The sequence below is a fragment of the Halorubrum halophilum genome, from assembly GCF_000739595.1.
Taxonomy (GTDB): Archaea; Halobacteriota; Halobacteria; order Halobacteriales; family Haloferacaceae; genus Halorubrum; species Halorubrum halophilum.
On the sequence record NZ_BBJP01000012.1, the window covers coordinates 53,822 to 98,410 of the forward strand.

Sequence of the window (44,589 nt, forward strand, 5' to 3'; positions counted from 1 at the left end):
GACGATGGCCGCGCTCGCGACGACACCGAGCTGCTGGACCGAGAGCCCGAACTCGTCGGCGATGCCGCCGGTGAACGGCGCGAACGAGAACCAGATCACGAATCCGAGGTTGAACATCGCCGTCGCGAGGATCAGGTTCCGGTACTTCCCGTACAACAGATCCGTCGGCTTCACCGCGAGTCACCTCCGGTGGAGCGACCGGCGGCACCCGTCGGATCGGGCGTCTCGAACGTCCGATCGACAACCGTCTCGCTCTGGAGTGAACGACTCGACGGAGATCCGGCGGCGTTGGAACCGAAATCGCCCACCAGATCCGAAATAAATTGTCTGAACATAGTTTTTCTCACGTTTCAACAGCACATCCTGGTTATTAATAAACGAATCGCTCAACAAATAGCAAGTATATTCCGAGAATATTGATTCATTCTCAATAACACTCCACACACGTATTTATTCTCTCTTTGAATGGAGAAATTATAAGACGAGCACATTGCTGGGACGATTTTTGAAAAACGACACCCCACACCGGATTCTCGTGATCTGTTTTAATTCTTTAATGGTGATGGAGGATCCGTAATTCTGCTGAAATTTAACTCCTCAGAGGTCTTAGGCTGAAACAGTGGTTTGCTGAATACTGCTCCGAGCTCGATAGCGGGAGTAGGTATAGCGAGTTGGGTGAGTGGTGGTTTATAAGTGATCGAGTGGTGTTGCTGTCGGCTGTTTATAAGCGATCGATAGTGCTGCGGTGAACACTGCCAAAGCCCCAGTCGCTGAGGACGGTGCACGCTCGCTGCGCTCCTCACTCAGTCGCTACCGCTCCTTCGCTGCGGTGCTTACGTCGCCTGCACCGTCCTCGCCGGCTGCCCCTTTGAGTCCCACCCCACCGCACAGCACCGCAGCCTCACACCTCCCCAGCCTCGTCGCTGGCGCCGACGGCGCCAGCGACTCCCTCGCACCGTCGGTGAGCGGCCCATAGGACCGCTCACCGGGGCGCGCCACCGCATCGTTCTTTATAAGCGATCGTCGCAGTCGCTCATGTCTTTTTAAATACGCTCTTGCCACCACCGATCTGCAACACTCACTCCCGTGTTCTCTCGCTGCTGTGTCTGTATCGACCGCACACGAGACAGGCTCTCGCTCTTTCTGAGGAATCCAACGGGGCCGGATCAGGAGTACGAACTCGTGCCATTCGCCTTCCCGCTCCCGGTAAGATCGGTGCTCGTGCGGTCGGGAGCGCTCAGACTGATCGCGCACTGCTTGAGATTCGGCTCGGCCGACTCCGGGTCCGCGGCGGACAGCGTCAGCTCGTTGGCCGCCGGGTTGTGGACCGGGAGCCAGACGAGCCCCGGCGGCACGTCGGCGTCGGGCGTAACGCTGACCGTCACCGCGGAGCGACGGGACTCGATCACCGTCTCTCCCCGGTCGAACGCTCGCAGGTGGTCGGCGATCGTCTCGGGGTGCATCCGCGCGGCCGTCGCGCTCTCGTCCCCGTCGCCGGCGTCGGAACGCGTCCGGACGCCGGTGTTGTACACGTCCGGACGCCGACCGGTGGTGAGCGTGAGCGGGTACTCCGTGTCGATCGGCTCCGGCACGCCCCGATGAGACGTGTTCGAGAACCGCGCTCGGCCCGAGTCGGTGGGGAACGACCACGGGCTGTCGGCGTCGTTGGCCGTGGTCTCACCCCCGTCCCCGACGTAGTACCGGTATCCGCCTTCGCCGGTCTCGTCCGGCGCGGGCCACCGGACGGCCAGCTCCTCGGAGAGTCGCTCGTAGGAGATCCCCGAAAGGTCGGCCGTCGTCCCGCGCGTCAGGGCGCTGAGCTCGTCGAACAGCGCTTCGGGGTCGAGCCGCGTCGACTCGAACAGGTCCGGGACGATGCGGTCGGCGACCGCGCCGATGATGTCCACGTCCTGCCGAACGCCGTCCGGCGGCTCGCGCGCCGCCGTGACCCGCGAGACGCGCCGCTCCATGTTCATCACCGTCCCCTCGGACTCGCCCCACGTCGCCGCCGGCAACACCACATCGGCCAGCTCGACGGTGTCGGACCGGAACGCGTCCTGGGCGATCAGAAACGTGTCGTCGAGGGCGCTTTCGACGTGATTCGCGTCGGGCATCCCCGCGACCGGGTTCGTCGCCACCGTCCAGCAGACGTCGATGTTGTCCCGCGCCAGCTCGTCGATGATCCGGACGAACCCCGGCCCCGACGAGTCGGGGAGTCGGCTCAGGGGAACGCCCCACTCCCTCGCGATCGTCTTCCGATGATCCACGTCGTCGAACGGTCTGTACCCCGGCCACGACGACTTCGAGGCGCAGACGCGGTTCCCCATCGAGTTCGCCTGCCCGGTCAGCGAAAACGGCCCGCTTCCCGGTCCCAGATTACCGGTGGCCAGACACAGATCGATCAGCGAGCGGGCGGTTCCCGTCCCTTGGACGCTCTGGTTGACTCCCATCCCCCAGTAGACGAGGGTCCGAGCGTCGAACGCCGCGGCCAACTCGGAGACGCGCTCGACCGACACCCCGGCCGTCTCGGCCGCGACGGAGATGTCGGGCAACGACCCGACCATGGCCTCGAATCCCTCGGTGTGGTGCTCGACGAACTCGCGGTCGACGAGGCCGTCCTCGACGGCCCGCGCGAGCATGGCCCGCGCCAGCGCCAGATCGGTCCCCGGCTCCGGTCGGACGTGGAGGTCGGCGTCGGCAGCCGTCTCGCTCTCGACGGGGTCGACGACAATTAGTTTGCTGTCGTCGTCGCTCGCGCTGTCGGCGATCCACCGGTACAGCACGGGATGGGCGATCTTCGGATTCGCGCCCCAGATCACGTGGGTCTCGGCGTCGGGGACGTCCTCGTAGGTCGGCGGCGGCGCGTCGCTCCCGAACGCCTGCATGTACGCCTGCACCGCTGAGGCCATACAGAGGGTGGTGTTGGCGTCGTAGTACCGGGTACCGAAGCCGCCGCGCGCGAGCTTCCCCAGCGCGTACGCCGCCTCGTTCGTCTGCTGGCCGCTTCCCAAGACGGCGACGTTGTTGTTCCCCTTCCTGAGCGCCTCGATGATACGCATCGAGACCGTCCCGAGAACGGTGTCCCAGTCGGCCGGCTGGAGCGTCCCGCCGCGGCGGATCAGCGGTTCGGTCACCCGCTCGCCGCTCGGGTCAACCGTCTCGCGGACCCCGCGGCTGCAGGTCTCTCCCTCGTTCGTCGGGTGGGCGTCGTCGCCGCGAACGTCGACGAGCCGCCCGCCGGCGCCGCCACGCTGTCGATACCCACAGCCGACCGCACACCGCATACACGTTGTTGGCTTACGATCAGTCATTGTCGATATCGGTTCGGGAACGCCCCGATAAATCTCGTTATTATAGACATTCGTGTTTTGTTCTCGAATATGTTTGGGCTATTGTTTTTTCTCATTTGGTATAACTCTTTTTTCACACGGACAATAATGTAGTATAAGCGCCGAGACGGTCGGCGTGAGCGCCGACGGAACGGCGGCAGACCGTCAGTCGTCCGTCGGAGCGGGCTCGCCGTCCGCGGTGGGCTGTCCCTCGTGGACCAGCGGGTTCGACGGCTGCGGCGCCCGAACGTCGACCGCGCACTGTTTGAGGTTCGGCTCGTCGGACTCGGGGTCGACGACCGGGAGCGTGAGGACGTTCACGGCCGGGTGGTGGATCGGCAGCCACACCATCCCCTTCGGCACGCCGTCGTCCGGGTTGACCGCGATCGTCGCCGATCCCCGGCGCGACGAGACGACCGTCTTCCCGCGGTCGAACGCCTCGATGTACTCCAGCGTGGTCTCGGGATGGATCCGCGCCATCGGCGGCGCGTCGCTCCCGGCGCTCCCGTCCCCCCGGCTGCGGACGCCGGTGTTGTACGCGTCGGCCTGTCGGCCGGTCGTGAGGGTCAGCGGGTAGTCGTCGTCAGTCGGCTCCGCGAGGCCGTCGTGGGCGCCCGTCGAGAAGCGCGCGCGACCCGACGGCGTTGGGAACGACCACCCGTCGGCATCGGCGTAGCGGTAGCCGCCCTCCTCCTCGGGCGACGGGGCGGGCCACCGAACCGCCCGCCCCGCCTCCAGCCGGTCGTACGAGATCCCCGAGAGGTCCGCCGGCGTCCCCGCCGTCAGCCCGCGCAGTTCGCCGAACACCGATTCCGGCGAGACCGTCGACTGCGGGAACAGCTCCTCGTCGATCGCGGCGCCGATCGCGACGATGATGTCGAGGTCCTGCTTGATCTTCGGGGAGGTCTCCGTGGCGGCGCGGACCCGCGAGATCCGGCGCTCCATGTTGGTGACGGTCCCCTCGGACTCGCCCCACGTCGCCGCCGGCAACACCACGTCGGCCAGCTCGACCGTCTCGGTCCGGAACGCGTCCTGCGCGACGAGGAACGTGTCTTCGAGGGCGCTCTTGACGTGACTCGCGTCCGGCATCCCCGCGACCGGATTCGTCGCCACCGTCCAACACACCTCCGGCGGCCCGTCCGCGACGGCGTCGACGATGCCGACCGGTCCCGGCCCGGGGTCGTCCGGGAGCCGATCTCGGGGGATGTTCCACGCATCCGCGATGAACTGGCGCTGCTCCGGATCGGTGAACTCGCGTTGACCGGGCCACGTCCCCTTCGACGAGCAGACGCGGGTCCCCATCGAGTTCGCCTGTCCGGTCAGCGAGAACGGCCCGCTTCCGGGCCGGAGGTTCCCCGTCGCGAGACAGAGGTCGATGAGCGCCCGGGAGGTCGCGGTTCCCTGCACGCTCTGGTTGACGCCCATCCCCCAGTACACAAGGGTCGAGTCGGTCATGGCGTCGGCGACGCGCTCGACCGTCTCGACCGAGACGCCGGCGGTCTCCGCGGCCTCTTCGACCGCGGGTAGCGAGTCGACTGTCGCCTCGAAGCCGGTCGTCGCCTCGGCGACGAACTCGCGGTCGACGGCGTCGTCGGCGACGATCCGCGCGAGCACAGCCCGAGCGAACGCCAGATCGGTTCCGGGCTCGATCTGCGCGTGGAGATCCGCGTCGTCGACGGTCTCGCTCTCGACGGGGTCGACGACGATCAGTTCGCTGTCGTCGTCGCTCGCGCTGTCGGCGATCCACCGGTACATCACCGGGTGTGCCACCGCGGGGTTCGCACCCCAGATCACGTGGGTCTCGGCGTCGGGGATGTCCTCGTAGGTCGGCGGCGGCGCGTCGCTCCCGAACGCCTGGTAGTAGGCGGTGACGGCCGAGGCCATACAGAGGGTGGTGTTGGCGTCGTAGTACCGGGTGCCGAAGCCGCCGCGCGCGAGCTTCCCCAGCGCGTACGCCGCCTCGTTCGTCTGCTGGCCGCTTCCCAGCACCGCGACGCCATCCCGCGTCTCGGCGAGGGCGTCCTCGATACGCGAGACGACGGTTCCGATCGCCGTCTCCCAACTGGTGGGGATGAGGTTCCCGTCTTCCCTGATAAGGGGACGCGTCAGCCACTCCCCGTTGGGGTCCGCGGTCTCGTTGATCCCGCGCTGACAGGCGAGGCCGCGGTTGACCGGGTGTGACGCGTCGCCCCGGACGGTGTCGAGGCCGTAGTTGTTGGTGTACCCCTGCTGCAGGTGGCCGCAGCCGACCGCACACCGCATACACGTCGTCGGCGTCCACTCACTCATCGGCGGGGACACCTCTCGGAGACGGTTCCGCGCCGCGCTGGAGCGACCGATCCGCCAGCGGTTCCGATCCGTGACCGGTCCGAAATAGGTGGCCCGCACACGTAGTGTCGCATCAGTTTGTTTCTGAATATCACATACCCAATCAGCAGTATAATTGTTTTGGTATGGCCAACTTAGCGGTGTTTCAAAAATAAATGTCCATCTATTAGCTGTATTTCTAAATAAACACGCGCATGCTTGGGCAGGCGTTCGTCGCCCATGTACGCGTCGCCCACGGACACACGCGGGGGACCCGAACCGACAACCCTGATACGCTCGTCCGGATCACACCTTCGCGCCGCGTCGAACGCCTTCAAGCCGCTCCGAGGCACCTCCGACCCGCGCCGGGTAACTTCCGACCCGTCCGGATGAATTTCCGACTCGCATCGATCCGCGAAGGCCATTTGTATTTGTGAACTTCTGGCTGGCTTCGGTACTACATATATAATTTCTCTCTCCATAGAGAGAAATGTACCCTGCTCAGACGGCCGCCTTTTCGATCGCGCCGTTATCAGACATATTTTGTGATTTTATAAAAAGCGAAGTATTTTATGCTATCCTATGAAGTTCTAACCGAGATGGCCCACCATTCGGCCAATATAAATGCAGTAGAGTTGTACACCACTGACGAGGGTGATCGGTAATGGCCAACAAAAAGGAGGAGTGGAAATCGGAGCTGTACGGCGACGAGGTGCGGGAGAAGCTGCTGGAGTTCGCGGAGACCGGGTTCGAGTCGATCCCGGAGGACGAGCGGGACGCGTGGTTCACTCGGTTCAAGTTCTGGGGAGTCTTCCACCAGCGCTCGGGCCAAGAGGGTTACTTCATGATGCGGCTGACGAACGCCAACGGGATCTTGAAGCCCGATCAGCTCCGCGCGATCGCCGAGGTCGCCCGCGACTACGCGTCGGGACCGGTGTCAAACCCCGAGTTCGGCGACAGCTGGATCGACCTGACCACCCGCCAGTCGGTCCAGCTTCACTGGATCAAGCTGGAGGACATCCCGGAGATCTGGGAGAAGCTGGAGTCCGTCGGCGTCACCACCCGCTCGTCGGGCGGCGACACGATGCGGAACATCTCCGGCAGCCCGGTCGCCGGCAAGGACGCGAACGAGGTGATCGACACGCTCCCGCTGCTCGAACGGTTCCAAGAGGAGATCCGCGGCGACGACGACCTCTGTAACATGCCCCGGAAGTTCAACATCAGCATCTCCGGGACCCCCGAGGGCGGCGCGCAGGACGCGATCAACGACATCGGTCTCGAACCCGCCAGAAAGGAAATCGACAGCGTCGAGGGAACCTCGACGGGCAGCCGGACGGAGTCCGGCGACGGCGAGGAGACGCTCGGCTTCAACGTCCGCGTCGGCGGCGGGCTCGGCGGTCGCGAGCCCCGCGTCGCTCGCCCCCTCGACGTGTTCGTGACCCCGGACGAAGCGTACGACGTGGTCCGCGGCTTCGTCGAGCTGTACCACGACCACGGCGACCGCCAAGTCCGCGCGAAGAACCGCTCGCGCTTCTTCGTCGACGACCACGGCACCGAGTGGATCCGCGACCTGCTCGACGAGGAGTACGTCGAGAGCGACCTGCGGACCGCCGGCGAGGACATCCGCGACGAGTACACGTACAACGCCGGGTCAGCTCCCGACGACGGGAAGAAAGACTACACCGGCGTCCACGAGCAGGGCGACGGCAGGCGGTACGTGGGCCTCAGCGTCCCGGTCGGCCGGCTGCCTGCTGAGGAGGCCATCGAGCTCGCCGACCTCGCCGACGAGTACGGCTCCGGCGAAGTCCGGCTCACGCGCCGGCAGAACCCGATCATCGTCGATGTCGAGCCCGATCAAGTTGAGGAGCTACTCGCGGAGCCGCTGCTCGCGAAACACCGGCCCAAGCCGAATCCCTTCGTCCGCGGCGCGATGGCGTGTACCGGCACCGAGTTCTGCTCGATCGCGCTCGTCGAGACCAAGACTCGGACCGCGACGATGCTCCGCTGGCTCCGCGACAACGTCGACCTGCCGGACGACGTCGAACAGCTGAAGATCCACTTCTCCGGCTGTACCGCCGACTGCGGGCAGGCCAACACGGCGGACATCGGCCTGCTCGGGATGCGAGCGCGGAAGGACGGCGAGATGGTCGAGGCGGTCGACATCGGCGTCGGCGGCGGGATGGGCGAGGATCCCTCCTTCGTCGACTACGTCCAACAGCGGGTCCCGGCCGACGAGGCCCCCGGCGCGATCCGGAACCTGATCGAGGCGTTCGCGGAGCGCCGCGAGCCGGGCCAGACGTTCCGCGAGTGGGCGGCTGCGACCGACAACGAGACGCTCGGGGAACTCTGCGAGCCCGAGGAGACCGACTACGCGGACCCGACGCTCACCGACGCGAAGCAGTCGTGGTACCCGTTCGCCGAGGAGGGGACGACGGCGGCGAATCCCGAGGTGGCTTCGTCGGATGACTGACCGATTGACCGATCCGGCGGCGGACGAGGCCGGAGTCACCCCCGACGGCTCCGCGACCGCCCCCAAGGGCTCCGCGGACGACCGCGCGCAACACGCGTCGGCCGACGTCGCGCCGGAGCTGTTCGGCTGGTAGGCCGGCGTAGTCGGCCTTGGTAGTCGACCGATTCCCACTCAGGACATGTACGACGAAATTCTGTTCCCGACCGACGGCAGCGAGGCATCGAAACGGACGTTCCCGCACGCGGTGAGTCAGGCGGAGGCCTTCGACGCGCGGGTCCACGTCCTCTACGTCGTGGACACGACGTACGCCGGTGTCGGCGCCGGCGGCAGCAAGAACGTCAACTCCCTCCGCGCCGAGGGCGAGGAGGTGATCGACGAGTTCGAGCGGCGGCTCCGCGACGAGGACCTCGACGTGGTCACGCGGATCGAAGACGGAGACCCACACACGAAGATCACGACGTACGCGAACGACGAGACCGACATGATTGTCATGGGGACGCGGGGACGCAGCGGGATCGAGAAGTACCTGCTCGGGAGCGTCACGGAGAAGGTCGTTCGGACCGCCGACGTACCCGTGTTCACGGTTCGGACTCCGGAATGATCGGTCCGCAAGCGAGATGAACGAGCGAATCACGTCGGTGACCGCGTCCACCACGCTGGAGTTCGTCGACGGGGCGGCCGTCGGCTACGACTGGACCGAGGACGGCACGGGCGTGTTGAACGTCACTACCTCCGACGAGCGGCCCGACCGCGTCGAACTGCAGTTCGAACTCGACGGCCTCGACGTCGACCGGCTCCCGAACCACGCCGACCGGGTCGATCTCACGCCCGAGCAGGCCCGGACGGTCGCTGCCGCGCTGACGCGGTACGCGGACCGGGTTGAGGGAGACGGTTCGGAGTGACGAGCAGAGGGGCCGCGAAGCGAGCGAGTCGCACCGCCACGCGATCGTTTAAGCCCGATCGCGGCCTCTCGCCGGTATGAGCGCTCTCGACGACGATGCGTACCGCGCGTTCCGCCGCGACCTGCACCGCCACCCTGAGCCGGCGTGGCGCGAGTTCTACACCACCGCCCGGATCGTCGAGGAGCTCCGCGAGCGCGACCTCACGGCCCTGCACGTCGGCCCCGACGCGCTGGCGACCGACGACCGCATGAACGTCCCCGACGACGAGGATCTGGCCGACTGGGAGCAGCGAGCGCGCGACGCGGGCGCGGACCCGGAGATCGTCGACCGGCTCTCGGGCGGGTACACCGGCTGCGTCGCGGTCGCCGATCGCGGTCCCGGCCCGGTGGTCGGGCTCCGAGTCGACATCGACGCGCTCCCGGTGACCGAGTCCGACGACGCCGACCACGTCCCCGCAGCCGAGGGGTTCCGGTCGGAGCGCGAGGGGTACATGCACGCGTGCGGCCACGACGCGCACGCGACGATGGGGCTCGGTGCCCTCGACGCGGTGCTCGACTCCGACTTCTCGGGTACGCTCAAGGTGTTCTTCCAGCCGGGCGAAGAGCAGGTCGCGGGCGGCAAGCCGATGGCGGAGTCGGGACATCTCGACGACGTGGACTACCTGTACGCGGTCCACGTCGGCTTAGATCACCCCTCGGGCGAGATCGTCTGCGGCGTCGACGGGTTCCTCGCCGTGCGGCACTTCCTCGCGGAGTTCACCGGCGAGCCGTCGCACGCTGGCGCGCGACCCGAACAGGGACGGAACGCGGTGCAGGCGATGGCGGCGGCGGTCCAGAACCTCTACGCGATCCCCCGCCACGCCGACGGCCCGACCCGGGTGAACGCCGGGATCGTCGGCGGCGGCACGGCGACGAACGTCATCCCCGAGGAGTCGCTCATCGAGGGCGAGCTCCGGGGCGCGACGACCGAACTGGCGGAGTACATGTCCGACCACGCCGACCGGATCCTGGAGTCGGCCGCCGGGATGCACGACTGTGAGGTCGCGGTCTCGACGAAGGGGGAGGCGCCGAGCGCGACGAGCGACGACGCGCTCGCCGGGATCGTCGGCGAGGTCGCCGGCGGCGTCGCCGGCGTCACCGAGATCGTCGACCGCGCCGATCTGGGCGGCTCCGAGGACGCCACCTACCTGATGCAGTCGGTCCAGCGGCGCGGCGGGCTCGCCTGCTACGTCGGCGTCGGCACCGACCATCCCGGCGGCCACCACACGAGCACGTTCGACGTGGTCGAAGGCGACATCGCGGTCGGAATCGACGTGCTCGCGGGCGCGATCCGGACGGTCGCCGAGACGCGGCCCTGAAGCGGGAGAAGCGGTGCAGCGGAGAATCGGAACTTCGTTGTTTCCGACTGAATCGTTCACTGGAGCTCTATCGCTTCCCGCTCGATAGCGGGAATGAGTATTGCAGATCGTCGGTGGCAGGAGCATATTTAAAAAGACTTGAGCGACAGCGACGATCGCTTATAAATGAACACGGCAGTGGCGCGCCCCGGTGAGCGGCCCAGTGGGCCGCTCACCGACGGTGCGAGGGAGTCGGGCGCCCGAAGCAACGCGGAGGGCGGCCGACGAGGCTGGGGAGGTGAGAGGTGCGGTCGCGGTGCCGGGTGGGACTCAAAGGGGCAGCCGCTGCGGGCGGCGCAGGCGACGGAAGCACCGCAGCGAAGGAGCGATAGCGACTGAGTGAGGAGCGCAGCGAGCGTGCGCCGCCCGCAGCGGCTGGGGCTTTGGAGGTCTTCACCGCAGCAGCATGGATCACGGATAAACAGCCGACAGCAACACCACTCGATCACGTATAAACAGCCACTCACCTAACTCGCTATACCCACTCCCATCGTCAATCACACCGGTTCCCGTACGAGTCTGATCGTCGAGCGAGGCGATGGTTTATGAGGCGGGCGCCACCTCTCACGGGTATGAGCGAGGAGGAGACGATCCACGTCGCGGACGTCAGCGAGGGGATCGGCGGCGACGCGACGGCGGAGCCGGGCTCGCCGGTGGAGCTCCCGGTCGTCGACGTGCTCACCGGCCGATCGTTTATTACCGGCAAAAGCGGGTCCGGCAAGAGCAACACCGCGTCCGTCGTCATCGAGAACCTCCTCGACAACGGGTTCCCGGTGATGATCGTCGACACGGACGGGGAGTACTACGGGCTCAAGGAGGAGTACGAGATTCTCCACGCCGGCGCCGACGACGAGTGCGACATCGTCGTCTCCCCGGAACACGCCGAGAAGCTCGCGACGCTCGCGCTGGAACAGAACGTCCCGATCATCCTCGACGTCTCCGGCTACCTCGAGGAGGACACCGCCAACAAGCTGATCTTGGAGGTCGTCAAACAGCTGTTCGCCAAGGAGAAGCGCCTGAAGAAACCCTTCCTGCTCGTGATCGAGGAGTGCCACGAGTACATCCCCGAGGGCGGCGGGATGGACGAGACGGGCAAGATGCTGATCAAGGTGGGTAAGCGCGGCCGGAAACACGGCCTCGGCATCGTCGGGATCAGCCAGCGTCCGGCCGACGTGAAAAAGGACTTCATCACCCAGTGCGACTGGCTCTGCTGGCACCGGCTCACGTGGGACAACGACACGAAGGTCGTGGGACGTATCTTGGGCTCGAAGTACGCCAGCGCCGTCGAGGACCTCGGCGACGGCGAGGCGTTCCTGATGACCGACTGGGACGAGTCGATCCGTCGGATCCAGTTCCACCGCAAGCAGACGTTCGACGCGGGCGCGACGCCCGGGCTCGACGACTTCGAGCGCCCGGAACTCAAGTCGGTCTCGAGCGACCTCGTGGGCGAGCTCCAGTCGATCTCCGACGAGAAGGAGCGCCGCGAGTCCGAGATCGCCGACCTCAAACAAGAGCTCGAGAAGCGGGACCAGCGGATCGCCGAGCTCGAGGGCGAGTTGGAAGAGGCCCGCGACCTGAGCAACATGGCCGACCAGTTCGCGCAGGCGCTCCTCGGGAAGGCCGAGGCGCCCTACCGAGGCGGGGGCGGCGGACCCATCGCCGGCGGGGGCGGCTATCCCGGAAGCGACGAGGGTGAGGACGGCGACCAGTCCGTGCTCAAGTCGTACGACGAGGCGGTCGCCGCGACCGAGAGCGACGGGGACGCCGCGACGGAGAACGACGGGGACGCCGCGACCGAGGGCGCCGGCGGAACGCCGACCGACGGGGAGGCTTCGACCGACGACGGCGGTATCGAGGTCGACGCGGACGCCGACGCAGACGACGCCGACGGGTCGATCCCCGCCGCCGAGGTCGACGATCCCGTCGACGACGTGGACCCGGTCACGCGCGCCGACGTGGCCGAGAGCGCGCTCCGGTTCGACGACGCGGTCGAACTCGGCACCCGCGAGGCCGTCATCGAGGAGCTCCGGAGCCGGATCGAATCGCTCCCGGATCTCTCGCAGGGGATGCTCCGTCACTACCGCCGCGAGGGCGTCAGCGACCCCGTCGCGGCCCATATCGACGCCGGCGGCGACGGCGACTCCGGCCACGCGTACAGCCGCCACCGACCGGTCCGCCGGGCGGGGCTCATCCGCCACGCCGGCAGGGGCCACTACGCCTACGCAGTCCCAGACCTGATCCGCGAGGCGTACGCCGATCGGCTCGACGAGGAGAGCGTCCGCGAAATCGTCCGCGCCGTCGAGACCGCCTTCGTCCCGCCGGCCGAGCGGAGCTACCCCCCGGACGCGGATCCGGCGGCAGTCACCGGGGACTCCGACGGCTCGACCGCCGCTGACGGCGTTACTCCGCCCGGATATTCGGACGAGATCGCTGACGGTGCCGATGCGACCGATGAGACCGTGGACGACGAGAACGACGTGGCCGACACGCCCGGAGCGGACTCGATCCTCGACGGTCTCGTCGAGAATACGGGGCAAACGGGCTCGGAATCGCGCGGGACGGACGCGGACGGCGACGCCAATCCGAACTCCGAAGGGGACCAGAGCGGTTCGGAGCTAAGCGAGGCTGCACGTCGGATCGCCGAGCGGTCGGTCCGCGACGAGTAGCCGGCGCCGCCGCGGGCTTCTCACCAGCCACCGGGGATCCACCGAGAGAGAACGGATCTGACGGTGCGTGAGGAACGCCCCGAAGCTGGTTCCTCCTGCTCGTCGAGCTGTTGGTTCTTCCTGGTGAGAACCCGTTCGTACTGCTCGATAACGTGTTCTAAGCGTTGCTCCGTCTGTTCGAGTTCCGACTCGAGCGCTCCGACTTCCGCTTCGAGGCGTCGAACCTCGCGTTGCGCGGCGACGGTTCGTTCGGGAGGAGCGGCGCGTTCGGTGCCGTCAGGCCGCCGGTCCGCGCTACTTATCGATGCGTTCGGCGCCGTTCGAGCCGCCTGCTGCTCGTTCCAGTTCCATTCTTCCTGGCCGTTCACGCTCTCTACGGGGAGATCAGAGATCATGTGTCAAGATGTCAAACACCACGCCAATGAATATAAAAACCAGTCAGACGAGCGGCATGCTCGCGTCCGATCACCTCACTCTGGGCGGTTCTAACTATGAATATTTGAACAAGTCAGTTATAGACACTCTGAATCAGAATATCTCAAAATATAATTTGATAGACTTTAGTGAAAGAAGATTCTAGAGAATATATGTCCTATTATTCTTCCCAGACTGTTTCAGATAAGCCTTAATTAAGGATATAATACCTCATTCGGGAGAAGATATAAGTTAGGAAGCGGGGTGGTGCTACACGTCATGAGGCATGGAGACATTTCGTCATCGGGTGACGCAGTTGGCGTCGCAGTTCACCAGACTGCTGCACCGAGCCCAGATTCGAAAGAGGAAGTACTAGAACAGTGCGAGAACATCGCCGACAAGATAGAGGGCATGAAAACCGGGGCACCCGGTCTAGACCTCGTCATCTTCCCGGAGTACTCCACGCAGGGAATCACGTATGATGAGGACCTTATGATGGAGCTGGCGACGGAGGTTCCGGGACCGGAAACGGAGATCTTCTCACGAGCGTGCAGGGAGAACGATGTGTGGGGCGTCTTCTCGATCACGGGAGAAAAACACGAAGATCATCCGGACCGTAACCCGTACAACACCCTTCTACTCATCGACGACGAAGGCGAGATCCGGCAGAAATACCGGAAAATCATCCCGTGGACTCCCGTTGAAGGTTGGACTGCAGGTGACCAGACGTACGTTACGGAGGGTCCGAAAGGGCTGAAGATCAGCCTCATAATCTGCGACGACGGGAATTATCCCGAGATATGGCGAGATTGCGCGTACAAGGGTGCCGAACTCGTTGTACGCTGTCAGGGATACATGTATCCCGCAGCAGAGCAGCAGGAAATCGTCGCCCGTAGTGCCGCGTGGTCGAACAACGCCTATGTGGCGGTCGCAAACCTCGCCGGAAATGACGAGGTGTACTCCTTCTTCGGGAACTCAAACATCATCGGATTCGATGGCCGCGTTCTCGGAGAATGTGGCAGTAACGAAGACGTGTGGCAGTATGCGGAGTTGTCCGTGCCGGAGATCCGCGATGCGCGGGCGAACTGGCAGAGCCAGAACCACTTGTACAAACTGCTTCACCGCGGATACACCTCGACCGAAGACGCGGGGTTGGGAGACGGGGAAGCCGAGAATCCCTTCGACTTCTACGACGACTGGGTGAATAACCCGGGGAAAACCGAAGAGAACATCGAGCAACTCACTCGGTCGACGACTGGAACCCCGGATGCACCTGTCGAGGGACTCTCGATGGAAAAGATGGACGCACCGAGTGACGACGACTGATTCACTCGACGGACCCCCGATGGCTGAAGTCGACGAGGCGTTACAGCTGAGTCTCGGCCTCGACTGAGCGACCGGCTCTCTCTTTGCTCTACCTTGTTCAAATGGGTGAAATTCACCATACACACTATTGAAAAGATATTGTTGGAACCATCAGCGCCAACTTGATGGTAAGATTCTTTGTCTGTGGTAACATATTCTTCTCTATGTCAGCAGAAACGGATGCACAGGGGCGGCTGTACATCCCGAAAGAGGTGCGCGAGAAGTACGGTCAGAAGTATCACATCGTCATGTACGAGGACAGAATCGAGCTGATCCCGGTCGCGGGCGATCCACTCGCCGCTGTCCGCGAAGCGGCGGGTGAGCTTCACGATGCGTCCGTCGAGGAAATCAGGGGAGACATCGAGGCGGAGGCGAAAGACGAAGCTGCGGAAGCCGGCAGCGACAGATGACGGTGTACGTCGAGACGGATTTCCTGCTCGCACTCGCCAAAGATACCGATTGGTTACAAAGCTCGGCAGAGGACGCCCTCGATGAGTACGACGTCGAAACGTCATCGTTCTCGTACCTCGAACTCCTCCTCGCCCGGGAACGGTACGAGTTCGACTACGTTCCGCTGGTAGCAAACCTGCTCGAACTCGTCCCCGTGCGAAACGAGGAGGAGAAACAAGTCGTTCTGAAAGCCGTCAACTACTACGACGAGGGGATGACGTCGTTCGACGCGTTCCACGCGGCGACTGCGGAAACGCGTGGGATGGACGTGCTCTCGTCCGAGAAAGACTACGAAGATATTGAGGTCGAACGAGTCCCACTCGAACCGACCAACGAGAAGTAACAGATCTAGTCGAATTTGCTGGCTGCTCGTCGACCCCAAAATTTGCAAGGCGGTATCATGAATCGACGTGCTAACCCACTACGATGTAGATAGAGGCACTAGAGCACCTGTTATCTCGGCTATCGACTCTCTCTTTGTTCTACCTTGTTCAGCTCGATCAGCAGCCGGAAGATCGCTTTTACCAAGTTGGCGTCCACATCGAACTGCTCGGCGTTCTCGCCGGCGCGCTCCATCACGCGCTCCTCCTGACCCTCGTCGGTGGTGGGGAGGTCGCGCTCGTCTTTCACGGCCGCGACCGTGTCGGCGACGTAGGTCCGGCGGGCGATCAGTTCCACGATCTCGCGGTCGATGTCTTCGATCTCGTGCCGCAGTTCGTCGAGGCTTCGGTCCTCGGTGTTGGGTGTGTCGCTCATTGGTAGGTGGTGGGGTCGGTTGGTGATGTGCTCGCAGGTTCTCACTCGATGGTCGCGCCGTCGTTTCTGGTGGTGGTTCGCCGAAGGGTTCCGGGGCGGTCGCCCCACGCGTCGGCGACCGCGTCGAGGTCGGTCTCGGGGTCATCGGGGTCCGCGACGGCGACGACGCTCGGGCCGGTCCCCGACAGCGACACCCCGGTGGCGTGGGGCATCGCCTCGACCGCGGGGTCGGCGTCGAAGCCGAGCGCGGCGGAAAACGCGAGTCCGTTGACGGTCATCGCCTCGGCGTACCGCCCGTCGAGCGCGAGGTCGGCGACGAGATCCGCCATCGGCTCGACGGCCTCACAGCGGGCCACGTCCGCGTCAGCGCTGTAGGCGCGCTCGGGCGGGGTCCACACGAGGACGTTCCAGTCGACGGTCTCGCGCGAGCGTAACTCGTCTTCGCCGTTGTCGGTGACGGTCACGCCGCCGAGCATCGAGGCGGTCGCGTCGTCGAACGCGCCCGTGACCGTGACGCCCGCCTCGCGGGCCGCCCGGACGCCGAGCCGGCAGGCGTCGAGGCGGGTGACGTCGACCGTGGGGTCGTCCGAGTCGTCGCCGACGCCGTCCGCTTCGTCCCCCACCGTTAGCCCGAGCGCGTCGCAGGTCGCGAGCACGGTCGCGTTGGCGGCCGCGCTGGAGCTTTTGAGGCCCGCCGCGAGGGGAACGTCGCTGTCGGTCCGGACGGATCCCCCCTCGCCGTTGCCCCAGCGCTCGGTCGCGAGCGCGACGCAGCGCTCGATCAGGGCGGTGTCGGCGTCGGAGTCCTCGGCGATCTCGCCGCGCACGCCGTCGGCGTCCGAGTCGAGCGTCACCGTCGCGCGCGTCTCGACGCCGATACCGAAGGCCGCGCCGGTGCCCGTCGCGAGCGCGTTCAACACGGTTCCGGCGCCGAGCGCCGCTGCCCGTCCCTCCATGTACTCACGGCTCGCGAGCGCGGACAAAGAGGTAGCGATCACGGCGAGTCTCTCGGAGCGGTCAGAGTCGGGGGAGTGTGGGGGTACCGGAGTGTCACCGCACTCAGGCCGGCTCCGCGCGCCGAACCGCGGCGTCGATATCGTACCAGTCCGGGTCCGGTCGGGTGTGCGTCTCGCTGTTGGGGACGTATATCGTGGCTTCGAACCGCCGCATCCCGTCGTCGAACCGGTTTCCGGCGGAGAACGACTCGAGCGCGTAGTCGTATCCGACCGGCTTCCGGTCTCGCAGTCCCGTCGCGTACGCGTCCACGCGAAGCTCGACGGTCCCGTAGGTGAATCGTCCGGCGTTCTCCACCGTGATCTCCGCCTCCACCCTCGTCTGGGCCCCCTCGTTGGTCACGTCGACCACCTCGGCCTCCGTGACGACCAGTCCGGACCCGTCAGGACCGAGCTGATCGGTGGTGCCGTTGCCGTCGGCCTGATCGGCGGTCTCGCCGGCGTCGAGCGACTCGGGTGCGCCGTCGTCCGCGGAACCGCTCTCGGCGCTAGGTCCCGCGTCGGCGCTCTCGCTCGGCCCCTCAGCGCCCTCCTCGCTCGACTCCACGAGGCAGCCGGCAAGCAGGCCGGGAACGGCAGCAGCCAACACTCGCCGCCGAGAGAGGGGACGCGTCACGCTTCCCTCCACGTCGGCGAGCGCCCTAAACATGGGCGTCGGATCGTCCCGCGGTCGTGTCGGGTGAGGGCTCGGGCCGACATGGTCACCCCGTCACCGACCCGAGCACGCCGGTCACCGCGCCGACGACGGCGGCGACGACCGCGGTCGTGAGTATCGATCCGAACGCGTCCGCGATCCCGTGGGCCTGCGCCGCCGCCTCGCCCTGCGACGCGACGACGAGGACGACGACGACGAGCCCGTACGCCAGCGCGCCGAGCCCGCCCCCGAGCCCGCAGGTCGCGGCCGCCTCCCGCGCATCGTACGCCCGCGACCCGACGAGGACGCCGAGCACGCCGGCGAGGAGGGGCGCAAAGACCAGCGCGGCGGCGGTGACGGCGAGGTACGACTGCGCGACGAACACCGGGCCGAACCGCGCGGTTTCGCCGGTGGCCGCCGTGGCGAGCGCGGCCTCCGCCCAGCCGGTGGTCGCGGCGGCGACGAGGCCGACGCCGGCGCCGACGACCGCGAACACCGCCGCCGTGAGACCGACTCCGTTCCCGTTCATCAGACCACCGCCCACCCGTTCGCCAGCTGGCCCTGCCAGCCGGTTCGCTCCTCCCACGCGTCGCCCGAGAAGCCGGTCGCGAGCACGAACTCACCCGCCTGCACGACGTACCCGTACTGGACGCCGGCGTGCTCGTCGAACCCGTAGCGCTCGCCCTCGGCCTCGTGGTGGTAGAGGCGATGCCAGCGTGTCGGCCCCCGATACGTCGGCTCGTCGCCGTCGTCGTCAGTCTCGTTTCCTTCACCCTCACCGCCACCACTCTCCGCGGTCGCGTTCCCGGAGAAGTCGGAGCCCGATGCGGTGGCGTCGGGGTCGATGGGCGCGCGCCCCTCGGTCGACGCGGCGGCGATCGCCTCGCCGAGTCGGTCGCTCGCCGTCGCCGGGTCCGGGTACCGCTGGACGTACACGGGGACGCCGTCGAGTTCGTGGGCCCACCCCTCGAACGTCTGGCTCGGGCGGTTGCCGGCTTCGGGGCGGGTCGCGAACGCGACGAACAGCTCCGCGGTCCGGTCCTCGGCGCGCGGTATCGGCCCGAGGCGCGCGCGCAGCTCATCGCGTCGGGCCGCCCCGAACGCGCTTCCGTAGATCCGCGGGATCCGGTTTCGGTCGTACTCTTCGTCGTCGTACGGCTCGTGTGCGAACGTCGAGAACCCCCGATCTCCGAGTCCGAGCTCCGCGAACGCCTCGCCGCGGACCCGACGACCCTCGGCGTCGTCCTCTGGGAAGGGGTGCAGCAGGCGGTTCAAGAGGCGGTTATGAATCGGATCGCGCGAGAACGCCTCGTCGACGTAGGTCTCGGTGATGTCGGAGGCGAAGCCGCGGCGCATCCGCGAGAGCTCTTCGAGGAAGCGGTCGACGTCGCCGCGGGGAGCGAAGGTCCGCAGCGCCTCGACGTGGCGCTCGGTCCGCGAGACGATCCGGGAGCGGGGGTAAAAGTGCGGCTCCAGCGCGTCGGCGGCGGTGTCGGCGGCCGCGCGGCCGGCCTCGTCGAGCCGGTCGGCCATCTCGACGGTCACCGTGTCGTCCTCGTCGGCCGTGCTCCGGACGGCGTCGATGTCACTGACGACCCCGCGGATCGCGTTCCGATACGTCCGGATCGCCGACGGGTACTCGGTCGCGAACCAGACCGCGTCGTCGACGACGTTCCGGGTCGCCGCCGCGAGCGCCTCGTTCGCGACCGGCTCCGGATCGTCGCCGTCAGCCTGCTCCTCGTCGGCACCGTCGCTCTCGCCGTCGCCGCCGTCATCGCCGCCGGCCCCGTCGCCCGCGTTCGAGGGATCCTCGGCGTCCGCGTCGGGATACTCGACGCCCTCGACGCCGAGACACCCGGAGAGCCCGACGGCTGCGGCGGCGCCGACGCCCAACAGGCCCCGTCGCGTCCGTTGCATAGGGTACCCTCCCGGCGGAGGGCCCTTAAATGTAGCATCCCCGATTCTCGCGAGTGAGGCCGGCGGGGGCGACCGCGGCGATCCCCTCGAGCGCCGACCGCCGAGCGCGCCCCTTTTGAGGCGCGCGCACCGAACGACGCGTATGTCAGCACCCTCACGCAGCGACGTTCCCCCCACGTCGATCGGGATCGACCTCCGCGAGGAGGGCATCGTCGTCGAGTACCTCGACGGTCGGACCACCCTCTATCGCGGCGTCCCGGACGCCGTCGAGGGATCGGTGACCGCCGGTCCGGGCAAGGAGACGCACGTGCTCGTCACCGACCCGACCGAGACGGAGGGGGTGATGACGTACGTCAACGACTACAACACCGACGACGAGATCTTAGAGGACTCGGGCGTCGGCCGGGTCATGGTCGAGGACGGCGAGCGCGACGAGGTGTTCCCCGGCGTGATCGTCGGGCGGGAGGGTCAGCGCAACGAGGTGATCGCCGACCCCGAGGTCGCCGGCGGCCGCGTGTTCGTCTTCGTCGAGGACGGGTGGACGGAGGGGAGCTACGAGATCGTCGAGGCGCCGGCGGACGGCCTCGACGCGCATCGGTGAGCGATCGATGGGAACGACGGCGACGAGAGCGACCGCCGACGGGAACGACCGCCGGATGAAAACGACCGACAGACGAAAGTTCGGTCGGCGTCGATAACGGGTATGAGTGACGAGGCGGACGCCGACGACGAGGTGCTGCGCGCGAGCGACATCGGCGGCGAGGGGCCGCCGATCGAGGAGAAGCCCTACAAGATCGTCTTCGAGGCGAACAAGTGCTTCGGGGCGGGCAAGTGCGCCGAGGTCGGCGACAACTGGGTGATGGACGTACAGAGCGGCATGGCGAAGCCGCGGTCGTACTACATCGGCGAGGACGAACTGGAAGAGAACGTCCGCGCCGCGGAGGTGTGTCCCGCGAAGAAGGACCGGGGAGTGATCCACGTCGTCGACCGCCGGACCGACGAGGAGATCGCGCCGAATCCGCACGGCGACGGGACGCTCTCCGTGGACTGGTAGGGAGACAGAGTGGGAGTGCCGGGGCGCCGCCCCGACATTCGAAAGGGGTTTGACCCCGCCGCCGGAATCCGAATCCGCGCGGGGGTGGCTGAGCCTGGCCAAAAGCGGCGGACTTAAGATCCGCTCCTGTAGAGGTTCGAGGGTTCGAATCCCTTCCCCCGCATATCGCGGCGCTCACACACCGTGAGCGCCGCGTCTCGGACTAGAAAGGATTCGAATCAAGGAGGTCGCGCGCAGCGAAGCGAGCACGTCCGACTGTGGTTCGAATCCCTTCCCCCGGCATTGCTGTCGCGAGCACTTCGCGAGCGACAGCAGTCGGCACAGAAGGGATTCGAAGCAGGGAACGGAGCGAGCGCAGCGAGCGGAGTGAGTGAGGTTCGAATCCCTTCCCCCGCACTCCTGCTGCGAGCAACCCGCGAGCAGCGATCGGCGCTCCGGCTCAGTACTTCGCGTCCGCGCCGGTCGTCTCGTAGATCCGGTCCATGATCGCGTCGCGCTCGCTCGTCCAATTCGCCATCGCAGCCGGACTCGTGGGGTACGCGTCGTAGTGGCCGATCAGTTCGTCGGCGAGCGTCTTCGTCTGGTAGAAGTTCCGGATCGTCCCCCAGTAGCCGAAGCTCTTGACGGCCGCCTTCAGCTTCAAGCCGAAAGACATCGAGGTCGATCCCTCGTACAGGGCCTCCGCGAGCTTCTCGCCCGGCAGCGCCGCGAGCAGCCCCATCAGGTCGTCGACGTCGACCGCGGTCGAGAGCACGTTGTACACGTCGAGCCCGGCGTACCGGCCGCCGAAGTGGTCCATGACGCGGGTGTTGTACCGCCAGAGGTTCTCCTCGCTCACGTCGCCGTCGGAGACCGCCTTCACCGCCTGCTCGCCGGCGTACTTGCCCGCGTACGCCGCGCCCGCGATTCCCCCACCGGTGGTCGGGTTGACGTGGCCCGCGGCGTCGCCGACCGCCATGTACCCCGGCGCGACCGCCGAGTCGTACGGGCGTCGGGTCGGCAGCGCGGCGCCGAGCTTGTCTGTGACCTCTGCGCCCTCGAACTCGGGGCGGTTTCGGAGGTCGCGTTTCAGCGCCTCGACGAGCTGCATCGGCTCCTCGTTCATCTGGAAGCCGAGCCCGGCGTTGATCTCGGTCGCGGTCCGCGGGAAGTACCAGAGGTAGCCCGCGGCGCGGTCAGTCGCCTTGAAGACGAGGGCGTCGTCCCACTCGACCGGCTCCGGCACCTCGACGATCTCGCGGTACGCCGAGCAGAACTGCGAGTACCGGACGTTGGTGTCGAAGGTCGTCCCCTCGAAGTCGGCCTTGTCCTGTAACAGCGACAGCGATCCGGCGCCGTCGATGACGAGGTCCGCCTCGTAGGTGACCGGATCGCCCTTTCGCTTGGCGCGCAGCCCCGTGACCCGCCCGCCCTCGGTCTGGGTCACGTCGTTGATCACGGTGTCGTAGTGGAACTCGACGCCGGCGTCCTCCGCGCCCGAGATGATCTGCCGCCCGTACTCCCAGCGGTCGATGACGGCGAGCTCGCCCGGGACGGGGATTTCGAGGACGGTGTCCTCCTGCGGGATCTCGAAGCGCCCGTGGTCGACGCCGGTGTTCGTGAACGCCGGTTCGAGCCGCTCTTTCGGGATGGCCTCCGGGAAGGCGTCGGCGCCCTTCAGCGCGTCGCCGCAGGCAATGTGCCCGGCCTCCTCCGCGTCCTTCCGCTCGACGATGACGACGTCGAGCCCCTCGTTCGCGATCGTCGCGGCCGCGTAACAGCCGGCGGTCCCGGCGCCCGCCACGACGACGTCGTACTCGTCGATGCTCATACCTCGTGCGTGGTCGCCCCTGTGGCAAAACTCTTTGTTCCCGATTCGGTCGCTTTCGGACCGACACGAGCGCGGTGCGAGGGAAATACGGACGGGGAAGCGAAAACGGCGAGCGCGACCGGAGGAGACGAGTCGACCCTCAGTCCTCGGTCTCGTAGTGCTCGCCCGCGGCCTCCGGGAGCTGGGTGCGACCGACCAGCGCGAGGACGACGATCACGACGACGTATGGGATCGTCTGGACCAGCGTGTCCGGGACCGCGTAGCCGAGCTGCTGGAGCCGGATCTGGACCGCATCGAGCCCGGCGAACAGCACGCCAGCCCCGAGCGTCCCGACCGGGTTGTAGTTGCCGAACAGGTACGCCACGATGGCGATGAACCCCTTGCCCTGCACCATCGTCTCGCCGGACCCGACGAACTGGCCGATCGAGAGCGCGAGCGCGGAGCCGCCGACCCCGGAGAGCACTCCGGAGAGGAGCACGCCGGCGTGACGCACCTTCGAGACGGAGACGCCCACCGTGTCGAGCGCCTTCGGGTTCTCCCCGGCCGCCCGGAGGTGCTTGCCGAACGCGGTGCGATTCAGCGCCCACCACGACGCGATCGTTGCGGCGATGACCATGACGGCGGAGTACTCCCATCCGACGCTCGCGCCGAGATTTGGCGTGTTGACGCCGCCGAAGAACACCGTCGACATGAACGGCGCGAGCCCCAGCGCGATGAGCCAGACGGCGAGTCCCGCGATGATCTGGTCGGCCTTGAACTCGATACAGACGATCCCGAACACGCCCGAAAGCGCGGTCGACGCGGCGATTCCGGCGAGGAAGCCGACCCAGATCGCGGGCACGCCGAGCACCGCGTTGCCGATCCCGACGACCGAGGCGACGTAGACGGAGGCGAACGCCGAGATGATCAACAGCCCCTCCAGCCCGATGTTGATGACGCCGGACTTCTCGGCGAAGATCCCGCCGAGCCCGGCGAGCACGATCGGTGCCGCGAGCCGTGCCGTCGACGACGCGGTGCTCGCCGAGAAGACGATCCCCGAGAGGTCGCCCGCGACGGAGTCGGGGAACAGCGCCCCGAGGACCAGCAGCGCGCCGAGTACCCCGACGGTGCCGACGATCAGCGACCGCACGTAGTCGGACTCGATCAGGTCGTCGAGGATGGGAACCGTCACGTCCGCGAGCGGATTACGCATCGGCCTCACCCCCTCCGACGGCGGTCGCCTCGTCGTCCGTGCCCTCCGAGGTTGAGGCCGACCCACCGGGTCCGCCGGGACCGGTCGATCCCACGCCGACGTACCGGCCGGCCATCCGGAAGAACTCCGGCATGGCGACGAACAGGATGATGAGCCCGCGCAACACGCCGACGAGCTGGGTCGGCACGTCGGTTCGGAAGCCGATCTCCAGGGCGCCGCCCTTCAGCAGCCCGAAGAGGAACGCCGCCGGCAACACGCCAAGCGGGTTGTTGCCGGCGAGGATGGAGACGGTGATCCCGTCGAAGCCGAGCGCGGGGACCGACGCCATCCACCGCCCCTCGGACATCAACACCCACACCGAACCGCCGACGCCGCCGATCGCGCCCGAGAGCGTCATCGCCCGGACGGTCGTGGCCTTCGCGTTCACCCCGCCGTACTCGGCCGCGGCCGCCTGCACCCCGCTCGTGCGCAGGTCGTAGCCGAACGAGGTGTGCTCGACGAGGTAGTAGAGCCCGACGATGAAGCCGAGCCCGACGAGCAGCGCCAGCAGCGCGAAGTCGCTGGACTCCGGGAAGACCCACGGCAGGTACTGAGCGTGCTCGGGGACGTACTGGGTCGCGACGACCGACGAGCCCTCGGCGCGGAACACCTCCAGCACGAGAACGTACGCGATGTTCGCCGCGATGAAGTTGAGCATGATCGTCGTGATCACCTCGTTGGCGTCGGCGTACGCCTTCAGCGCGCCGGGGATCGCGCCCCAGAACCCGCCGCCGGCCGCGCCGGCGAGGGTGCCGACGACGATCAAGACCACGCCCGCGACGGGTCCTTCCGGGAGGAACGGCGCCGCGGCGAGCACGGTCAGCGCGGTCGCCAGCGCGCCGACGACGAGCTGTCCCTGCGTCCCGATGTTGAACAGCCCGGCGCGGAACGCGACCGCGACCGAGAGCCCGGTGAAGATCAGAAGCGTCGTCTCCGAGAGCGTCAGCCCGAGCGAGAGGTTGAACGGGGTCCAGTTGGGGTTGAACAGCCCCGGCTCGCCCACCGCGAACGGGTAGCCCAACGCGCCGTTGAACAGGACGAGGTACACCTCGACCGGGTCGTAACAGAAGCCGATCCCGGTGAGCGGCATCGTCCACGCCGCGGTGCTACACTGCGCGATCCGGCCGGAGACGAGAACGATGACGAACCCGACGACGATCGAGAGCAAGATCGCGGCGACGCTTATCAGGAGGCGCTCGGCGACCGATCGGTCGACGAACGGCGAGACGACCCGGCGGGCGATCGAGGGGACCTGGTCGGCGTCGCCCCCGCCCTCAGCCCCGGCGTCGGAGCGACTCACGCGTCCACCCCCCCGTCCCCGCCGTCATCGGCGGGATCGGTCGCGGCGTCGTGGACCGCGGCCCCCTCGACGGAGTCGTCATCGAGGGCCTCGCCGGCCATCAGCAGACCGATCTCCTCCTCGGTCACCGTGCCGGGGTCGACGACCCCGGTGAACTCGCCCTCGTGGATCACGGCGAGCCGGTCGGAGAGCCCCTGCACCTCGTCCAGCTTCGAGGAGACCAACAGCACCGCCTTCCCCTCGGCGCGCAGTTCGAGCAGGCGGTCGTGGAGGAACTCCGTGGAGCCGATGTCGACCCCCCGCGTCGGGTGCATCGCCACGACCAAGTCCGGGTCGCGCTCGAACTCCCGGCCCACGATGAATTTCTGCTGGTTACCCCCGGAGAGGGACTCCGCCTCGGCGTCGGCGTTCGGCGGGCGCACGTCGTACTGCTCGATCACGGACTCCGCGTGCTCCCGCGAGGCCCGCCAGTCGAGCCGACCGCCCGACGCGAACGGCGGGTCGTGCTGGCTCCCGAGGATGCCGTTCTCGGTCAGGTCGTACGACATCACCAGCCCGCGCTCCTGTCGGTCCTCGGGGATGAAGGCCATCCCGCGGTCGATGTGCTCGCGGCGGCTCTCGCCGGCCATCGGTTCGCCGAGGTAGGAGATCGACCCGTCTGTCGGCTCGCGCATCCCGGTGATCGCCTCGACGAGCTGCGACTGCCCGTTTCCGTCGACGCCCGCGATGCCGAACACCTCGCCCGCGCGGATCTCGAACGAGATTCCCGACACTGCCTCGACGCCGCGGTCGTCCTCGGCGTGGACGTCGGTCGCCTCCAGTACTCGGTCGCCCGGTTCCTGCGGCGTCGTCGCCGGGTCCATCAGCACCTCCCGGCCGACCATCATCTCCGCGAGCTCCTCGCGGGTCACGCCGTCGGTCGCGACCGTGCCGACGTTGACGCCGTCGCGGAGGACCGTGATGTCGTCGGCGGCCGACAGCGCCTCGCCGAGCTTGTGCGAGATGAAGATGATCGTCTTCCCCTGATCGGTGAGCTCCTCGAAGACGTCGTACAGGTCCTCGACCTCCTGCGGCGTGAGCACCGCGGTCGGCTCGTCGAGGATGAGCACGTCGGCGCCGCGGTACAGCGCCTTCAGGATCTCGACGCGCTGTTGGACCCCTACCGAGACGTCCTCGATCCGTGCGTCGGGGTCCACGTCGAAGCCGTAGCGCTCGCTCAGGTCGACAACCGCCTCGCGGGCGGCGTCCTCGTCGACGCGGAGCCCGCCCCACGTCTTCGGCTCGTTGCCCAAGACGACGTTCTCCCACACCGTCATCGGGTCGACGAGCATGAAGTGCTGGTGGATCATGCCGACGCCCGCGTCGATCGCGTCGCGCGGCGAGTCGAACGACTGCGGCTCGCCGTCGAGGAAGACGGTCCCCTCGGTCGGCTCGTAGAGGCCGTACAGCACGTTCATCAGCGTGGTCTTGCCGGCCCCGTTCTCGCCAAGGAGGGCGTGGACGCTCCCGCGCTCCACCGCGAGATCAACGTCGTCGTTCGCTACGACCCCGGGGAATCGCTTCGTGATGCCGTCCATGTGGACCGCCGGGTTCATTCACCCGTAACTCCGCGTCGGAGCCTAAAAGAGCGCGGATTCCCGACTGACGCGCTCGGAACTATCGGTCGATCGATCGGATCAGTGAAAAGTCGCGGGTCGCCGATCGCTTCGAACACCCCGCGATCGAGGTTCATCGCCGCCGTGCGGCGATCAGTCGCCCGCTGTCCGCCGCGATCAGTCGCGATCAGTCGCTCGCCGCGATCAGTTGCTCGTGGTCTCCGGGACTTCGATGTTCCCGTCGATGATCTCCTGGCGCGCGTCCGAGACCGCGGTCACGACCTCGTCGGGCACCTCGTCGCCGATCTCCTGGCCGTAGACGCACTCGACGCCGTTTGACTCCAGCCCGAGCGCGACGGTCTCGCCGCCCTGGTGGTCGTCGTCGATGACGTTCGAGATCGACTCGTACACCGCGGTGTCGACACGCTTCACCATCGACGCTAAGATCACGTCGGCGAACGACTCCTCGGAGACGGACTGGTCCTGGTCGACGCCGAACGCGAACCGGCCCTCCTCCTGTGCGGCCTGGAACACGCCGACGCCCGTCGCGCCCGCCGCGTGGTAGACGATGTCGGCACCGCTCTGGTACATCGACAGCGCCTGCTCCTGCCCGCCCGAGGGGTCGGCGTAGCTGCCGACGTAGCTCGTGGTGACGTCGACGTCGTCGGATGCGTAGTCGACGCCGGCCTCGAAGCCGGCCTGGAACCGGCGGATGACCGGGCTGTCGACGCCGCCGATGAACCCGACGTTCGTCGAGTCGGGCGCGGTCGAGCCCGCCCCCGCGGAGAAGTCGGTCTCGGTCAGGTTCGCGGCGAGTACGCCCATCAGGAACGAGCCCTCGTGCTCGCGGAACAGGTAGCTCGCGACGTTCGACTCCTCGACCACGGTGTCGACGACCATGAAGTCCTGGTCGGGGAACTGCGGCGCGGTCTCGGTGAGCGCGTCGCCCTGGTTGAACCCGATACAGGAGACCAGGTCGTAGTCCGGCTCCGTCGAGCTCGCGTAGCGCTGCTGGTACTGTCCGAACTCGCCGGTGCCGTCCGGCTCCGACTCGTCGTACTCGATGCCGAACTCCTCCTCGGCGTCGAGGATTCCCTGCTTGGCCGCGTCGTTGAACGAGTTGTCGCCGAGGCCGCCGTCGGAGTAGACGATGCCGACCGTCGCGGACGCGTCGGACCCGTCGGAGCCATCGGAGCCGTCAGAGCCATCGGAGCCGTCAGAGCCATCGGAGCTTTCGTTGCCGTCGGACCCGTCAGAGCCGTCCGAGCCGTCGCCGCTCGGGCCGCCGCTACAGCCGGCGAGGCCCACGAGGCCCGCCGCGCTCGCCGCCTTGAGGAACCGCCGCCGATCGAAGTCGGATGCCATGTCACCTACAACGGGGCGGGTACGCGGCATAAATTCGTCGCTCTCTCCGTCCCATTATAGAGACTAGAAGGCGAATACACCCGCCTTCAGGCGGGTGATGAAGCCGACATGGTGGGAAGCAATCCACCGGCCGAACGTCTGTTTTGAGTTTCACATACGGAGATTTAACTGACAGGCCGCTCTATACAGAGCTAGGAATCGGCCGGAACGGAGCGGATTCCGAACCGTCCTTCAGAGGCGGCCTGTCCGCCCGCGTAACGAGGCAGTATCTGAAAGGGCAGTCAGTGAACGCTACATCCTCGAAGGGTGTGTCTGTGCAGACTGCTCGAAGCGAGTCAGGCGATACCCCCAACTCCGGTGATGCCTGCCTGCGTTCCCGTGGCAAAAACAACACTGGGACGCCGTAGACGGTCGAGGATAGGGGTAACGGCCATTTGGCATGGCCAGCAGTCCACCAGTCCGACACTGTGGGACCACCCGTGCCCGAAAGGCCTGGTAGTCAACTGACTGGACTGTAAACCTGAAACTCCCACCGCTCGGGATTCCTCCGCGTTTACGCGGAGGAGGATGTCAATGCACGTTCGCGCTATACCGCGGAGATATCGTCGTCGATCCGCCGCGATCGATCGGGGATCGTACACATATTCGTGATTTATCAGGAACGATCGAAAAGGTTTGAAGACGACGGCTCTGTTGAAATCCTCTTCTTCAGACACATTATCGTCTGAAACAGCCGGTCGCTGAAGAGTGCTACCTACCCGAAAGCACATTAATATTGAATCAAGAGACAACGTATGGCAGGCCCTTCAAAAATTGTCGTGTTAACCGAACAAATCGGCAGGATCCTGTCCGGTGCGTTAGGGTGGATACTTGTGTTTATGGGCGTTCTGGGCTTTTTAATTAGCCTCAGTGGACTATTCTTCGGCCCGGAATGGAGAGGTCCGATTGGCTCGTTGGTCACCGCTAGTATATCGTTACTCGTGGTTGCTATCGGTATCTACGGAAACCCCCAATACAGAGAGCGAATTCACTCATCTCTTGGATAATCTGTACTGAGCGAGCCGTGAGTCCTCTGTACTGACCACATCCGGTCAGAATATATCATTTCCTGAGTATTTCAACAGAGCCGCCACAGATGGTCATGTCGTGTTGTATCTGAAGGAGAATGTTCAACAGAGACAAATAAACAGTTGCCGAAGGAATGTGTAGATAGATGGGAACGAGTAGTCAGACGGGGGGTAGCAAAACAATACCCGGAATGCTCAGAGAGTCCCGCGATTTCGTTTTGGCGTGTATTCTGAACTCTGCACTCATTCTTGGAGTGGTCGTATTTGAGTGGAGTCTTCTTGAAATCGCTGTCATCTATCTCATCGAGATAGCGATCATCAACCTCCTGTTCTTTTCTGTCGCGTTGTTCACGCCACAGTCCGTGGATGATCTCGATGGGGATTCTTGGGATGAAGAGCCCACTTCAATTCAGCCGATTGGTCTAATACCGCCGGTATACCGGCGGAATATCAACTACGTTTTGCGAAAGGCGGTTATCCCAGCTTTCATTCTTACAGTAATCATGACTCCTTTCCTTTCCGGTTATGATTTGGATTCAGGACTTCCCCTCTCAGTCGGGCTCACAATTGCTGGCATTATTTTCTTTCAGCTATCGCGCGTCTGGCGCTATTTCATCGTCAACCGGTTATATCAAGATAAATCGCCGGCAGACGCGATGGCCTTCGCGTTTGCTCCCGTCTTTGAGTTGTTTCTGATGTTGGTCTTTGTGGTTGTTCCCGTCAGCTTTGTGATTATCGGGACGGGTACCGATCTAGATTCACGGGCCGTGTGGTTGCTCTATTTAGTTCCGATGGGGGCGATCAGAGCGTGGATAGGGAGTTTAGACCCTCAGACAGACGATTTTAGTGTCAAATGGGATTAATATATGTGTAAATATCAGAGGATTTCAACAGAGCCAAGACGACCCGATATCGCCGGTGACGGAGCGGACGGCTACTCGGCGTCGCCGACCGCGGCCACCGCGTCCTCAACGACGGCCTCGACGTTCTCGGTCAGCTCGTCGACCGCGTCGCTCTCGGCGTACACCCGCACGTACGGCTCCGTGCCGGAGGGACGCACCAGCGTCCACGACGCGTCCGGGAACTCCAGCCGGACCCCGTGGTCGGTGTCGACCGTCGCGTCCGGGAAGGCGTCGGGCAGGGTCGTCTCCAGCCGGTACATCACGCCGGACTTGTCCGCGTCCGGGCAGTCGACGCTGACCTTGCGGTACGGGCGCTCCGTGATCGGCTCGCGGAGCGCGTCGAGTCCCGACTCAGCGACGAGGCGCGCGATCACCGCCGCCGACGCCACCCCGTCGATCCACTCGCCGAAGCCGACGTGAATGTGCTTCCACGGCTCGGCGGCGAAGACGACGCGGGTGTCGTCGCCGGGGGCGCTCGCCGCTCGCACCGCCGCGATGCCCTCGTGGAGCGCGCCGAGCCGGACGCGTTCGACTCGCCCGCCGGCCTCGCGAACGCGCTCGTCGATCCGGCCGGAGGCGTTCGGGGTCGTCACGACCACCGGGTCCGCGGCGTCGCTCTCGCGGGTGTACCGCTCGGCGAGCAGCGCCAGGACGGTGTCCTCGTGGACCACGTCGCCGTCGGCGTCGACGATGACGATGCGGTCGGAGTCCCCGTCGTGGCCGATGCCGAAGGCGAACCCCTCGGCGTCGCCCGCGGTCTCCTCGTCCTCGCCGTCCCCGCCGTCTGCGCCCGGGCGCCCCGGGCGCTCGATGCCCTCGTTGGCGTCGGCGACGAACGCCCGGAGGTCCCGCAGGGTTTCGGGGGTCGGCTTGCTCCCGCGACCGGGGAAGTGACCGTCGACGTTCCCGTTGAGCGTGACGACCTCGGCGCCCAGCTCCCGCAGGACGGCCGGGGTCGCGGGCGCGGACATCCCGTTCCCGCAGTCGACCGCCACCCGGAGGCCGTCGAGGTCGTCGCCGAACCCCGCCGCGTACGCGCGGACCGCGTCGAGGTAGCCGCCGAGGGTGTCGACGCGTTCGGTCTCGGTCCACTCGTCCCACGCCGCGGGCGGCTCCTCGCCCGCGACGCGCTCCTCGACGGCGCGCTCGGCCTCGCGGTCGAACTCGCTGCCGTCCCGGAACAGCTTGATCCCGTTGTCGGTCGGCGGGTTGTGCGAGGCCGTGAGCATCACGCCGTAGCGCCCCTGCGAGGCGTGCGCGAGCGCCGGCGTCGGCAGCCGCCCGGCGCGGAGCACCCGCACGCCGCCCGAGGCGAGCCCCGACTCCATCGCGGCCGCGATCGCCGGCCCGGTCACGCGCCCGTCGCGGGCGAGGACGATCTCGGCGGTCTTTCCGTCGTCTTCGGCCGATCGTACCTCGGCCGCAACCGCGCGACCGACGGCCAGCGCGAGATCGGGCGTCACGCGGGTCTCGGCGCTGCCGCGGATCCCCGCGGTTCCGAACAAGTCCATATCCGTGGTTTCGCCCGCGTTCCGTTAGAAGTCGTCGGTTGCGGGTCGCGAGCGGGGTCGGTCCCCCGCGACGGCCCCCACGGTTTTTAAATCGGCGGCGGACGCAGCCACGGCCGATGACCGACCGAACGCGAGCACACGTGTACGTCTCGGGACGCGTACAGGGAGTCTACTACCGCGCGACGACCCGCGACACCGCCCAAGAGAGAGGCGTCGACGGCTGGGTGCGAAACCTCGACGACGGGCGCGTCGAGGCCGTCTTCGAGGGGCCGGAGGCGGCCGTCGACGAGATGGTCGCGTGGTGCGAGACGGGGAGCAAGGCAGCCGACGTCGACGACGTCGACGCGACCTACGAGGAGCCGGAGGGACTGGACGGGTTCGAGGTTCGGTGGTGAGACGGCGGAGTCAGTCGTCGTCCGCGAGTGCTGCGGCGTCGCCCGGCGAGTCCCGCACGCCGAGTTCCTCTAACGCGCGCAACACCACGATCGCCTCGACCACGTCGCGCTCCTCGGTGTAGGGGTCGTCGACCGCGTCGAGCGTCGCCTCTGCCTCCGAAACGAGCCGCGACTCCAGTTCCGTCTGATCGGTTTCCGCCTTGGTCGCCGACAGCAGCGCCTCGTGGTCCTCGCGGAGGTCGAGCGAGACGTGCGCCGCGTTACAGCGCGAGAGCGGGTGCGTGTCCATCTCGATGGCCAGATCGCTCACGAGCTCCCAGTCGTCGGCGCAGAAACGGAGCGTCACCGTGCCCACCACGTCGCGCCACGCGATCGGCTCACCGTTCGCCATGAGCCGGATCGCCCGCGGCGGCACCGCGATCCGGGTGTGGGTGTCGTCGCGGCCGCACAGGCAACAGGGGGTGTTCTTCAGTCCGGCGTACACGCCGATCGGTAAGCGCCGGAGAAGTGTGTGCGTTTCGGCGGGAGTGCGCCTTTCGACCGCGCCGGGAGCGCCGTCGGCGAGTCGCGACCGCACAAAGCACATACACCGTCGGAGAATTGGTAGCGCTTATGGACCGCCCATCACCAAAACTTCTCGCAGCCCTCTGTCTGTTCGTCGTCGGAGTAGGTCTCGTTACCGCCGCCGCCGGCGACGCGACGGACCCAGGCCCGGTAACGTACGTGGTGGATCAAACTGACAGCGAGGTCCATCGCTATGCGGACCTCTCCGGGCCGACGCAGGACGTCGTCGACGCTGGCTCCGATCGCGGTGAAGTCGCGGTCGAGGATCTCCCGTCCGAGTTCCGGTCGGGGACTTGGAACTTCGTCAGGGACGGCGGCGAACTCGCGTGCCTACTCCCGACGGACGACACCGACTCGGGAGGGGTCAGCGTCGTGTTCCGCGACTGCGAGGGGTTCGCCTTCGAGTACGAGGAGCTCCCCGAACGGGGACAGCGTTTCTTCACGCTGGCGACGGAGACCGACGACGGCAGCGTCTCGCTCACGAGACCGATGCCCGAGGGATTCGACGCCGCTGCAGGCGACACCGGAATCGACATCGAGGAGGCTCCCGAGGAGGGAGGACTGTACTACGTGTTCGCGAACGAGCGCGTGTACGAGTTCACGGTCTACGGCCCGGGTCCGCTCGGCGGGCTCGGTGAGTTCATCTATGCCCTCTTCGTGGGTGCTCTCGGTCTCGCTCTCATCGTCGGCAGCGCGTACGGGTATCGGGTCTCGGCGGTTCACGCGCCGGCAGCCGCGGCGGTCGGTGCGAGCGTGTACCTCGTACAGCCGCTCGTGGAGGCCGCCGGGCTGCTCCGATTGTCGATACAACTTGACGGGTACAGCCCGTGGGGGGTCCCGTTCGTGATCGCTCTCGTGGTGGGTGCGGTGGCGTACGTGCTCCCGGACCTGTACGCGTTCGCGCGACGGCACGTGTGAAAGCGGCGCGGCGGCCACGCGACGCGGCGACACGATATATAAACCGTTCCGATCGCCTGCGCCGCTTATTTATAAATGAGGCGGTGGCGCGTGCCTGCGAGCGGCCGCCGAAGGCGGTCGCGAGTCAGCACGCGCGAGGGACGCCGCGAACGCCCGTAGGGCGTGAGCGGCGAGGTTGGGGAGGAGTGAGGTGCCGTGCGGTTGATGTGTGAAGGGATTCGGCGGGCACAAAACGTATTTCGAGGGCGTTCGATTCGACACACGCCCAACCGTTCCATCATCATGGCTCCGATTCCCTCTCCGGTCTCCGACCGGTTCCGCTCCGTCGAGATCCTCGTCGGCGTCTACTTGGTGGCCGTCTTCGGTCTCACGGCCGTCCTCGTGGGCGTGTGGCTCCCGATCGAGTGGACCGTGCCGACGCTGGCGGTCGTCGCTGCGGTGCTTCTCGTTCCCTTCTGGCCGGCGATCAGACGGGCGGCTCCGGGATCGACGCGGCCGAACTGACAGTCAGTTACTGCACTCGGCGAGCCACTCGTGGGCCCAGTCGTCGATCTCCTCGAACACGGGCGCCAGCGACTCCCCCTTCGGCGTGAGGCTGTAGTAGGTCGCCACGGGCGAGTCCTCCTCCAGCCGGCGGTCGACGAATCCGGTCTCCTGCAGGTCGTCGAGCACGCGCGAGAGCGTCCGGGCGTTCGCGTCTGTCTCGCGTTTCAGCTCGTTGAACCGGGACTCGCCGTTCAACAGCTCGTGGAGGACGACGAGTCGCCAACGCGAGCCGATCTGTTCGAGCGAGTCGACGACGGGACACGGCGTGTCCGGTGCCGAAGACGCGTCCGGGGGGGAAGATGCATCCGAGGCGGTAGACGTGTCCGTGTCGACCTCTGCGTCGGTCGTTTCCGCCGGATCGGAGCCGGCGAGTTCCTGCGATGACATCGGGGTTACCTACTAACGCTATTGTCCGGGAAGCGATAAATAGGTTACGTCCGTATACGTAGTTACATGATGTTAGCAGAAATCACGACGCTACCACTGCAGTTCGACGCTCCCCTCGCGGGCGAACTCTTCCTGATCGGTCGGATCCTGTTCGGCGCCACGCTCGCGTTCATGGGCCTGAACCACTTCATGGACCTCGACACCATGACCGGATACGCCGGGTTCAAGGGCCTCCCGGCGCCGCGCTTCTCGGTGGTCGCCTCCGGGCTCGTCCTCGTGCTCGGCGGGCTCGGCGTCGCGGCCGGCGCGTTCCCCGTCCTCGCGGCCGGCGCGCTCGCGGCGTTCCTGCTCGTCTCCGCCGTGACGATGCACGACTTCTGGTCGGTCGACGACCCGGAGGAGAAGCAGAGCGAGATGACGAGCTTCCTCAAGAACGTCTACGGCGCCGGCGCCGCGCTCGCGCTGCTGGCGGTCGGCGGCACCGCGTGGCCGTACGCGGTCGGCCTCGGGCTGTTCTGAGCCGTCGAACTGACGGATACTGACTCGCCTTCTCGACCACCCCTACCACTAACTGTCCCCCCGACAACCGATCACACAGACATGACTGACGCTCCACCGACGACCGGACTGCACCACGTGACGAACATCTGCACCGACATGGACGAGACCGTCGCGTTCTACGAGGACGCCCTCGGCTGGCACACGGTCAAGCGGACGCAGAACTACGACGACCCGGGGACGCCCCACTACTACTTCTCGTCGACGCCGACGGGCGAGCCGGGGACCAACGTCACCTACTTCGAGTACCCGAACTCGCAGGGGGCCCCCGGGCCGGGCGCGAGCCACCACTTCGCGTTCGGCGTCGAGGACGAGGAGACGCTCCGCGAGTGGCAGGAACACCTCCGCGAGCAGGGGGTGCGCGTCTCCGAGGTGAAGGACCGGACTTACTTCAAGAGCATCTACTTCAGCGACCCCGACGGGCTCGTCTTCGAGCTGGCGACCGAGGGACCGGGGTTCACCCGCGACGAGGAGGAGCCCGGCAGCGAGGAGATCGACCCGTTCGCGGAAGGGTACGAGAACTGATCGGTCGCGGAAAGCGAACCGGGACCGTCAGTCGTCGTCGACGGTGTCGACCTCGATCGCGCGCTCGGTCGATTTCTCTCCCGACCGCTCCTCGACCAGCGCCGCGAACCGGTCCAGCGCGCGGCGGCAGACGGGCACGTACCAAGCCGCGACAAGCGGCACCTCGACGACGACGCGGCTGCGGTCCGACTCCCCGGCGTAGCTGTCGACGCGGTGCCCGGTCGCCGGGATCCCGGAGACCCGCCAGTCCCAGCGTCGATCGTTGCACGCGGTCACGCGGAACGGGAGCCACGCGCCGGCGACGCGGACCTGTCCCCTCGTCCCGCGGGTCACGTAGCGGTCGTCGCTCTCGACGGCTTCGATCGCCGGCCCCCAGTCGGGCCACCTGCGGGTGTCGCGGAGGTACTCGGCGGCGACCGCCGGCGCGACCGCGACATCGCGGCCCACGGCGAGCGTCGCTCCCTCGCGGACGACCGTCGACACCGACTCGTCGGGACAGTTCCCCAGATCGAAACGCTCGTCCGATTCGCCGCCGAGGTGGGACCGGTAATTCACGATCCGTTCCACGGTCTCGTCGTAGATAAGCCGACACATATTAATTCCTTAAATGGTATCAGGTCTCATTATCTCTTTCCACGAAGGGTTAATACGGAGATCCTCGCTAGCCTGCGTTAAGATGGCAGACGACCGCGACACCATGAAAGACGTCTCGCACACGGCACCGAACGACACATCGGCGAAGGGGGTCTGGGAACGAGGACGGGTCCCCGTCGAGGAAGAAGAGGAAGAGGAGTAGCGCGTTCCCGCGATTCCGGACTCCTAGACCCCGTGATTGACACCGCTTCGCGCATCGACGTGAGAGCGGAGCGTCTCCGCTTCGATCGCCGGCGTTCGGCCGACACTCTCTTTGACGTTGTTTTTAAATAGATCGTATGGTCGGAGTCACACTCGGGTTGGCCGGGATCGCGACGGTAACGGTGCTTTTGGCGCTCAGCGCGTTCTTCTCAAGTTCGGAGACCGCGATCTTCTCGCTGCCGGCGGAGTGGTTCGAGCAGCAGGCCGCCACGGACGATCCCCGAGCGCGCGTTCTGAAGGAGCTCTACGACGACCCTCACCGGCTACTGGTGACGTTGCTCGTCGGGAACAACGTCGTCAACATCGCGATCTCCAGTATCGTGACCATGCTGGTTGCCAGTTACCTCCCCGCGGGCAGCGCGATCGCGGTGACGACCGTCTGTACGAGCTTTCTCGTCCTCGTGTTCGGCGAGATCGTCCCCAAGGCCTTCGGCCTCGGGAATGCCGAGCGGTGGTCGCTGCGGATCGCGTCTCCGATCCGACTGGTCGAACGCCTCCTCTCGCCTCTGATCACGCTGTTCGACGGGATCACCCGTCGGATGAACGCGTACATCAGCGGCGACGCGAACATCGAGAAACCGTACACGGAGTGAGTCGCCTGTATTCCGGATTCTTCTCCGATTTCACCGGTCCAGATCCTCGGCGCCCCGGCCCTCTCCGTCATCGGCCACCGGCTCGGTCGTCGCAATCCCGAGCTCTTCCTCCTCGGTGGGCGCCCGCCCGAGCATCGCCCGCAGCGACGACCACGCCTGCCCCCTGTCCCCGCCCTTCGAGAGCGGGATCCCCGCGAACGACGCCGCCGGGTGCGTCGTCTCAGGACCGAGGTGGTCCATGTGGGCCGAGACCCACGTGAACGCGGCCGAGAAGGCCGTGAGAACGGCGAAAGAGGTCCACGATTCCACGGGCGTGAGTCCCGCCGCCCCCACGACGACGCCGGCGATCACGTAGACGAAGGCGACGAAGATCAACAGCACCGTCACCGTCGCCAGCAGGTCGTTGACCGCGGTGACGCGGGCGTTGTAGTCGATCCACTCGGCGTAACTCCGGAGGAGCCGCTCGTCGAACTCGGGGTCGCCGTCGCCTGAACCCCGTGATCCCACCTTCTCCCGCTCCCTCTCTCCTTTCCCCTCCCCGCGTTCGGCGGCGATCACGGCGTCGACAGCCGTGAGATCCAGCCCGCCGCGGAGGTCCGAGGCGGTGTAGGTGACCGCGGCCAGCCCGGTCGACGCGAGCAGGAGGAGCCCGCCGACCACGGTGAAGGGGTTCAGGAAGACGGCGAGATCCACCGTCGTCTGGACGACGATCGAGCCGCCGGTGACGACGATCCCGATGAGCAGCAGGTTCGCCTTCAGAATCTCGATCGCCTTGTTGTCGATCTCACGGAGCCGCTCGACCTGATAGTCGAACGTGGTACGCAGCTCCTCGCGGGTCGTCGCCGCGACCGCGGGATCGATCGCGGCGTCGCCGCCCTCGCCGACGGCTCCGTCTGGCTCCCCGGATGCCGCGTCCTCAGCCTGCTCGCCCGGGTGATCGGACGTGGCGGTGCCGCCGGCACCGTCCGGCGCGTCGTCGCGCCCCTCCGTGACCCCCCGTCGATCGCGCATACGGAGGGTGTTCACGCAGAGACGCCGTAAGGGTACCGGCAGGGGAGCCCGCCGTCTCCTCACCACCCCACAGCCCAACGGTTTTACCGGCTTCTCCCGACCACGGTGTATGAGCGATCCGCAGTCCGAGGCGCATCCGGAGCCCGAACCGTTCCGGTACGACGCCGAGGTCGAGCCCGGCGAGAAGCGACACATCCGATACGAAATCGGCGAGACCTACCTCGGCGACCCCATCGAGATGCCGGTGACGATCATCAACGGCGAGGGGGGCGGACCGACTCTCTTCTTGAGTGCTGGGATCCACGGCGACGAGCTCAACGGGGTCAAGGTGGTCCAGGAGGTCGCGGACCGCTACTCGCCCGCCGATATCCACGGCACGCTGGTCTGTCTCCACGTCTGTAACGTCCCCGCCTACGAGGCGCAGCGGCGCGACACTCCCATCTACGATCAGGACATGAACCGGTCGTTCCCGGGGAAGGAGCGCTCGAACACCACCGAGCGGATGGCGAACCGGATCTACCGGCGGTTCGTCTCGCAGTGCGACCTCGGGCTCGACTTCCACACGTCCACCCGGAATCGGACAACGATCTACCACGCCCGCGCCGACCTCGACGACCCCGGCGTCCGGCGGCTCGCCCGGGCGTTCGCGACGAACGTGGTGCTGTACGGGACCGGCGACCAGGGGTCGCTCCGATCGACGGCGACCGCGGACGGGATCCCGACGGTCACGGTCGAGATGGGGCGCGCCCACCGGTTCCAACCGGTTCTCATCGAGAAGGCGTTAGAGGGGGTCGAGAGCGTCCTCGCCGAGTACGAGCTCACGCCCGGCGAGGCGGTCCACTGGCCGGGGTGGTTCCAGTCGACCGCCGCCGATAGCACGAAGCGGTGGCTGCGCGCCGACACCGGCGGGCTCGTCGAGATGGAGTGGGGGCCCTACCCGCTCGTCTACGAGGGAGAGACGATCTGCACGATCACGAACCACTTCAAGACGGAGGAGCACGCGGTCGAGGCCCCCTTCGACGGGCTGATTCTCGGATCGCTGGAGAACCCCGTCGCCGCGCCGGGCCACCCCCTCTGCCACATCGTCCGAGTCGACGGGACGACGCTCGACGAGATCGAACGCGAGATCGAGATCGGCGAGTTCGACGGGTATCGCTCGCACGGCGACTCGTGGGGCGACGACTGACGGGTCGGTACTCCCGCTCCTCCTCCCGCCGCTGCTCTCACACCGCCCGCCCCTCCGCCCACACCCCGCCGCGTTCTCGCGGGTGATAGCCGCGGGCGTGGCTTTAACCCGCCCGACGGCGGACCCGAGCGCATGATCGAAGTGGAGGGGCTGCGGAAGACGTACGGCGACTTCGCGGCCGTCGTCGACAGCACCTTCTCCGTCGAAGCGGGCGAGGTGTTCGGTATCGTCGGCCCGAACGGCGCCGGGAAGACGACCACGCTGAAGGTGCTCGCCGGGCTCGTCGACCCGACCGACGGCGAGGTCGAGGTCGCCGGCTTCGCCTCGGACGACCCGGAGATGCGCCGGCAGCTGGGCTTCCTCCCCGAGGAGTCGCCGCTCTACGAGGAGATGACGCCGCTGTCGTACCTGCGTTTCTTCGCTGACCTGTACGACGTGCCGCGCGAGGCCGCGAACGAGCGGATCGAGGCCGCGCTCGACCGCCTCGAACTGGACCACCGCGAGCGCCGGCTCGGCGACATGTCGAAGGGGATGAAACGCAAGGTCGCCATCGCCCGGTCGCTCGTCAACGACCCCGACGTGCTCGTGTACGACGAGCCGGCATCCGGGCTCGACCCGGTGACGACGAACTCCGTGCTGGAGTTCACCCGCGAGCTGCGCGAGACCGGGAAAACGGTCGTTTTCTCGGCTCACAACCTCTATCACGTCGAGTCCGTCTGCGACCGCGTCGCGGTGATGAACGAGGGCCGGATCGTCGCCCGCGGGAGCGTCGAGGGGATCCGCGAGCGACACGGCGAGACGGCCTACCGGGTGTTCACCGACGTGGCGCCTGCGCTGACCGACGCGCTGGTCGAGACTTTCGCCGACATCGACGACCCCGGCGACCTCGACGCCGCGACCGAGGAAGTCGGCGACCGGTTCCGCACGACCGTGCCGACGATGGACGCGGTCGAAGCGGTCCGCGAGGCCGCCGCGGCGGCCGGCGGCGAGGTCGTGGACATCCGCACGCGAGAGCCGAGCTTAGAGGACGTGTTCCTCGACATCGTCGGGCGGCCGATGCCGGGGCGGTACACCGGAGGCGGTGGGGGCACGGAACCGACTGTGGAGACAGACGCGGATCGGTCGACGGAAGCGGAGGGGGTCGAGTGACCGATCGACTCGACCGAATCCGCCAGCGAGTCGGTCGCGCCCAGCGTCGACTCCGGCGGATCCTCCGCGTCGCCCGCTGGGAGACGGCTCGGGCGAGCGGCGGCGTCGACCGCCGGACCCTGCTCGCGGCGCTCGCGCTCCTGCTCGTCGCCGGCGGCGTCCTCGGCGGCGGGCTCGCGGCCGGCGTCGTCGGGCTCGACGTCGATCGCGACGTGTACCGCGTCGCCGTCGACGGCGACTCGCCGTACGCGGACGCGGTAGAGGAGGCGCCGGCGCTCACGGCCGTTCCCCTCGGGAGCGCCTCGCTCGGAGAGACCGCCGACCTCGTCGTACTCGACGGGAGATCCATCGACGGAAGCGGAGACGGGATCAGCGTCGAGACGGTCACCGTTCGCGCCAGCGACACCCGAAAGGGCGAGGCCGCGGCCGCCGAGTTCCGAGAGGCGGTCGAGACGCACAACGAGCGACTGATGGCGGCCGAGGAGAACCGAACCGCCGCGTTCCCGATCACCGTTACCCTCCAGTACGTCGGCCGGAACGGCGGGCTCGACGAGGAGTCCACGCTCGGTGGGGACGACGGCGGAGGCGGCGACGGCGGAAGCGGTACGGGATCCGGAGACGGCGACGGGTCCGGCGAGGGAGGTGGCGACTCCGCCGACGGGAGCGGCGGAACCGGCGACGCCGCGAGCGACAGCGGGGGAAGCGAGGACGGCGGGTTCGCGGTCCCCTCGGTCGGCGGCGCGGCGTTCGGCGCCGACACGGTCGGGTCGCCGGGGTCGATATCGCCCCCCTTCCCGTTCGTCTCGCTGCTCTTGGCGTTCGTCTTCCTCGTGCCGATGAACTTCCTCATCCAGGCGTACGGCTCGTCGGTGCTCGACGAGCGGACGAACCGGCGCGGGGAGCCACTGCTCGTCACGCCGCTCTCGCCGGTCGACATCGTCGCGGGGAAGACGCTTCCGTACGTCGCGGTCGCGGCGCTCGTCACGACGCTCATCGCGGTCGCCGTGGGGGGCGGGGCGCTCTCGGTGGTCGCCGTGCTCCCGGTGGCGTTGGCCTTCCTCGCGGCGACGTTCGTCGGCGCGATGTTCGCGCGGTCGTTCAAGGAGCTCACCTTCGTGACGGTGGGGGTGAGCGTCCTCCTCACGACGTACGCGTTCGTGCCGGCGATCTTCACGAACGTCACCCCCGTGGCGCTCGTCTCGCCGCTCACGCTGGTCGTCTTCGACCTGCAGGGCGAGGCGGTCGGACTGGGAGAGATCCTCTTCTCGACCGTCCCGATGGCGCTGGGGGCGGCGCTCCTGTTCGGGCTCGGGCTCGGGGTGTACCGCGAGGAGGACATGTTCACCCAGAAGCCCGTCGGCCGGAAGTTCCTCGACGCGCTGGCGGTGCGACTCGGATCGGTCGGCGAGGGAGGATCGGGGTCGAGGGGATCGCCGCGAGCGCGACTCCGCGCGCTCGCCCCGGTCGCGTTCCTCACGGCCTGCACGATCCCCTTCGTGTTCGTCGCGGAGCTACTGGCCGTCGCGCTGCTCTTCGCGCTGCCGGTGACCGTGTCGATCCCCGTGCTCTTAGTCACGATCGCGTTCATCGAGGAGGTCGCCAAGAGCGTCCACCTCTACGCCGGGTTCGAGCGCGGCGCCTTCGCCCGGACCGATCGGGTCGCCGTCGCGGTCGGGAGCGCCTCGGCGGTCGGCTTCTTCCTCGCGGAGAAGGCCACCGCGGTCGTGCAGGCGGTCGGGCTCACGGAGCTGTACGTCGGCCGCGCCGCGTTCGGGAGCGTGGCGGGGATGGAGGGACTCCCGCCGATCGCGATTGCGGGGCTGTTCTTCGCGCCCCTCCTCCTCCACGGGTTCGCGACGACCGTCGCCGCGGTGGGCGCGAGCCGGAGCCGGACGTACTACGTCCTGACGCTGGCGCTGGCGACGCTGATCCACGCCGCGTACAACTTCGGGGTGGTGCGCCTCTATGCGTAACCGCGACAGCAGACTGACGATCGCCGGGCGGGAGCTGTCGGGGCTGCGCGCGGAGAAGACGATCCTGCTCGCGATCGCGATCCAGCTGTTCATCGCCGCGTTCTCGTCGTTCCTCGTGGTCGGGCTCGTCTCGATGTACGACCCCGGCTCGCTCGGCGGCGCGGAGGTCGAGGTGGCGGGCGCCGGCGACGCGGTGAGCGACCTCGAACGCGCCGCGAGCGAGGTCGACGGGGCGTCGGTCACGCGCTACGACGACGCCGCCGCGGCGCGGCTCGCCTTCGACCGCAGCGCCGCCGACGCGGTGGTGGTCGCGAACCGCAACGACGACGGCGGGATCTCGGCGGTGGTCACCGCTCCGGACGCCACGGTGGAGACGACCGTGATCGTCGTGCAGCTCCGCGATCTCCTCCGGACCTACGAGCGACAGGAGCGCGCGGACCGGGCCGCGTTCCTGAGCGAGTCGCCGCTCCCCCTCCCGGAGCGTACCGGCACCAGCCCGTACTTCACGTTCACCTACACCGTGTTGATCCCGGTGCTCGTCTTCCTCCCCGTCTTCATCTCGGGGTCGCTCGTGGTCGACTCGATCACCGAGGAGATCGACGAGGGGACCTTCGAGCTGCTCCGCGTCGCGCCCGTCACGCTCGGGGAGATCGTCGACGGGAAGGCGCTGGCGGCGGTCGCGATCGCCCCCGGACAGGCGCTCCTCTGGCTCCTCCTCCTCCGCGCGAACGGGACGCCGGTCGCCAACGTCCCCTCGATCCTCATTCTCATGACCGCGCTCACCGCCCTCGTCGTCGCGCTCGCGCTCGCCATCGCGGCGCTCGCGCCCGACCGACGGGCCGCCCAGTTCCTCTACTCGATCGGCGTGCTGGTGCTCTTCGGCGGCGCCACGGCGATGGCCGGCGGTCCCGCCAACGCGGTCGCGCGGCTCGCGATCGACAGCGCCGACGCGACGACGACCGCGCTGGTGGTCGCCTACGTCGGTATCGCCGCGGTGGCGTACGTCGGGGTTCGGACGCTCGTCGCGGAGAACGGGTTCGAGAAGTGAGCGACGATCGCTGATAACTGAACACGGCGGTGGCGTCGCCGGCGCGTAGCGCCGACAGCGTCCCTCACCACACCGGCGCGAGCAACAGCCCGACGGTGATCGAGATGAAGACGAGCTTCAGGGCGGTGTTGACGGCGATCACCTTCGTGCCGAACTCGGCGCCCCAGATCCCGTACTGGAAGGGGATCGAGCGCCGGAACGTGGAGACGGCGAACGAGAGGATCCCCCCGATAAGCAGGCTCGCGACCGCGGTCCGGACGGTGAAGGTCCCCTCGGCGGCGCCGGCGAGCGTCACCGCGCCGGCGGTCGTGTCGAGGGTGTAGACGGCGATCACGGGGACCGCGGCGCCGGGGAGCCCGAGGACGCCGGTGATCGGCTCGGCGACGCTCGTCAGGGCCTCGACGTCGACGTTGTTGATGAGTCCGATCACGAGGGTGTAGACGACCGCGAGCCGCGGGACGATCCGGCGGAGGGTGGACCACGACTTCTCGCCGGCCTCGCGGACGCGCTCCCGGCTCGTGCGGTCGTCGGCGTCGGGACCGCTCGCGTCGACCTCGGCGAGCGCGCTGCGGTCGACGTTGCGCTCGGACAGGAGGACCCCGCCCGCGAGCACGCCGGTGACGGTGATCGCCAGCGCGATCCCGGCGCGCGCGGAGACGTAGGTGACTCCCGTTTCGATCCCCAAAATAGGGATCAACACGGGGATGTAGTAGGTGAACACGTGCTGAACGAACCCGAAGAACGTGTTGATGGTCACGGCGACCAGCGTCGCACGGTCGTCCAGCAGCCCGGACTCCCGGTACTCAGCGAGCGTGGCGTACCCCGCCGTGGTCGACGCCGCGGTCGTCAAGATGGCGGTGCCGACCTCGTCGGGGAGGTTCGCGGGTCGGGTGAGCCACCCGGCGAGCCCGGCGACGTACCGGATCAGTCCGAACGCGACCGCGACGTTGGCGGCGAAGACGCCGACCGCAATGAACGCCGCGATGCGCGCGATCCGCGGGGCCACCTCGACGAGCAGGGCGACGAGTTCGGCGGCGACCGATTGCACGCCCGTCCCTTCGCGGTCGGCGACCTAATGGGCGTCGGAACGGGCGAACCGGGCGGAGCGGATCGGGTGACTCCCCACCGCCCTCGGCCCACCGCGCGGGGCTTATGCGACCCCCGACCGAACCCCCGCCAATGGCACCCGCCGAAGACGACATCTCGATCGAGGAGAAGCGCGTGTACGCCGGGACGGCGGGCCGCACCGACGCGTACGTCGCCACCGAGAGCGGCGTCGTCCGGGTGGCGCTCTCGGCCGACAAGGTCGGCGCGTTCGACATGGTCGCCCGCGAGCCCGCCCGCGATGTCGCGGTCCTCGCCCGCGACGACGGTCCGGATCTCGTCGGGATCGCGACCGCGGACGGCCTGCACGTCGCCGTCGTCGG

The 44,589-nt window shown here is 67.1% G+C and carries 43 protein-coding genes and 1 tRNA gene (1 of these 44 running past the window's edge); 24 read left to right on the top strand and 20 right to left on the bottom strand.

Annotated features, from left to right (window positions below; all coding sequences use genetic code 11):
- The 3 genes from ACP96_RS04110 to nasA (ACP96_RS04120) all read right to left on the bottom strand — a co-directional run.
- Window positions 1–174 carry the start of an MFS transporter gene (locus ACP96_RS04110; RefSeq protein ID WP_050032333.1) on the bottom strand. It extends 1,176 nt beyond the left edge of the window, so 174 of the gene's 1,350 nt are visible here — the first part of the coding sequence; the start codon lies at window positions 172–174; its stop codon lies beyond the left edge, outside the window.
- Between the two features lie 992 nt (window positions 175–1,166).
- On the bottom strand, window positions 1,167–3,311 hold the full coding sequence (gene nasA / locus ACP96_RS04115; RefSeq protein WP_050032334.1) for an assimilatory nitrate reductase NasA: 2,145 nt from the start codon (window positions 3,309–3,311) through the stop codon (window positions 1,167–1,169).
- 183 nt (window positions 3,312–3,494) lie between these two features.
- Window positions 3,495–5,618: an assimilatory nitrate reductase NasA gene (nasA, locus tag ACP96_RS04120; RefSeq protein ID WP_050032371.1), complete on the bottom strand. Its 2,124-nt coding sequence runs from the start codon at window positions 5,616–5,618 to the stop codon at window positions 3,495–3,497.
- A 682-nt stretch (window positions 5,619–6,300) separates the two neighbouring features.
- Here nasA (ACP96_RS04120) and ACP96_RS04125 point away from each other — a divergent pair.
- From ACP96_RS04125 to ACP96_RS04145, 6 genes are all read left to right on the top strand, one after another.
- Entirely contained in the window at window positions 6,301–8,106 is a 1,806-nt protein-coding gene (locus tag ACP96_RS04125; protein ID WP_050032336.1) for a nitrite/sulfite reductase, read from the top strand.
- Window positions 8,099–8,239: a hypothetical protein gene (locus ACP96_RS18495; protein ID WP_154020399.1), complete on the top strand. Its 141-nt coding sequence runs from the start codon at window positions 8,099–8,101 to the stop codon at window positions 8,237–8,239. The genes ACP96_RS04125 and ACP96_RS18495 overlap by 8 nt, the downstream gene beginning before the upstream one ends.
- Window positions 8,240–8,284: 45 nt before the next feature.
- Window positions 8,285–8,707, top strand: coding sequence for a universal stress protein (locus tag ACP96_RS04130; RefSeq protein ID WP_050024071.1), 423 nt, complete (start codon window positions 8,285–8,287; stop codon window positions 8,705–8,707).
- A 16-nt stretch (window positions 8,708–8,723) separates the two neighbouring features.
- Complete coding sequence (locus tag ACP96_RS04135; protein WP_050024069.1) at window positions 8,724–9,008, top strand: DUF6360 family protein; 285 nt, start codon at window positions 8,724–8,726, stop codon at window positions 9,006–9,008.
- Between the two features lie 76 nt (window positions 9,009–9,084).
- The gene (locus tag ACP96_RS04140) at window positions 9,085–10,365 is read left to right on the top strand and encodes an amidohydrolase (protein WP_050032338.1); all 1,281 of its coding nucleotides are present in this window, start codon (window positions 9,085–9,087) and stop codon (window positions 10,363–10,365) included.
- A gap of 611 nt (window positions 10,366–10,976) precedes the next feature.
- Window positions 10,977–13,070, top strand: coding sequence for an ATP-binding protein (locus ACP96_RS04145; RefSeq protein ID WP_050032340.1), 2,094 nt, complete (start codon window positions 10,977–10,979; stop codon window positions 13,068–13,070).
- A 20-nt stretch (window positions 13,071–13,090) separates the two neighbouring features.
- Here the strand turns inward: ACP96_RS04145 and ACP96_RS04150 are convergent, their stop codons facing one another.
- On the bottom strand, window positions 13,091–13,465 hold the full coding sequence (locus tag ACP96_RS04150; protein ID WP_050024066.1) for a hypothetical protein: 375 nt from the start codon (window positions 13,463–13,465) through the stop codon (window positions 13,091–13,093).
- 298 nt (window positions 13,466–13,763) lie between these two features.
- Between ACP96_RS04150 and ACP96_RS04155 the strand changes: the two genes are divergently transcribed.
- From ACP96_RS04155 to ACP96_RS04165, 3 genes are all read left to right on the top strand, one after another.
- Entirely contained in the window at window positions 13,764–14,810 is a 1,047-nt protein-coding gene (locus ACP96_RS04155; protein ID WP_050032341.1) for an aliphatic amidase, read from the top strand.
- Window positions 14,811–15,013: 203 nt separating this feature from the next.
- Entirely contained in the window at window positions 15,014–15,259 is a 246-nt protein-coding gene (locus ACP96_RS04160; RefSeq protein ID WP_050024107.1) for an AbrB/MazE/SpoVT family DNA-binding domain-containing protein, read from the top strand.
- On the top strand, window positions 15,256–15,642 hold the full coding sequence (locus tag ACP96_RS04165; protein WP_050024063.1) for a PIN domain-containing protein: 387 nt from the start codon (window positions 15,256–15,258) through the stop codon (window positions 15,640–15,642). Before ACP96_RS04160 ends, ACP96_RS04165 begins: the two co-directional genes overlap by 4 nt.
- Before the next feature lie 119 nt (window positions 15,643–15,761).
- On the opposite strand, the gene ACP96_RS04170 is transcribed toward ACP96_RS04165, so the two are convergent.
- The 5 genes from ACP96_RS04170 to ACP96_RS04190 form a co-directional block, all read right to left on the bottom strand.
- A complete protein-coding gene (locus ACP96_RS04170) occupies window positions 15,762–16,055 on the bottom strand; it encodes a chorismate mutase (protein ID WP_050024061.1) in 294 nt (97 codons plus the stop codon).
- Between the two features lie 41 nt (window positions 16,056–16,096).
- The gene (locus ACP96_RS04175; protein WP_050032343.1) at window positions 16,097–17,011 is read right to left on the bottom strand and encodes a shikimate kinase; all 915 of its coding nucleotides are present in this window, start codon (window positions 17,009–17,011) and stop codon (window positions 16,097–16,099) included.
- 103 nt (window positions 17,012–17,114) lie between these two features.
- Window positions 17,115–17,717 (bottom strand): hypothetical protein, encoded by a 603-nt coding sequence (locus tag ACP96_RS04180; RefSeq protein WP_237561610.1) that lies wholly within the window; start codon window positions 17,715–17,717, stop codon window positions 17,115–17,117.
- A 52-nt stretch (window positions 17,718–17,769) separates the two neighbouring features.
- Entirely contained in the window at window positions 17,770–18,231 is a 462-nt protein-coding gene (locus ACP96_RS04185) for a hypothetical protein (RefSeq protein WP_050032372.1), read from the bottom strand.
- Entirely contained in the window at window positions 18,231–19,619 is a 1,389-nt protein-coding gene (locus tag ACP96_RS04190; RefSeq protein ID WP_050032344.1) for a hypothetical protein, read from the bottom strand. The genes ACP96_RS04185 and ACP96_RS04190 overlap by 1 nt, the downstream gene beginning before the upstream one ends.
- Before the next feature lie 142 nt (window positions 19,620–19,761).
- Here ACP96_RS04190 and ACP96_RS04195 point away from each other — a divergent pair, with 142 nt between their 5' ends.
- The 3 genes from ACP96_RS04195 (at window position 19,762) to ACP96_RS04205 (ending at window position 20,836) form a co-directional block, all read left to right on the top strand.
- Window positions 19,762–20,220: a DUF5796 family protein gene (locus tag ACP96_RS04195; RefSeq protein ID WP_050024505.1), complete on the top strand. Its 459-nt coding sequence runs from the start codon at window positions 19,762–19,764 to the stop codon at window positions 20,218–20,220.
- Window positions 20,221–20,322: 102 nt separating this feature from the next.
- Window positions 20,323–20,673 (top strand): ferredoxin, encoded by a 351-nt coding sequence (locus tag ACP96_RS04200; RefSeq protein WP_050024507.1) that lies wholly within the window; start codon window positions 20,323–20,325, stop codon window positions 20,671–20,673.
- 78 nt (window positions 20,674–20,751) lie between these two features.
- Window positions 20,752–20,836 (top strand) — tRNA-Leu (locus ACP96_RS04205).
- 276 nt (window positions 20,837–21,112) lie between these two features.
- On the opposite strand, the gene ACP96_RS04210 is transcribed toward ACP96_RS04205, so the two are convergent.
- The 5 genes from ACP96_RS04210 to ACP96_RS04230 all read right to left on the bottom strand — a co-directional run bounded on the left by ACP96_RS04210 (window position 21,113) and on the right by ACP96_RS04230 (window position 27,974).
- Window positions 21,113–22,483 carry a geranylgeranyl reductase family protein gene (locus ACP96_RS04210; RefSeq protein ID WP_050024509.1) on the bottom strand — a complete coding sequence of 457 codons (1,371 nt, stop codon included), beginning with the start codon at window positions 22,481–22,483 and terminating at the stop codon, window positions 21,113–21,115.
- Window positions 22,484–22,622: 139 nt separating this feature from the next.
- Window positions 22,623–23,675, bottom strand: a complete 1,053-nt coding sequence (locus ACP96_RS04215; protein ID WP_050024511.1) for an ABC transporter permease — start codon at window positions 23,673–23,675, stop codon at window positions 22,623–22,625.
- The gene (locus tag ACP96_RS04220) at window positions 23,668–25,014 is read right to left on the bottom strand and encodes an ABC transporter permease (protein WP_050032345.1); all 1,347 of its coding nucleotides are present in this window, start codon (window positions 25,012–25,014) and stop codon (window positions 23,668–23,670) included. The genes ACP96_RS04215 and ACP96_RS04220 overlap by 8 nt, the downstream gene beginning before the upstream one ends.
- Window positions 25,011–26,609, bottom strand: a complete 1,599-nt coding sequence (locus ACP96_RS04225) for an ABC transporter ATP-binding protein (RefSeq protein WP_050024515.1) — start codon at window positions 26,607–26,609, stop codon at window positions 25,011–25,013. Before ACP96_RS04225 ends, ACP96_RS04220 begins: the two co-directional genes overlap by 4 nt.
- A 204-nt stretch (window positions 26,610–26,813) precedes the next feature.
- Window positions 26,814–27,974, bottom strand: coding sequence for a BMP family lipoprotein (locus ACP96_RS04230; RefSeq protein ID WP_050032346.1), 1,161 nt, complete (start codon window positions 27,972–27,974; stop codon window positions 26,814–26,816).
- 1,213 nt (window positions 27,975–29,187) lie between these two features.
- On the opposite strand from ACP96_RS04230, the gene ACP96_RS04235 reads away from it, so the two are divergent.
- On the top strand, window positions 29,188–29,904 hold the full coding sequence (locus ACP96_RS04235) for a hypothetical protein (RefSeq protein ID WP_237561611.1): 717 nt from the start codon (window positions 29,188–29,190) through the stop codon (window positions 29,902–29,904).
- 71 nt (window positions 29,905–29,975) lie between these two features.
- On the opposite strand, the gene ACP96_RS04240 is transcribed toward ACP96_RS04235, so the two are convergent.
- Window positions 29,976–31,454, bottom strand: coding sequence for a phosphomannomutase (locus ACP96_RS04240; RefSeq protein WP_050032348.1), 1,479 nt, complete (start codon window positions 31,452–31,454; stop codon window positions 29,976–29,978).
- Window positions 31,455–31,570: 116 nt separating this feature from the next.
- On the opposite strand from ACP96_RS04240, the gene ACP96_RS04245 reads away from it, so the two are divergent.
- Entirely contained in the window at window positions 31,571–31,849 is a 279-nt protein-coding gene (locus ACP96_RS04245; protein ID WP_050024517.1) for an acylphosphatase, read from the top strand.
- Between the two features lie 10 nt (window positions 31,850–31,859).
- Here ACP96_RS04245 and ACP96_RS04250 read toward each other — a convergent pair whose 3' ends face one another.
- Window positions 31,860–32,333, bottom strand: coding sequence for a hypothetical protein (locus tag ACP96_RS04250; protein WP_050032374.1), 474 nt, complete (start codon window positions 32,331–32,333; stop codon window positions 31,860–31,862).
- 128 nt (window positions 32,334–32,461) lie between these two features.
- Between ACP96_RS04250 and ACP96_RS04255 the strand changes: the two genes are divergently transcribed.
- Together ACP96_RS04255 and ACP96_RS04260 are read left to right on the top strand one after the other, a co-directional pair.
- Window positions 32,462–33,331 carry a hypothetical protein gene (locus tag ACP96_RS04255; RefSeq protein WP_050032349.1) on the top strand — a complete coding sequence of 290 codons (870 nt, stop codon included), beginning with the start codon at window positions 32,462–32,464 and terminating at the stop codon, window positions 33,329–33,331.
- A 282-nt stretch (window positions 33,332–33,613) separates the two neighbouring features.
- Window positions 33,614–33,835 (top strand): hypothetical protein, encoded by a 222-nt coding sequence (locus tag ACP96_RS04260; protein WP_050032350.1) that lies wholly within the window; start codon window positions 33,614–33,616, stop codon window positions 33,833–33,835.
- Window positions 33,836–33,838: 3 nt separating this feature from the next.
- Here ACP96_RS04260 and ACP96_RS04265 read toward each other — a convergent pair whose 3' ends face one another.
- A complete protein-coding gene (locus tag ACP96_RS04265) occupies window positions 33,839–34,264 on the bottom strand; it encodes a winged helix-turn-helix transcriptional regulator (protein ID WP_050024523.1) in 426 nt (141 codons plus the stop codon).
- A gap of 69 nt (window positions 34,265–34,333) precedes the next feature.
- Between ACP96_RS04265 and ACP96_RS04270 the strand changes: the two genes are divergently transcribed.
- Complete coding sequence (locus tag ACP96_RS04270; RefSeq protein ID WP_050032375.1) at window positions 34,334–34,783, top strand: DoxX family membrane protein; 450 nt, start codon at window positions 34,334–34,336, stop codon at window positions 34,781–34,783.
- Window positions 34,784–34,864: 81 nt separating this feature from the next.
- Window positions 34,865–35,347 carry a VOC family protein gene (locus ACP96_RS04275; protein ID WP_050032352.1) on the top strand — a complete coding sequence of 161 codons (483 nt, stop codon included), beginning with the start codon at window positions 34,865–34,867 and terminating at the stop codon, window positions 35,345–35,347.
- A gap of 27 nt (window positions 35,348–35,374) precedes the next feature.
- Here the strand turns inward: ACP96_RS04275 and ACP96_RS04280 are convergent, their stop codons facing one another.
- Window positions 35,375–35,902 (bottom strand): SRPBCC family protein, encoded by a 528-nt coding sequence (locus ACP96_RS04280; protein ID WP_161785349.1) that lies wholly within the window; start codon window positions 35,900–35,902, stop codon window positions 35,375–35,377.
- Window positions 35,903–36,279: 377 nt separating this feature from the next.
- On the opposite strand from ACP96_RS04280, the gene ACP96_RS04285 reads away from it, so the two are divergent.
- Window positions 36,280–36,795 (top strand): CNNM domain-containing protein, encoded by a 516-nt coding sequence (locus ACP96_RS04285; RefSeq protein WP_050024525.1) that lies wholly within the window; start codon window positions 36,280–36,282, stop codon window positions 36,793–36,795.
- Between the two features lie 30 nt (window positions 36,796–36,825).
- Here ACP96_RS04285 and ACP96_RS04290 read toward each other — a convergent pair whose 3' ends face one another.
- Window positions 36,826–37,806, bottom strand: a complete 981-nt coding sequence (locus tag ACP96_RS04290; protein ID WP_050032354.1) for a hypothetical protein — start codon at window positions 37,804–37,806, stop codon at window positions 36,826–36,828.
- A gap of 109 nt (window positions 37,807–37,915) precedes the next feature.
- Here ACP96_RS04290 and ACP96_RS04295 point away from each other — a divergent pair, with 109 nt between their 5' ends.
- The 4 genes from ACP96_RS04295 to ACP96_RS04310 all read left to right on the top strand — a co-directional run bounded on the left by ACP96_RS04295 (window position 37,916) and on the right by ACP96_RS04310 (window position 43,162).
- Window positions 37,916–38,992 (top strand): succinylglutamate desuccinylase/aspartoacylase family protein, encoded by a 1,077-nt coding sequence (locus tag ACP96_RS04295; protein WP_050032355.1) that lies wholly within the window; start codon window positions 37,916–37,918, stop codon window positions 38,990–38,992.
- A gap of 132 nt (window positions 38,993–39,124) precedes the next feature.
- The gene (locus ACP96_RS04300) at window positions 39,125–40,141 is read left to right on the top strand and encodes an ABC transporter ATP-binding protein (RefSeq protein ID WP_050032357.1); all 1,017 of its coding nucleotides are present in this window, start codon (window positions 39,125–39,127) and stop codon (window positions 40,139–40,141) included.
- Window positions 40,138–42,114 (top strand): ABC transporter permease, encoded by a 1,977-nt coding sequence (locus tag ACP96_RS04305; RefSeq protein ID WP_050032359.1) that lies wholly within the window; start codon window positions 40,138–40,140, stop codon window positions 42,112–42,114. Before ACP96_RS04300 ends, ACP96_RS04305 begins: the two co-directional genes overlap by 4 nt.
- Window positions 42,107–43,162, top strand: a complete 1,056-nt coding sequence (locus ACP96_RS04310) for an ABC transporter permease (RefSeq protein ID WP_050032360.1) — start codon at window positions 42,107–42,109, stop codon at window positions 43,160–43,162. The genes ACP96_RS04305 and ACP96_RS04310 overlap by 8 nt, the downstream gene beginning before the upstream one ends.
- A gap of 64 nt (window positions 43,163–43,226) precedes the next feature.
- Here the strand turns inward: ACP96_RS04310 and ACP96_RS04315 are convergent, their stop codons facing one another.
- On the bottom strand, window positions 43,227–44,210 hold the full coding sequence (locus ACP96_RS04315; protein WP_050032361.1) for a nucleoside recognition protein: 984 nt from the start codon (window positions 44,208–44,210) through the stop codon (window positions 43,227–43,229).
- Between the two features lie 131 nt (window positions 44,211–44,341).
- Between ACP96_RS04315 and ACP96_RS04320 the strand changes: the two genes are divergently transcribed.
- Window positions 44,342–44,589 (top strand): HVO_0234 family beta-propeller protein (locus ACP96_RS04320; protein ID WP_449272134.1); only part of this gene is annotated, 248 nt, incomplete at its 3' end.

Excerpts from the sequence above, each read along its gene's own strand:
- ACP96_RS04165 (WP_050024063.1), top strand. The coding sequence starts at position 15,256 with ATGACGGTGTACGTCGAGACGGATTTCCTGCTCGCACTCGCCAAAGAT.
- ACP96_RS04125 (WP_050032336.1), top strand. The coding sequence starts at position 6,301 with ATGGCCAACAAAAAGGAGGAGTGGAAATCGGAGCTGTACGGCGACGAG.
- ACP96_RS04175 (WP_050032343.1), bottom strand. The coding sequence starts at position 17,011 with ATGGAGGGACGGGCAGCGGCGCTCGGCGCCGGAACCGTGTTGAACGCG.
- ACP96_RS04130 (WP_050024071.1), top strand. The coding sequence starts at position 8,285 with ATGTACGACGAAATTCTGTTCCCGACCGACGGCAGCGAGGCATCGAAA.
- ACP96_RS04210 (WP_050024509.1), bottom strand. The coding sequence starts at position 22,483 with ATGAGCATCGACGAGTACGACGTCGTCGTGGCGGGCGCCGGGACCGCC.
- ACP96_RS04135 (WP_050024069.1), top strand. The coding sequence starts at position 8,724 with ATGAACGAGCGAATCACGTCGGTGACCGCGTCCACCACGCTGGAGTTC.
- ACP96_RS04310 (WP_050032360.1), top strand. The coding sequence starts at position 42,107 with ATGCGTAACCGCGACAGCAGACTGACGATCGCCGGGCGGGAGCTGTCG.
- ACP96_RS04190 (WP_050032344.1), bottom strand. The coding sequence starts at position 19,619 with ATGCAACGGACGCGACGGGGCCTGTTGGGCGTCGGCGCCGCCGCAGCC.
- ACP96_RS04180 (WP_237561610.1), bottom strand. The coding sequence starts at position 17,717 with ATGTTTAGGGCGCTCGCCGACGTGGAGGGAAGCGTGACGCGTCCCCTC.
- ACP96_RS04230 (WP_050032346.1), bottom strand. The coding sequence starts at position 27,974 with ATGGCATCCGACTTCGATCGGCGGCGGTTCCTCAAGGCGGCGAGCGCG.
- ACP96_RS04170 (WP_050024061.1), bottom strand. The coding sequence starts at position 16,055 with ATGAGCGACACACCCAACACCGAGGACCGAAGCCTCGACGAACTGCGG.
- ACP96_RS04195 (WP_050024505.1), top strand. The coding sequence starts at position 19,762 with ATGTCAGCACCCTCACGCAGCGACGTTCCCCCCACGTCGATCGGGATC.
- ACP96_RS04260 (WP_050032350.1), top strand. The coding sequence starts at position 33,614 with ATGGCTCCGATTCCCTCTCCGGTCTCCGACCGGTTCCGCTCCGTCGAG.
- ACP96_RS04150 (WP_050024066.1), bottom strand. The coding sequence starts at position 13,465 with ATGATCTCTGATCTCCCCGTAGAGAGCGTGAACGGCCAGGAAGAATGG.
- ACP96_RS04240 (WP_050032348.1), bottom strand. The coding sequence starts at position 31,454 with ATGGACTTGTTCGGAACCGCGGGGATCCGCGGCAGCGCCGAGACCCGC.
- ACP96_RS04300 (WP_050032357.1), top strand. The coding sequence starts at position 39,125 with ATGATCGAAGTGGAGGGGCTGCGGAAGACGTACGGCGACTTCGCGGCC.
- ACP96_RS04200 (WP_050024507.1), top strand. The coding sequence starts at position 20,323 with ATGAGTGACGAGGCGGACGCCGACGACGAGGTGCTGCGCGCGAGCGAC.
- ACP96_RS04160 (WP_050024107.1), top strand. The coding sequence starts at position 15,014 with ATGTCAGCAGAAACGGATGCACAGGGGCGGCTGTACATCCCGAAAGAG.
- ACP96_RS04145 (WP_050032340.1), top strand. The coding sequence starts at position 10,977 with ATGAGCGAGGAGGAGACGATCCACGTCGCGGACGTCAGCGAGGGGATC.
- ACP96_RS04245 (WP_050024517.1), top strand. The coding sequence starts at position 31,571 with ATGACCGACCGAACGCGAGCACACGTGTACGTCTCGGGACGCGTACAG.
- ACP96_RS04295 (WP_050032355.1), top strand. The coding sequence starts at position 37,916 with ATGAGCGATCCGCAGTCCGAGGCGCATCCGGAGCCCGAACCGTTCCGG.
- ACP96_RS04215 (WP_050024511.1), bottom strand. The coding sequence starts at position 23,675 with ATGCGTAATCCGCTCGCGGACGTGACGGTTCCCATCCTCGACGACCTG.
- ACP96_RS04185 (WP_050032372.1), bottom strand. The coding sequence starts at position 18,231 with ATGAACGGGAACGGAGTCGGTCTCACGGCGGCGGTGTTCGCGGTCGTC.
- ACP96_RS04290 (WP_050032354.1), bottom strand. The coding sequence starts at position 37,806 with ATGCGCGATCGACGGGGGGTCACGGAGGGGCGCGACGACGCGCCGGAC.
- ACP96_RS04255 (WP_050032349.1), top strand. The coding sequence starts at position 32,462 with ATGGACCGCCCATCACCAAAACTTCTCGCAGCCCTCTGTCTGTTCGTC.
- ACP96_RS04265 (WP_050024523.1), bottom strand. The coding sequence starts at position 34,264 with ATGTCATCGCAGGAACTCGCCGGCTCCGATCCGGCGGAAACGACCGAC.
- ACP96_RS04285 (WP_050024525.1), top strand. The coding sequence starts at position 36,280 with ATGGTCGGAGTCACACTCGGGTTGGCCGGGATCGCGACGGTAACGGTG.
- ACP96_RS04225 (WP_050024515.1), bottom strand. The coding sequence starts at position 26,609 with ATGAACCCGGCGGTCCACATGGACGGCATCACGAAGCGATTCCCCGGG.
- ACP96_RS04140 (WP_050032338.1), top strand. The coding sequence starts at position 9,085 with ATGAGCGCTCTCGACGACGATGCGTACCGCGCGTTCCGCCGCGACCTG.
- ACP96_RS04275 (WP_050032352.1), top strand. The coding sequence starts at position 34,865 with ATGACTGACGCTCCACCGACGACCGGACTGCACCACGTGACGAACATC.
- ACP96_RS04270 (WP_050032375.1), top strand. The coding sequence starts at position 34,334 with ATGTTAGCAGAAATCACGACGCTACCACTGCAGTTCGACGCTCCCCTC.
- ACP96_RS18495 (WP_154020399.1), top strand. The coding sequence starts at position 8,099 with ATGACTGACCGATTGACCGATCCGGCGGCGGACGAGGCCGGAGTCACC.
- ACP96_RS04155 (WP_050032341.1), top strand. The coding sequence starts at position 13,764 with ATGAGGCATGGAGACATTTCGTCATCGGGTGACGCAGTTGGCGTCGCA.
- nasA (WP_050032371.1), bottom strand. The coding sequence starts at position 5,618 with ATGAGTGAGTGGACGCCGACGACGTGTATGCGGTGTGCGGTCGGCTGC.
- ACP96_RS04235 (WP_237561611.1), top strand. The coding sequence starts at position 29,188 with ATGGGAACGAGTAGTCAGACGGGGGGTAGCAAAACAATACCCGGAATG.
- nasA (WP_050032334.1), bottom strand. The coding sequence starts at position 3,311 with ATGACTGATCGTAAGCCAACAACGTGTATGCGGTGTGCGGTCGGCTGT.